51 protein-coding genes (2 of these 51 running past the window's edge) are annotated in these 57,671 nt (G+C 69.2%); 25 read left to right on the top strand and 26 right to left on the bottom strand.

The window, feature by feature from the left end:
* Both sufB and ACZ6YV_RS16090 read right to left on the bottom strand, forming a co-directional pair.
* Nucleotides 1-241, bottom strand: the 5' end (the start) of a protein-coding gene (sufB, locus tag ACZ6YV_RS16095) for a Fe-S cluster assembly protein SufB (protein ID WP_449224177.1). It extends 1,166 nt beyond the left edge of the window; only the first 241 of its 1,407 coding nucleotides appear in the window; it begins with the start codon at nt 239-241; the stop codon falls past the left edge of the window.
* A 38-nt stretch (nt 242-279) separates the two neighbouring features.
* A complete protein-coding gene (locus ACZ6YV_RS16090) occupies nt 280-1,041 on the bottom strand; it encodes a helix-turn-helix transcriptional regulator (protein ID WP_465510412.1) in 762 nt (253 codons plus the stop codon).
* Between the two features lie 252 nt (nt 1,042-1,293).
* On the opposite strand from ACZ6YV_RS16090, the gene mptB reads away from it, so the two are divergent.
* The 5 genes from mptB (at nt 1,294) to ACZ6YV_RS16065 (ending at nt 6,718) form a co-directional block, all read left to right on the top strand.
* Nucleotides 1,294-2,880, top strand: a complete 1,587-nt coding sequence (gene mptB, locus ACZ6YV_RS16085; RefSeq protein WP_465510411.1) for a polyprenol phosphomannose-dependent alpha 1,6 mannosyltransferase MptB — start codon at nt 1,294-1,296, stop codon at nt 2,878-2,880.
* A gap of 19 nt (nt 2,881-2,899) precedes the next feature.
* A complete protein-coding gene (locus ACZ6YV_RS16080; RefSeq protein WP_465510306.1) occupies nt 2,900-3,826 on the top strand; it encodes an ABC transporter ATP-binding protein in 927 nt (308 codons plus the stop codon).
* Nucleotides 3,823-4,623, top strand: a complete 801-nt coding sequence (locus tag ACZ6YV_RS16075; protein ID WP_465510305.1) for an ABC transporter permease — start codon at nt 3,823-3,825, stop codon at nt 4,621-4,623. Before ACZ6YV_RS16080 ends, ACZ6YV_RS16075 begins: the two co-directional genes overlap by 4 nt.
* Nucleotides 4,624-4,688: 65 nt before the next feature.
* Entirely contained in the window at nt 4,689-5,657 is a 969-nt protein-coding gene (locus ACZ6YV_RS16070) for a COX15/CtaA family protein (protein ID WP_465510304.1), read from the top strand.
* A gap of 113 nt (nt 5,658-5,770) precedes the next feature.
* Nucleotides 5,771-6,718, top strand: coding sequence for an acyl-CoA desaturase (locus ACZ6YV_RS16065; protein ID WP_465510303.1), 948 nt, complete (start codon nt 5,771-5,773; stop codon nt 6,716-6,718).
* Nucleotides 6,719-6,805: 87 nt separating this feature from the next.
* On the opposite strand, the gene ACZ6YV_RS16060 is transcribed toward ACZ6YV_RS16065, so the two are convergent.
* Both ACZ6YV_RS16060 and ACZ6YV_RS16055 read right to left on the bottom strand, forming a co-directional pair.
* Nucleotides 6,806-7,672: an ATP-grasp domain-containing protein gene (locus ACZ6YV_RS16060; RefSeq protein WP_465510302.1), complete on the bottom strand. Its 867-nt coding sequence runs from the start codon at nt 7,670-7,672 to the stop codon at nt 6,806-6,808.
* Nucleotides 7,669-7,977 (bottom strand): hypothetical protein, encoded by a 309-nt coding sequence (locus ACZ6YV_RS16055; RefSeq protein WP_465510301.1) that lies wholly within the window; start codon nt 7,975-7,977, stop codon nt 7,669-7,671. Before ACZ6YV_RS16055 ends, ACZ6YV_RS16060 begins: the two co-directional genes overlap by 4 nt.
* Before the next feature lie 95 nt (nt 7,978-8,072).
* Here ACZ6YV_RS16055 and ACZ6YV_RS16050 point away from each other — a divergent pair, with 95 nt between their 5' ends.
* Both ACZ6YV_RS16050 and ACZ6YV_RS16045 read left to right on the top strand, forming a co-directional pair.
* Nucleotides 8,073-9,044: a quinone oxidoreductase family protein gene (locus ACZ6YV_RS16050; protein WP_465510300.1), complete on the top strand. Its 972-nt coding sequence runs from the start codon at nt 8,073-8,075 to the stop codon at nt 9,042-9,044.
* Complete coding sequence (locus tag ACZ6YV_RS16045) at nt 9,041-9,586, top strand: GNAT family N-acetyltransferase (protein ID WP_465510299.1); 546 nt, start codon at nt 9,041-9,043, stop codon at nt 9,584-9,586. Before ACZ6YV_RS16050 ends, ACZ6YV_RS16045 begins: the two co-directional genes overlap by 4 nt.
* Before the next feature lie 71 nt (nt 9,587-9,657).
* Here the strand turns inward: ACZ6YV_RS16045 and ACZ6YV_RS16040 are convergent, their stop codons facing one another.
* The 4 genes from ACZ6YV_RS16040 to ACZ6YV_RS16025 form a co-directional block, all read right to left on the bottom strand.
* On the bottom strand, nt 9,658-10,233 hold the full coding sequence (locus ACZ6YV_RS16040) for an FKBP-type peptidyl-prolyl cis-trans isomerase (RefSeq protein WP_465510298.1): 576 nt from the start codon (nt 10,231-10,233) through the stop codon (nt 9,658-9,660).
* 10 nt (nt 10,234-10,243) lie between these two features.
* A complete protein-coding gene (locus tag ACZ6YV_RS16035) occupies nt 10,244-12,499 on the bottom strand; it encodes a HelD family protein (RefSeq protein WP_465510297.1) in 2,256 nt (751 codons plus the stop codon).
* Nucleotides 12,500-12,569: 70 nt separating this feature from the next.
* Complete coding sequence (locus ACZ6YV_RS16030; RefSeq protein ID WP_465510296.1) at nt 12,570-12,716, bottom strand: hypothetical protein; 147 nt, start codon at nt 12,714-12,716, stop codon at nt 12,570-12,572.
* 271 nt (nt 12,717-12,987) lie between these two features.
* Nucleotides 12,988-13,968 (bottom strand): heme o synthase, encoded by a 981-nt coding sequence (locus ACZ6YV_RS16025; protein ID WP_465510295.1) that lies wholly within the window; start codon nt 13,966-13,968, stop codon nt 12,988-12,990.
* A 298-nt stretch (nt 13,969-14,266) separates the two neighbouring features.
* Here ACZ6YV_RS16025 and tkt point away from each other — a divergent pair, with 298 nt between their 5' ends.
* The 7 genes from tkt to ACZ6YV_RS15990 all read left to right on the top strand — a co-directional run bounded on the left by tkt (nt 14,267) and on the right by ACZ6YV_RS15990 (nt 24,078).
* Nucleotides 14,267-16,369 carry a transketolase gene (gene tkt / locus ACZ6YV_RS16020; RefSeq protein WP_465510294.1) on the top strand — a complete coding sequence of 701 codons (2,103 nt, stop codon included), beginning with the start codon at nt 14,267-14,269 and terminating at the stop codon, nt 16,367-16,369.
* 9 nt (nt 16,370-16,378) lie between these two features.
* Entirely contained in the window at nt 16,379-17,491 is a 1,113-nt protein-coding gene (gene tal / locus ACZ6YV_RS16015) for a transaldolase (RefSeq protein WP_465510293.1), read from the top strand.
* 8 nt (nt 17,492-17,499) lie between these two features.
* The gene (locus tag ACZ6YV_RS16010) at nt 17,500-19,119 is read left to right on the top strand and encodes a glucose-6-phosphate isomerase (RefSeq protein ID WP_465510292.1); all 1,620 of its coding nucleotides are present in this window, start codon (nt 17,500-17,502) and stop codon (nt 19,117-19,119) included.
* Nucleotides 19,116-20,645: a glucose-6-phosphate dehydrogenase gene (zwf, locus tag ACZ6YV_RS16005; RefSeq protein WP_465510291.1), complete on the top strand. Its 1,530-nt coding sequence runs from the start codon at nt 19,116-19,118 to the stop codon at nt 20,643-20,645. Before ACZ6YV_RS16010 ends, zwf begins: the two co-directional genes overlap by 4 nt.
* Nucleotides 20,642-21,652: a glucose-6-phosphate dehydrogenase assembly protein OpcA gene (opcA, locus tag ACZ6YV_RS16000; RefSeq protein WP_465510290.1), complete on the top strand. Its 1,011-nt coding sequence runs from the start codon at nt 20,642-20,644 to the stop codon at nt 21,650-21,652. Before zwf ends, opcA begins: the two co-directional genes overlap by 4 nt.
* Entirely contained in the window at nt 21,649-22,404 is a 756-nt protein-coding gene (gene pgl, locus ACZ6YV_RS15995) for a 6-phosphogluconolactonase (RefSeq protein WP_465510289.1), read from the top strand. The genes opcA and pgl overlap by 4 nt, the downstream gene beginning before the upstream one ends.
* 471 nt (nt 22,405-22,875) lie before the next feature.
* Nucleotides 22,876-24,078, top strand: a complete 1,203-nt coding sequence (locus ACZ6YV_RS15990) for a sensor histidine kinase (RefSeq protein ID WP_465510288.1) — start codon at nt 22,876-22,878, stop codon at nt 24,076-24,078.
* Nucleotides 24,079-24,085: 7 nt separating this feature from the next.
* On the opposite strand, the gene ACZ6YV_RS15985 is transcribed toward ACZ6YV_RS15990, so the two are convergent.
* From ACZ6YV_RS15985 to ACZ6YV_RS15955, 7 genes are all read right to left on the bottom strand, one after another.
* The gene (locus tag ACZ6YV_RS15985; protein WP_364031925.1) at nt 24,086-24,427 is read right to left on the bottom strand and encodes an RNA polymerase-binding protein RbpA; all 342 of its coding nucleotides are present in this window, start codon (nt 24,425-24,427) and stop codon (nt 24,086-24,088) included.
* A gap of 65 nt (nt 24,428-24,492) precedes the next feature.
* Complete coding sequence (secG, locus tag ACZ6YV_RS15980) at nt 24,493-24,723, bottom strand: preprotein translocase subunit SecG (RefSeq protein ID WP_005152283.1); 231 nt, start codon at nt 24,721-24,723, stop codon at nt 24,493-24,495.
* A gap of 140 nt (nt 24,724-24,863) precedes the next feature.
* Nucleotides 24,864-25,649 (bottom strand): triose-phosphate isomerase, encoded by a 786-nt coding sequence (tpiA, locus tag ACZ6YV_RS15975; RefSeq protein WP_465510287.1) that lies wholly within the window; start codon nt 25,647-25,649, stop codon nt 24,864-24,866.
* Nucleotides 25,649-26,857: a phosphoglycerate kinase gene (locus ACZ6YV_RS15970; RefSeq protein ID WP_465510410.1), complete on the bottom strand. Its 1,209-nt coding sequence runs from the start codon at nt 26,855-26,857 to the stop codon at nt 25,649-25,651. Before ACZ6YV_RS15970 ends, tpiA begins: the two co-directional genes overlap by 1 nt.
* A 9-nt stretch (nt 26,858-26,866) precedes the next feature.
* On the bottom strand, nt 26,867-27,871 hold the full coding sequence (gene gap / locus ACZ6YV_RS15965; protein WP_465510286.1) for a type I glyceraldehyde-3-phosphate dehydrogenase: 1,005 nt from the start codon (nt 27,869-27,871) through the stop codon (nt 26,867-26,869).
* Between the two features lie 178 nt (nt 27,872-28,049).
* Entirely contained in the window at nt 28,050-29,237 is a 1,188-nt protein-coding gene (locus ACZ6YV_RS15960; protein ID WP_465510285.1) for a winged helix DNA-binding domain-containing protein, read from the bottom strand.
* Between the two features lie 648 nt (nt 29,238-29,885).
* The gene (locus ACZ6YV_RS15955; RefSeq protein WP_465510284.1) at nt 29,886-30,314 is read right to left on the bottom strand and encodes a nitroreductase family deazaflavin-dependent oxidoreductase; all 429 of its coding nucleotides are present in this window, start codon (nt 30,312-30,314) and stop codon (nt 29,886-29,888) included.
* 87 nt (nt 30,315-30,401) lie between these two features.
* Here ACZ6YV_RS15955 and ACZ6YV_RS15950 point away from each other — a divergent pair, with 87 nt between their 5' ends.
* Entirely contained in the window at nt 30,402-31,340 is a 939-nt protein-coding gene (locus ACZ6YV_RS15950; RefSeq protein WP_465510283.1) for an AraC family transcriptional regulator, read from the top strand.
* Here ACZ6YV_RS15950 and ACZ6YV_RS15945 read toward each other — a convergent pair.
* Genes ACZ6YV_RS15945 through ACZ6YV_RS15925 form a run of 5 tightly spaced genes read right to left on the bottom strand, consistent with a single transcriptional unit; the run spans nt 31,324 to nt 38,789 of the window.
* Nucleotides 31,324-31,737 carry a PIN domain-containing protein gene (locus ACZ6YV_RS15945; protein WP_465510282.1) on the bottom strand — a complete coding sequence of 138 codons (414 nt, stop codon included), beginning with the start codon at nt 31,735-31,737 and terminating at the stop codon, nt 31,324-31,326. The genes ACZ6YV_RS15950 and ACZ6YV_RS15945 overlap by 17 nt on opposite strands.
* A complete protein-coding gene (locus ACZ6YV_RS15940; RefSeq protein WP_093934251.1) occupies nt 31,727-31,993 on the bottom strand; it encodes a type II toxin-antitoxin system Phd/YefM family antitoxin in 267 nt (88 codons plus the stop codon). The genes ACZ6YV_RS15945 and ACZ6YV_RS15940 overlap by 11 nt, the downstream gene beginning before the upstream one ends.
* A gap of 53 nt (nt 31,994-32,046) precedes the next feature.
* Complete coding sequence (locus ACZ6YV_RS15935) at nt 32,047-36,522, bottom strand: coiled-coil domain-containing protein (protein WP_465510281.1); 4,476 nt, start codon at nt 36,520-36,522, stop codon at nt 32,047-32,049.
* Nucleotides 36,523-36,537: 15 nt separating this feature from the next.
* The gene (locus ACZ6YV_RS15930) at nt 36,538-37,278 is read right to left on the bottom strand and encodes a hypothetical protein (protein ID WP_465510409.1); all 741 of its coding nucleotides are present in this window, start codon (nt 37,276-37,278) and stop codon (nt 36,538-36,540) included.
* A gap of 56 nt (nt 37,279-37,334) precedes the next feature.
* Nucleotides 37,335-38,789 (bottom strand): hypothetical protein, encoded by a 1,455-nt coding sequence (locus ACZ6YV_RS15925; RefSeq protein WP_465510408.1) that lies wholly within the window; start codon nt 38,787-38,789, stop codon nt 37,335-37,337.
* A gap of 109 nt (nt 38,790-38,898) precedes the next feature.
* On the opposite strand from ACZ6YV_RS15925, the gene ACZ6YV_RS15920 reads away from it, so the two are divergent.
* From ACZ6YV_RS15920 to ACZ6YV_RS15900, 5 genes are all read left to right on the top strand, one after another.
* A complete protein-coding gene (locus ACZ6YV_RS15920) occupies nt 38,899-39,336 on the top strand; it encodes a PPOX class F420-dependent oxidoreductase (protein WP_465510280.1) in 438 nt (145 codons plus the stop codon).
* Nucleotides 39,337-39,870: 534 nt separating this feature from the next.
* On the top strand, nt 39,871-42,375 hold the full coding sequence (locus ACZ6YV_RS15915) for a PQQ-dependent sugar dehydrogenase (RefSeq protein ID WP_465510407.1): 2,505 nt from the start codon (nt 39,871-39,873) through the stop codon (nt 42,373-42,375).
* A 214-nt stretch (nt 42,376-42,589) separates the two neighbouring features.
* Nucleotides 42,590-43,192 (top strand): RICIN domain-containing protein, encoded by a 603-nt coding sequence (locus tag ACZ6YV_RS15910; protein WP_465510279.1) that lies wholly within the window; start codon nt 42,590-42,592, stop codon nt 43,190-43,192.
* A 2-nt stretch (nt 43,193-43,194) separates the two neighbouring features.
* The gene (locus tag ACZ6YV_RS15905) at nt 43,195-44,184 is read left to right on the top strand and encodes a hypothetical protein (RefSeq protein ID WP_465510278.1); all 990 of its coding nucleotides are present in this window, start codon (nt 43,195-43,197) and stop codon (nt 44,182-44,184) included.
* A 43-nt stretch (nt 44,185-44,227) separates the two neighbouring features.
* Nucleotides 44,228-44,737, top strand: a complete 510-nt coding sequence (locus tag ACZ6YV_RS15900; protein WP_465510277.1) for an NUDIX domain-containing protein — start codon at nt 44,228-44,230, stop codon at nt 44,735-44,737.
* Here the strand turns inward: ACZ6YV_RS15900 and ACZ6YV_RS15895 are convergent.
* A complete protein-coding gene (locus tag ACZ6YV_RS15895) occupies nt 44,712-45,323 on the bottom strand; it encodes a TetR/AcrR family transcriptional regulator (RefSeq protein ID WP_378237821.1) in 612 nt (203 codons plus the stop codon). The two genes, ACZ6YV_RS15900 and ACZ6YV_RS15895, sit on opposite strands and share 26 nt — an antisense overlap.
* A gap of 85 nt (nt 45,324-45,408) precedes the next feature.
* Here ACZ6YV_RS15895 and ACZ6YV_RS15890 point away from each other — a divergent pair, with 85 nt between their 5' ends.
* On the top strand, nt 45,409-46,287 hold the full coding sequence (locus ACZ6YV_RS15890; protein WP_465510276.1) for a sterol desaturase family protein: 879 nt from the start codon (nt 45,409-45,411) through the stop codon (nt 46,285-46,287).
* On the opposite strand, the gene ACZ6YV_RS15885 is transcribed toward ACZ6YV_RS15890, so the two are convergent.
* Entirely contained in the window at nt 46,284-47,192 is a 909-nt protein-coding gene (locus ACZ6YV_RS15885) for a hypothetical protein (RefSeq protein WP_465510275.1), read from the bottom strand. The two genes, ACZ6YV_RS15890 and ACZ6YV_RS15885, sit on opposite strands and share 4 nt — an antisense overlap.
* Before the next feature lie 59 nt (nt 47,193-47,251).
* On the opposite strand from ACZ6YV_RS15885, the gene ACZ6YV_RS15880 reads away from it, so the two are divergent.
* From ACZ6YV_RS15880 to ACZ6YV_RS15865, 4 genes are read left to right on the top strand one after another with little or no spacing between them, the layout of a single operon-like run.
* Nucleotides 47,252-49,621, top strand: coding sequence for an FHA domain-containing protein (locus ACZ6YV_RS15880; protein WP_465510274.1), 2,370 nt, complete (start codon nt 47,252-47,254; stop codon nt 49,619-49,621).
* Nucleotides 49,618-50,844, top strand: a complete 1,227-nt coding sequence (locus ACZ6YV_RS15875) for a glycosyltransferase family 4 protein (RefSeq protein WP_465510273.1) — start codon at nt 49,618-49,620, stop codon at nt 50,842-50,844. The genes ACZ6YV_RS15880 and ACZ6YV_RS15875 overlap by 4 nt, the downstream gene beginning before the upstream one ends.
* On the top strand, nt 50,838-51,545 hold the full coding sequence (locus tag ACZ6YV_RS15870) for a class I SAM-dependent methyltransferase (RefSeq protein WP_465510272.1): 708 nt from the start codon (nt 50,838-50,840) through the stop codon (nt 51,543-51,545). The genes ACZ6YV_RS15875 and ACZ6YV_RS15870 overlap by 7 nt, the downstream gene beginning before the upstream one ends.
* The gene (locus ACZ6YV_RS15865; RefSeq protein WP_465510271.1) at nt 51,542-52,507 is read left to right on the top strand and encodes a prenyltransferase/squalene oxidase repeat-containing protein; all 966 of its coding nucleotides are present in this window, start codon (nt 51,542-51,544) and stop codon (nt 52,505-52,507) included. The genes ACZ6YV_RS15870 and ACZ6YV_RS15865 overlap by 4 nt, the downstream gene beginning before the upstream one ends.
* 339 nt (nt 52,508-52,846) lie before the next feature.
* On the opposite strand, the gene whiA is transcribed toward ACZ6YV_RS15865, so the two are convergent.
* The 4 genes in view from whiA to uvrC are tightly spaced (at most 50 nt apart) and all read right to left on the bottom strand, a layout consistent with a single transcriptional unit that may run on beyond the window.
* Nucleotides 52,847-53,836 (bottom strand): DNA-binding protein WhiA, encoded by a 990-nt coding sequence (gene whiA / locus ACZ6YV_RS15860; RefSeq protein ID WP_061980674.1) that lies wholly within the window; start codon nt 53,834-53,836, stop codon nt 52,847-52,849.
* Nucleotides 53,827-54,831: a gluconeogenesis factor YvcK family protein gene (locus ACZ6YV_RS15855; protein ID WP_465510270.1), complete on the bottom strand. Its 1,005-nt coding sequence runs from the start codon at nt 54,829-54,831 to the stop codon at nt 53,827-53,829. Before ACZ6YV_RS15855 ends, whiA begins: the two co-directional genes overlap by 10 nt.
* Nucleotides 54,818-55,675: an RNase adapter RapZ gene (rapZ, locus tag ACZ6YV_RS15850; RefSeq protein ID WP_191254737.1), complete on the bottom strand. Its 858-nt coding sequence runs from the start codon at nt 55,673-55,675 to the stop codon at nt 54,818-54,820. The genes ACZ6YV_RS15855 and rapZ overlap by 14 nt, the downstream gene beginning before the upstream one ends.
* 50 nt (nt 55,676-55,725) lie before the next feature.
* A protein-coding gene (gene uvrC / locus ACZ6YV_RS15845; protein ID WP_465510269.1) for an excinuclease ABC subunit UvrC crosses the window boundary here: on the bottom strand, nt 55,726-57,671 show its 3' portion. The gene runs 13 nt beyond the window's last position; only the last 1,946 of its 1,959 coding nucleotides appear in the window; the start codon falls outside the window, past its right edge — the gene reads right to left on this strand; the stop codon is at nt 55,726-55,728.

Raw genomic sequence — 57,671 nt, 5'->3', positions numbered from 1 at the left:
TGATGTTGTCGAAGTCGATCCCGGAGAGGTCCGCACCCCAGTTGGGCATGGGCTTCAGATCGAAGAGCTTGAGCGCCTTCAGTCGCGCTTCGCGCATCCACTCCGGCTCGGACTTCTTCGAGGAGATGTCGGTGACGACGTCCTCGTTCAGTCCTCGACGGGCGCTGGCGCCCGCCTCGTCGGAGTCCGCCCAGCCGAACGCGTACTTGCCAAGGGACTCGATGGTCTCTTCCTGGCTCATGGGCGCGGTGGTGGGAGTGCGCTGCTCGGCAGCGGCAGTCATGCGGGTTTCCCTCCATTCGGGATCCGTGCTGTGCGCCCAGGAGAGGGCGCCGTGCTTCCCGGCCGGGGTGTGGCCGGGTGACCCGCCGAAACGACGGGTACGTGTGTGGTGCACGCGTTGTCACCGCGTGCGATGGTCGCCAGTCGCTGCACGTGAGTACCCAGAAGTTCCGCGAAAGCCTCGGTTTCGGCTTCACACAACTGAGGGAACTCGGCGGCGACGTGGGCGACCGGGCAATGGTGCTGGCAAAGCTGTTCGCCGACACCGACCTGACGGGTCGACGCAGCGTAACCCTCCCTGGTCAGCGCCGCAGCGAGGGCCTCGGCGCGGGCGGCGGGGTCCGTGTGCTGCGTGATCGCTTCCTGATGCGGGCCGACCAGCGAAGCGACACGAGCCTCGGCGAAGGCTTTCACGGCGTCCTCGCCGGCGTGTTCGGAGAGGAACCGGATGGCCGAGGACGCGAGGTCGTCGTAGGCGTGCCCGAACCGGGCACGACCGGCCTCGGTCAGGAGGAAGTTCTTGGCGGGGCGGCCTCGTCCGCGCGGGCCGCGCCGGGGCGCGTCCCGGGTTTCGGCCTCGCCATCGGCGAGCAGGGCGTCGAGATGACGACGGACGGCGGCGGCGCTGATCCCCAGCTGCTCGGCCACCACGACGGCGGTCATCGGACCCTGTTCCAGCAGCAAGCGGGCCACTTCGTGCCTGGTCCGGCCCTCGGGGCCGACCTGCACGGGGACAGGCTGAACGTCGGCGTGCGACATGTCGCCACCGGCCTCGTTCCGCGTCCCCGTCTTTTTCACAACACAAGTGTGACGTATTTCCGGGGAGACGGCAAAGAGGGGTGCCTCACGGAGTGGCGTGGGTCACGTCTGCCGGCGAAAGCACAGGGGTAACCACGTACCCGCTCGGTCTGTTCCCGGCATCGCTACCCTTCGTGCGTGGCAGTGGGCGATCACCCGGCACGGCGGGACACGGACGAAGCAGGGCCGGAGAAGGATTCGGCGGCGGGGTCGGTGGCGACGCTCTCCCCCGGTCACCCACGCGAACCGGAGCCGCTCGACGACAAGGAACTGCGCGGGCTGAACGTCGTCCGCCGGTTCGGCGCGGTCGGTTCCCTGTTCCTCGCGCTCGGTTCGCTCGGCGCGGGCGCCGCACCGGTGATCAACCCGGTGCAGGAGATCCCGGTCCTGCGGCTGTTCACCCGGATCCCCATGGTCTCGCTCGCGATGGGCCTGGCCGGGATGGCGATCATCGTGCTGAGCTGGCTGCTCCTCGGCCGGTTCGCCCAGCCGGCGCGCCGCCGCCTAGCCACCCAGGGCCAGCTCGCCCGCACCATCGCGCTCTGGTGCGCGCCGCTGCTGTTCATCCCGCCGCTGTTCTCGCGCGACGTCTACAGCTATCTCGCGCAGAGCGAGATCGTCGCCCGCGGCATGGACCCGTACTCCCTCGGCCCGGCCGAAGCGCTCGGCGTCTCCGACCCGCTGACCTCGGGTGTCTCCAACATGTGGCGCGAGACCCCGGCGCCCTACGGTCCGCTGCTGCTGCGCCTCGGCGGCTGGCTCGCCCCGCTGAGCAGCGGCAACATCGTCACCGGGGTGCTGCTGCAGCGCGGGCTCGCGCTGATCGGCGTCATCCTGATCATCTGGGCGCTGCCCCGGCTGGCCAAGCGGTTCGGCGTGCAGCCCGCCACCGCGCTGTGGCTCGGCGCGGCGAACCCGCTGCTGATCTTCCACTTCGTCGCGGGCGCCCACAACGACGCGCTGGCCATCGGGCTCATGGTGGCCGGGCTGGAGGTCGGCCTCCAGCGGATGCCGGTGCGGTTCAAGAACGACGAACCGCCACCGCTGGCCAAGGGCGAACTGCTGTACATCGGGCTCGGGGTCGTGCTCATCACCCTCGGCGTCGCGGTGAAACTGAACGCGATCCTGGCGCTGCCGTTCTTCACGGTGATGGTGGCCAGACGCTGGCACGGCCGGATCAAGGACCTGGTCACCGCGGCGGTGCCGATGGCGCTGCTGTTCGGCGTGGTGCTTGTCGCGGTCTGTTACGGCACCGGCCTCGGCTTCGGCTGGGTCGGCGCGCTCGGGACACCCGGCCTGGTGCGCTCCTGGATCTCACCGACGTCGGAACTCGCCGCGCTCGGCGGGGTCCTCGGCATCGCGCTCGGCCTCGGCAACCACACCAACGCGATGGTGCCGATCCTCGGCGCGCTCGGCTATCTCGTCGCGGGCGCGGTGACGGTCAAGTTCCTCTGGGACAGCTTCAAATGGCGTTACCGGCCGATCATCGGCCTCGGTGTCTCGCTGGGCGCGGTGATGGTGCTGCACGTGGCGCTGCAGCCGTGGTACCTGCTGTGGGCGATCATCCCGCTCGCCGCGGCGGCGGGGACCTCGCGGTTCCGCATCGCCGCGACGATCGTCACCGCCGTCCTGCCTTTCCTGCTGCCGACGACGGGAAGCACCTTCGAAGGCCGCGGCTTCGTCCTGCCGTTCGCGTGGGCCGCCGCGGGGGTCGTCACGCTGCTGGGGCTGTTCGTCGTCCACCGCCTCTCACCGCTGCTGCTGTCCAGACCGTCCCCGGAGCATTCGGTCCGGGCGTGACGCCGTATCGTGACCTGTCGTGAACGCCCCCGCCGTCGAGATCACCGGGCTGCTGAAACGCTACGGATCCACCACCGCCGTCGAGGGACTCGACCTGCGGATGGAACGCGGCACTCTGCTCGCTCTGCTCGGCCCGAACGGGGCCGGCAAGACCACCACCGTCGAGATCTGCGAAGGCTTCCTGCGGCCTGACGACGGCGAAGTCCGTGTGCTGGGCTTGGACCCGTCGCGGGAAGGTCCGGCGCTGCGGCCGCGGATCGGCGTGATGCCCCAGGGCGGCGGCGCGTATCCCGGCGTCCGCGCCGACGAGATGCTCGGGCTGGTCGCCGCGTGTGCGGCGAATCCGCTGGATCCGGCCTGGCTGCTGGACATCCTCGGTCTTTCGGGAGCGCGCAAGACGCCGTTCAAACGGCTTTCCGGCGGGCAGCAGCAACGGCTGTCCCTCGCCTGCGCGCTCGTCGGCCGTCCGGAGCTGCTCTTCCTCGACGAGCCGACGGCCGGGATGGACCCGCAGGCCCGCCGCCTGGTCTGGGATCTGCTCGCGGCGCTGCGGGCCGACGGGGTCAGCGTGCTGCTCACCACCCATCTGATGGAAGAAGCCGAAACGCTGGCCGACACCGTGGTGATCGTGGACCACGGCAAGGTCGTCGTCGAAGGGTCTCCGCAGTCGCTGACCGTCGACGCGGGCGAAGCCGCGCAGCTGCGTTTCAAGGCCCGTACGCGGCTCGACACCGCTCTGCTGACAGCGGCGCTGCCCGAGGGCCACCTCGTGCGCGAGTCTGCGCCGGGGACGTACCTCGTCGAGGGCCCGATCGACCCGCAGGTGGTGTCGACGGTGACGGCGTGGTGCGCGCAGCAGGGCGTCATGCCCGAGGAACTGCAGGTCGGCAGGCGCACGCTGGAAGAGGTCTTCCTGGAGCTGACCGGACGGGAACTGCGAGCATGACCACGACACCCGCCCCCCGGTTCGCCCCGGGCACGTTCACCCCGGCCCCCGGTCGCGGTTCGCTCGGCAAGATGCTGCGCACGCACGCGAAGGTCGAGGCGAGCCTGACGCTGCGCCACGGCGAGCAGATCCTGCTGACCCTGCTCATCCCGCTCGCGCTGCTGATCGGCTTGTCGCTGCTGGACATCCTGCCGTCGGCGCAACTCGGCTCGTCGTCCAAAGTGGACTGGATCACCCCGAGGATCCTGGCGCTGGCGGTGATGTCGTCCGCGTTCACCGGGCAGGCCATCGCACTGGGCTTCGACCGCCGGTACGGCGTCCTCAAACGGCTTTCCGCCACCGCGCTGCCCCGCTGGCTGCTCGTCGCGGGCCGAGTGGCCGCCGCACTGGTGGTGGTCGCGCTGCAGGCCGTGATCCTCGGTGCGGTGGCCGCGCTGCTGGGCTGGTCGCCTTCGCTGGGCGGGCTCCTCGGCGCGTTCCCGTTCCTGATCGTCGGCACGCTCGCGTTCGGCGCGCTGGGCCTGCTGCTCGGCGGGGCGCTGCGCGCGGAGGCCGTGCTGGCGCTGGCGAACATCGTCTGGTTCGTACTGCTGCTCGCGGGCGGCATCCTGCTGGCGCCGTCGACGATGCCGTCCGGGCTCGCGACGGTCGTCGAGCTGCTGCCCTCGGGCGCGCTCGCCGAAGGCCTGCGATCGGTGCTGCTGGACGGTTCGTTCGGCTGGGGCCCGTTCGCGGTCCTGGTCGGCTGGGGTGCCGTCGCGGGCGCGCTGGCGAGCAAGACCACGAAGCTCACTTGAGGCGGCCGACACACCGCGTGTAGCCGGTGGAACGCTCTCAGGAAGGGCGTTCTAGCATCGAGCGCGTGCCGTTCCAGAGCCTTGTAGCGCGTCTGCCGTATCCCTCGTTCGCGATCCAGCGAGCGGTCGCGATAGCGGCGGTGATCGCCCAGGCCGGAATCGGCGTGACCGGCTCGGTCGTCCGGGTCACCGGCTCGGGCCTCGGCTGCCCGACCTGGCCCCAGTGCGTCGAAGGCAGCATCGTGCCCGTGGCGCATCCCGAATTCGACGCGCTCACCCAGTGGATCGAGTTCAGCAACCGGATGCTGACCGGCGTCGTCATCGCCGTCGCCGCGCTGTGCGTGATCACCGCGTGGCGCGTGCAGATCGAGCACCCGAGCCGCCGTCGTCTGGTGAAGCTGGCCTGGACGATGCCCGCCGGCGTGATGCTGCAGGCCGTCGTCGGGGGCATCACCGTGCTCGCCAAACTCGAATGGTGGACCGTCGCGCTCCACTTCCTGGCCTCCACTCCCCTGGTGTGGCTCGCGGTCCTGCTGCTGCGCGCGTTCAACGAGGGTGACGAACCCGCCCGCTGGCTGATCCCGGACGCGGGCCGCAAGACGCTGATCGTGCTCGCCGCGGCGATGTGGGCCGTCCTCGTGGCGGGAACCACCGTGACCGGCGCGGGCCCGCACGGCGGCGACCCCGGCACCCACCGGTTCCAGGCCCCGATCGAGACGCTCACCCAGGTCCACGGCGGACTGCTGGTGGCTTACCTGATCGTGCTGGCCGTCTTCGGGCTCCAGCTGATGCGTGGCGAGACGCCGAAGCGGTTGTGGCGGCGATACACCATCGTGTGGGTCATCGCGCTCCTACAGGGCATCCTGGGCTCGGTGCAGTACGCCCTGGGCGTGCCGGAGGCGCTGGTCTCGTTCCACGTCCTCGGCTCCGCGCTGGTGATCGTCTCGACGGCGGCGCTGTGGTGCGGCTCACGCGATCGCGGTCCCGTCCTCTCGGCCACGGCGCCGGAACGCGAACTCGCCACCTCGAACTGACCCCGTGGCAAACCGGACGTAACCCCCAGGCGGCATGCCAGCCAGACGAAGCGCTTACGCTTCGCAGGGTGCCCCACACGGGGGGACCACCGAGTCGAGGCACGAGGTGTCGCATGACCGCCAGCACCGATCCCGCGCCTGGGGCGACCCAGTCGAAACCATTGATCTCGCACCGCCGGGGCTCCGGCGAGATGCTGATACTCAAGACGTTCCTGCTGGTCCCGTTCGTCGCACTGCTCGCCGCCGTGCCGATCGTGTGGGGCTGGGGCATGAGCTGGATCGATCTCGCGCTGGCGGCGGTGTTCTACACCCTCGGGACGCTCGGGGTGACCGTCGGCTACCACCGCTACTTCACCCATGGCGCGTTCAAGGCAGGACGGCCGCTTCGGGTCGCGCTCGCCATCGCCGGGGGCTTCGCGGTGCAGGGGTCGGTCATCTTCTGGGTGGCCAGCCACCGTCGCCACCACGCCTTCGCCGACCGCGAAGGCGACCCGCACTCCCCCTGGCTGTTCGGGACGACGCCCAAGGCGCTGCTGCGCGGGTTCTGGCACTCGCACATGGGCTGGATGTTCAGCCGCGAGGTGACCAACTACGAGCGCTTCGCGCCGGATCTGGTGGCCGACAAGGATCTTCGCGTGGTGAACCGCTACTTCTGGCTGTGGATCACGCTCAGTCTCGCGCTGCCCGCGGTGCTCGGCGGACTGCTCAGCTGGTCCTGGTGGGGTGCGGTGACCGGGTTCTTCTGGGCCGGGCTGGTCCGGATCGCGTTCCTGCACCACGTCAGCTGGTCGGTGAACTCGATCTGCCACCTGATCGGCGAGCGCCCGTTCGCCAGTCGTGACAAGGCGGCGAACTTCTGGCCGCTGGCGATCCTGTCCATGGGCGAGTCGTGGCACAACTCCCACCACGCCGACCCGACCTGCGCGCGGCACGGTGTCCTGCGCGGACAGGTCGACGTGTCGGCGCGGGTGATCTGGCTGTTCGAGAAGTTCGGGTGGGCGCGGGACGTGCGGTGGCCGAAGCCGGAGCGGCTGGCGGCGAAGCGCGTGAAGCCCGCCTAGCGTTCTTCCCCGCCGGATGTCATGAAAGGGTCGTTCAGGACGAAATTTGTCCTGAACGACCCTTTCATGACACTTCTGGTGACCGTGTCAGGAGAGTTGCTGCCGCACGGCGGAAGCGAAGCGCCAGGCGGCGGAATCGTCGGTCTGCCGGAAGCCGAGCGAGGGCTCGACGAGCTCCAGTTCCAGCAGCAGCGGCCTCCCGTCCGGGCCGGTGACGAGGTCGACGCGGGCGTAAAGCAGCTCCGCGCGCAGGATGCCGAGCAACGCCGACGTCGCGTCCAGAACGTCTTCGGCCAGTGCGCGGAACTTCGCGGCAGGCTGGACGGGTGCGAGCTTTTCCGTGACGTACAAACCGGATTCGTCGAGTTCCCTGCCCAGCATCGCGGCCTTCGAAAACGCGTGCGAGTACACGCCGCCCAGGTACACCAGCGCGAGTTCGCCCTCGGTGTCCACACTGGACTGATACGGCTGCAGCACCGCGGTGTGGCCCTCGGCGTGGAGGCTTTGCAGATGCGCCACGGCGGCGGCGCCGGAAGTGAACTTCCCGGCACCACGGGAACCGGCACCGATCGCGGGCTTCAGCACGAAGTCGCCCTTCGGCCAGCGCGGGGCGTCGTCCTCCGGCTCGATCAGAGTCGTCGGCACGATGGCGACTCCGGCGTCGCCGAGTTCGGCCAGATAGGACTTGTCGGTGTTCCACCGCGCGACCACGGCCGAATTGGCCAGCGTGGGCACGGATTCGGCCCAGGACAGGAACTCGTCGCGGCGCTCGGCGTAATCCCAAGTGGCGCGCGGCACGACGATGTCCGCGGCGCCGAAGTCGACGGTCGTGTCGTCCCAGGCCGCCCAACGGGTCTTGAAGCCGAGGTCGGCCAGCGCCTCGGGGACGGCGTGTTCGTCGCCGTCGCCTTCGGGCAGTGCGGAGCAGGAAACGAGGATCGCGGAACCGCTCACTTGCCCGCCATCCGGCGGCGGTGCTCGGCACCGATCTTGGTGGCCTTCACGGTCTCGCTGTCCCACTCGGCGGGTTCGAGATCTTCGACGGCCTCGACCAGCGCGTCGCCCGCGTCCGTGGAGGCGACGACGACGTCGCCGAGCGCGCCGTCCGCGCCCACGAGCACGACCCGGGCGCCGATCCGGCCGATGTTCTCCACCACCGCGCGCGACGGCTTCCCGTGCCGCTTCACGAAGTCGCGGGCGGCCGCGACCTGGCGCGACGTGGGGGCGGCGGTCTCGGTCTTCTCTTCGGTCTCAGCCACGGGCCGAGCTTAACCGCGAAAGGCCCGGGACGCGGAATAACCGTGGCGTCGGCCATAGTTGTCCCGGTCGGAACGACCCTGAACGAGGAGGACGTATGCCCACGGCAGTGCAGATCCGGCGGACCGGCGGTCCCGAAGTCCTTGAGCTGTCAGAAGTCGAGGTGGACGAACCCGGCGCCGGGGAACTGCTCGTGGACGTCGCCGCGGCGGGCGTCAACTACATCGACACTTACCACCGCGAGGGCATCTACCCCATCGACACGCCGTTCATCCTGGGCATGGAAGGCGCGGGCACGGTGGCCGCGATCGGCGCGGACGTGGCCGGGTTCGCCGTCGGCGACCGGGTCGCCTGGCAGGGTTCGCTGGGCAGTTACGCCCAGCGCCGGGTGCTCCCCGCCGCGGTCGCGGTGAAGATCCCGGACGGCGTGTCCGAGGAGACCGCCGCCGCGACGATGCTCCAGGGTGTCACCGCGCACGCGCTGATCGCCTCGACCTACGAGGTCAAGGCGGGCGACGACGTGCTGATCCACGCCGCCGCGGGCGGGATGGGCCTGCTGCTGGTCCAGCTGGCCAAGGCACGCGGCGCGCGGGTGATCGGCACCGTCTCCACCGACGAGAAGGCCGAACTCGCCAAGCAGGCGGGCGCGGACGACGTCATCCGCTACGACCAGGTCGACTTCGCCAAGGCCGCCCGTGACCTCACCGGCGGCAAGGGGGTCGCGGTGGTCTACGACGGCGTCGGCAAGTCCACTGTGGACGGCAGCCTGGCGAGCCTGAAGATCCGCGGCCTGCTCGCCCTCTACGGCGCGGCCAGCGGCCCGGTGCCGCCGATCGACCCGCAGCTGCTCAACCGCAGCGGCTCGGTGTACCTCACCCGCCCGACCTCCGCGCATTACGTGCTCACGCGCGAGGAGCTGGAGTGGCGGGTGAACGAACTGTTCGCCGCCGTCCAGGACGGTTCGCTGAACATCCGGATCGGCGGCCGCTACCCGCTGGCCGACGCCCGTCAGGCGCACGAGGACCTTCAGGGGCGGCGCACCACCGGCAAGCTCCTGCTGATCCCGTGACGGCGCCTTGGCCGGAGGATGTCCGGCTCATCGGCGAGGGGCTCGTGCTGCGGGAGTGGATCGAAGGCGACGTCGCGTTCATGCCGGGGCTGTTCGACAATGCCGCCGTCGCGCGCTTCACGCCGTTGCCGTCCCCCTTCGACGAGGTGGCGGCGAAGGCGCACTACGCGAAGTACGTCAGCAGCCGCGCGGACGGCAAGGGGCTGCGGCTGGCCATCACGACCGACAGCGGCGAGCCACTCGGCGAGGTGGTGTTGTTGCTGAAGGAGGGCCTCTCGGGGCCCGCCGAACTCGGCTACGCCGTCGGCCCCGCACATCGCGGGCAGGATCTGGCGGCGCGTTCGCTGCGGGTGCTCACCGCGTACGCGCTGGAGCTCGGGCTGAGCCCGCTCAAGCTGCAGATCGACGCCGAGAACGCGGCGAGCGAGGCCGTCGCGCGCCGCGTCGGCTACGCCCTGACCGACGTGCCTCCGGAAGCGAAGGTCGAGAAGGGCCTGGAGATCACCCTGCTCACCTGGGAGTACGCCGGCCCGGTCGCCTAGATGTCATGAAAGGGTCGTTCCTGACGAATTTCGTCAGGAACGACCCTTTCATGACACTCCCGGGCGAGAACTCAGCCCTTGTTTGTCGGGACGCTCACCGCGTCGGTGACGAACACCAGGGTCTCGTTCGGCTGGATGCCGTTGCCGCCCTTCCCGTAGCCGAGGTCCGGCGGGATGATCAGCAGCCGCCGCGCGCCCTGTTTGATCCCTTCGAGGCCCTGGTCCCAGCCCTTGATGACGTCACCCGCGCCGAGACTCAGGTCGAACGGCTCACCGCGGTCGAACGAGCTGTCCAGCTTCTGCTTGTTGGACCAGGTGACCAGCGAGTAGTTCATCTTCAGCTGCTGACCCGACTTGGCGCCGTCACCTGTGCCGGGCTCAAGGTCCTTGGTGATGAGCTTCTTCGGCGGGTCGCAGTCGTCCGGGATGGTGATGGTCGGCGCCTCACCGAACTTCCCGGTGGTCTTCACATCCTCCGCCGTGCACTCCTTGCCCTTCGACCCGGCCGGGGCCTCGGCCGCCGTCGAAGCCGAAGCGGGGGCCGCGCCGGAGGACTGGCCCGAACCTGCGGTGTTCTGCTTCTCGCCACAGGCCGCCAGGGCGAGCACGCCCGCGCCGATGACCACGATCTTGCCGAATGTGCGCATGCGGCAGACCTTAGCCAAGACCCTCCAGCGCCGGAACAAGGTCACCGGTCTGCACTACACCCATCCGACGGGTCGCCCTGGTCAGGGCCACATAAAGATCGTTGAGCCCGCGCGGGGACTCCGCGACGATCCCGTCAGGCGCGATCAGCACCACCGAATCGAACTCGAGGCCCTTGGCTCGCTCGACAGGCATCACCGACACCCTGTCCCCCGCTTCGCCGAGCACCCCCGACAACGTCTCGATCATCGGGACCGGGCACAGCACGGCGACCGTCCCGCCGTCCACAGCGGACAGTTCGGCGCCGACGATTCCCGGCAGCTCGGCGGCGAGATCCGCCGGCGTCACGGCACGCAGCCAAGGCTCGAAACCGGTCTCCCGCACCGAAACCGGCGCTTGCAGCTCCGGATTGACGTCGGCCAGCACCCGGGACGCGACGGCCATGATCTCCGCCGGGGTCCGGTAGTTCACGGTCAGCTCTTCGAGCCGCCAGCGATCGGCGACGTACGGCGAAAGCACCTCTCCCCACGACCGCGCGCCGCCGGAAGCGCCGGTCTGGGCGACGTCACCGACCAGCGTCATCGACCGGTTCGGCGACCGGCGCATCAGCAGCCGCCAGTCCATCGCGGTCAGTTCCTGCGCCTCGTCGACGATCACGTGCCCGAAGGTCCAGGTCCGGTCCTGGGCGGCCCGCTGCGCCGCGGTCATCTCACTGCGGCGATGCTGGCGTTCGGCGAACAGTTCGGCGTCGAGGACGTCGCCGACCCGCAGCAGTTCCTCGTCGATGATCTCCTCGTCCTGTTCGAGGATGTCGAGGACGCCTTCCGCGTAGGCGCGGTCTTCCCGCTCGCGGCGGGCGCGCTCGGCACGGAGGTCGGTGTCGTCCTCGCCGAGCAGCTCGGCGAGTTCGTCGAGCAACGGGACGTCCGACGGGCTCCACTTCGCGTCCGTCGGACTGTGGAGAAGCTCACGATCGGTGTCCGACAAGGCTTTCCCGGCCGCGCTGCGCAGCCGTTCGCGGTCGGCGAACAGCTCGTCGAGGACGACCTCGGGGGTGAGCTTGGGCCACAGCCCGTTGATCGCGGCGGCCACGTTCTTGTCCGCGGTGACCTCGGCCCGGATGTCCTGGACATCGCGCGCGTCGAGCAGGTCCTCCCCCAGCTTCCGGGCGGCTTGGCGGGTCAGCGCGTCGAGGAGGTCTGAGACGAAGATCCGCCGGGCGAGGTTGTGCGGACGGCGCGACCGGCGGGCCCGCGTCCGCGCCTCGGTGCAGGTCTTGCGGTCGAGCATGAGGATCTCGCGTTCGAACTCGATCTCCAGCACCGGTTCCGGCACGCGCTGGCGGTCGCGGACCGCGTTGGCGAGCACGTCGGCCATCACCGGGCGGCCCTTGATCTCGGCGGCCTCGCGGGTGACCGGCCCGGTGGCGTCCAGGCCCGGGTACAGCTGCCCGACCGTGGCCAGCAGCACCCCGGTCTCGCCCAGCGACGGCAGGACCTGCCCGATGTAGCGGAGGAACGTGCTGTTGGGCCCGACCACCAGCACGCCGCGCGTGGTGAGCTGCTGCCGGTGGGTGTACAGGAGGTACGCCGCGCGGTGCAGCGCGACCGCGGTCTTGCCGGTGCCCGGCCCGCCCTGGACCACCAGGACACCGTTCGGCGACGCGCGGATGATGCGGTCCTGCTCGGCCTGGATGGTGGCGACGATGTCGCTCATCTCACCCGTGCGACGGCGTTCGAGCGCGGCCAGCAGCGCCGCCTCCCCGGCGAGGCCGAGGTCCTGCCCCTGATCGGCGGCGGAGAGATCGAGGATCTCGTCGTCGATGCCGACGACCTTCCTGCTCAGCGACCGGAGGTGCCGCCTCCGGCGCACACCTTCGGGTGAAGCGGCGGTGGCGAGGTAGAAGGGCCGCGCGACCGGCGCGCGCCAGTCGACGAGCAGCGGACGGTACTCGTCGTCCTCGTCGAACAGCCCGAGCCGGCCGATGTAGGTGGTCTCCTCCGCGTGGTCGGGGAGGAAGTCGAGGCGGCCGAAGCACAGGCCCTGCTCGACCGAGCTCAGCTGGGACAGCCTGTCGGTGTACAGCGTCGTGGCGACGTCGCGTTCGGTGCGTGCCTGCGGGGTGCCGCCGGTCTGGCGCAGGGTCTGGTCGAGCCTGCGCTGCGCGTCGACGCGTTCGGCGTCGAGCTTGCGGTAGAGGGTGGTGACGTACTCCTGCTCGAGCGCGACGTCCTGCTCGAGCGCGTCGAGTTCCCGGTCCGGGGACACGGACAAAAGGAGCCTGCTTTCGGAGGTGGGACAGGGGGCCGAAGAAGGTACAACGGCGCCCGCCATCATCTCATTCCCGCACTCGCGCCCGGACCAGGAGGAAGGCCACCAGCGAAAGGACGGTGGCGACACTCGCCCACACGACGTTCGGGTGGAGCAGGACGGCGAAGGTGGCCGCGACCCCCGCGATGGCGTAGGCGCTGCGCCTACGCGGCACCGCACTCACGTGACCAGACCCGTAACTCGCGTGACCAGACCCGGAACTCATGTGATCAGGGACGGAACTCACGTGATCAGGGACGGAACTCAAGTGTTCAAACACCGCACACCCGAGTACGGCCTCCAGTCACGCGAGTCACGTCCCTGATCACGCGAGTTACGCCCTCGCTGCGGACCCAGCACCGCGCCCCTCCTCCTATCCCGGACACGCGTGAAGGCCCCCTTCCCTCGGCTGAGCCGAGGGAAGGGGGCCTTCACGCGCTACAAGATCAGAAAGGCAGCCCGATGGCCGGAAGGCCGATAGCCGAGTCCACGGCCAGCGCGACGAACACGATCATCAGGTACGTGTTCGACCGGTGGAACAGCGACATCGGCTTGGTCTCCTCGCCGCGCCGCACCGCCGCGTTCAGGCTGTGCGCGTAGAAGAGGAACCAACCACCGGCGAGCAGAGCGAACGTCGTGTAGATCCAGCTCGTCACCGGGACCAGCAGCAGCGTCCAGGCGACCATCACCCACGAGTAGATGACGATCTGCCGCGCCACGTGCTGCGGGGTGGCGACCACCGGCAGCATCGGCACGCCGGCGCGCTCGTAGTCGTCGCGGTACTTCATGCCCAGCGCCCAGGTGTGCGGCGGGGTCCAGAAGAAGATGACGCCGAACATCACGAACGCGGGCCACTCGACGGTGCCGGTGACGGCGGCCCAGCCGATGACGACCGGCATGCAGCCCGCCGCGCCGCCCCAGACCACGTTCTGTGACGTACGCCGCTTCAACAGCAGCGTGTAGACGAAGATGTAGAAGAGAATCGTCGCGATCGCGAGAATCGCCGAAAGCAGGTTCACCGTGAAATAGAGCACCACGGCGGACAGGACACCGAGTACGAGACCGAAGATCAGCGCGCCGCGCCGGGGCACCGATTCCTTCACCAGCGGACGGCGCTTGGTGCGGTTCATCACCTTGTCGATGTCCGCGTCGATGACGCAGTTCAAGGCGTTGGCGCTGCCGGCCGCCATCGTGCCGCCCACGAGGGTCGCGAGCACCAGCCAGGGCGACGGGATTTCCCGGCCCGCCAGGAACATCGCGGGAATCGTGGTGACGAGGAGGAGCTCGATCACCCTGGGCTTCGCGAGGGCGGCGTACGCGCCGACGACCTGGCGGATTGTTCGCCGGCCACCGTGCGGTCGTTCACCGGTCGGATGTACGGCGCTGGTGCTGTCACTGCGTCCGTGCGCAGCGTTCACCAACGACATTTCACTCCCTGCGTCAGTTTTCGGGACGGGCCCGTCAGGCTTCCGGGTGATGTGGCGGCCCCGGATCCCCGTGTTCTGAACCCTTCCTCGATGTTAGACGTGCTGTTTCCAGAGGGTGATCGCGGGTCCTCGACCGGCCGAACCATTAGGCTGGCCGCGGTAGGTCGCGGCGTGCCCCTGCGAACGGCCCGGAGCAGGAATATCGTCCCTTCCGGATCGATTGAGATTAGTAGCGGTACACGTGGGTTACCCACGAGGGAAGAGAAGCCACAACCTGATGACGGGGAGTTCGAGTTCAGTGTCCGAAACCGCCTCTACCAGCGAGAAGAACCCACTCCTGACGCGCAACGTGCCCGCCGACTGGACCGACATCGACACGCGGGCCGTCGACACCGTCCGGGTGCTCGCCGCGGACGCGGTCGAGAACTGCGGCAGTGGTCACCCCGGCACCGCGATGAGCCTGGCGCCGCTCGCCTACACGCTCTTCCAGCGGACGCTGCGTCATGACCCGGCGGACCCCGAGTGGCCCGCCCGTGACCGTTTCATCCTCTCCGCCGGTCACTCGAGCCTCACCCTCTACATCCAGCTGTACCTCGCCGGGTTCGGCCTGGAGCTGGAAGACCTGAAGCAGCTCCGCAAGTGGGACTCGAAGACCCCGGGTCACCCGGAGTACCGCCACACCAAGGGCGTCGAGACCACCACCGGCCCGCTCGGCCAGGGCCTGGCCAACGGCGTCGGCATGGCGATGGCGGCCCGTCGCGAGCGCGGCCTGCTGGACCCGGAGCCCGCCGTCGGCGAGAGCCTCTTCGATCACCACATCTACGTGATCGCCTCCGACGGTGACATCGAAGAGGGCGTCACCGCCGAGGCCTCCTCGATCGCCGGCCGCCAGGAACTGGGCAACCTCATCGTCTTCTGGGACGACAACGAGATCTCGATCGAGGACGACACCAAGATCGCGCTCTCCGAGGACGTCGTGAAGCGCTACGAGGCCTACGGGTGGCACACCCAGGTCGTCGAGGGTGGCGAGGACGTCACCGCGATCGAAGAGGCCATCAAGGCCGCGAAGGCCGAGACCGAGCGCCCGTCGTTCATCGCGCTGAAGACCGTCATCGGGTACCCGGCGCCGAAGAAGATGGGCACCGGCAAGGCCCACGGTGCCGCGCTCGGTGCCGAAGAGGTCGCCGCTGTCAAGGAGATCCTCGGCTTCGACCCGGAGCAGAACTTCCAGGTCGACGACGAGGTCATCGCGCACACCCGCGCCGCCGTCGACCGCGGCAAGACCGCGCGCGCCGAGTGGCAGGAGAAGTTCGAGGCGTGGGGCGCCGCCAACCCGGAGCGCAAGAAGATCGCGGACCGGATGGCCACCCGCACGCTGCCCGACGGTTTCGCCGACAACCTGCCGAAGTGGGAGCCGGACGCCAAGGGCATCGCGACCCGCAAGGCCTCCGGTGAGGTGCTCAACGCGCTCGCCGACCCGCTTCCCGAGCTCTGGGGCGGTTCCGCGGACCTCGCGGAGAGCAACAACACCACCATGAAGGGAGCCGACTCGTTCGGCCCGGAGAAGGCTTCCACCGACATGTGGAAGACCAGTCCGTACGGCCGGACGCTGCACTTCGGCATCCGCGAGCACGCGATGGGCTCGATCCTCAACGGCATCGCGCTGCACGGCGGCACCCGTCCCTACGGCGCGACGTTCCTGATCTTCTCCGACTACATGCGCCCGCCCGTGCGGCTGGCCGCGCTGATGAAGGCGCCGGTCACCTACGTGTGGACGCACGACTCGATCGGCCTGGGCGAGGACGGCCCCACCCACCAGCCGATCGAGCAGCTCTCCTCGCTGCGCGCGATCCCCGGCCTCAACGTCGTCCGCCCGGCGGACGCCAACGAGACCGCATACGCGTGGAAGGCCGTCCTGGAGGACGTCCACCACCCGTCGGGCCTCGCGCTCACCCGGCAGAACGTGCCGGTCCTGGAGGGCACCAGCGCCGAAGGCGTCAAGCGGGGCGGTTACGTCCTCGCCGAGGCGTCCGGCGAGCTGCCCCAGGTCGTGCTGATCGCGACCGGCTCCGAGGTCCAGCTGGCCGTCGAGGCCCGCAAGACCCTCGAAGCCGACGGCATCACGGCGAGCGTCGTCTCGATGCCGTGTGTCGAGTGGTTCGACGCGCAGGACCAGTCCTACAAGGACTCCGTGATCCCGCCGTCGGTCAAGGCACGCGTCTCCGTCGAAGCCGGTATCGCCCTTTCGTGGCACCGCTTCACCGGTGACGCCGGGGAGAACGTCTCGATCGAGCACTTCGGAGCGTCGGCCGACGCCGGCACGCTGTTCCGCGAGTTCGGGTTCACCGCGGAAGCCGTCGTCGAGGCCGCCCGCCGCTCGATCGCCAACACCAAGAACTGAAGGGGAAGCATGAGCAACGACAAGCTCGCGCAGCTGTCCGAGGCCGGGGTTTCGATCTGGCTCGACGACCTGTCCCGTGAGCGCCTGAACACCGGCAACCTCGCCGACCTGATCCGCGACAAGCACGTCGTGGGCGTCACGACCAACCCGACGATCTTCGCCAACGCGATGTCGAAGGGCGAGGCGTACGACGAGCAGACCAAGGAGCTCGCCGCGCGCGGCGCCGACGTCGAGGCCACCATCCGCGAGCTGACCACCACCGACGTGCGCAACGCCGCGGACCTGTTCCGCGACGTCTACACCGCCACGAACGGGGTCGACGGCCGCGTGTCCATCGAGGTGGACCCGCGCCTGGCCAAGGACACCGACAAGACGGTGGCCGAGGCGCAGGACCTGTGGAAGACCGTGGACCGGCCGAACGTGCTGATCAAGATCCCGGCGACCGAAGAGGGTCTCCCGGCGATCACCAAGACGCTGGCCGAAGGCATCAGCGTCAACGTCACGCTGATCTTCTCGGTCGAGCGGTACAAGGCGGTCATCGAGGCCTACTTCGCCGGCTTGGAGCAGGCGAAGGTCAACGGCCACGACCTCAAGGGCATCCACTCGGTCGCGTCGTTCTTCGTGTCCCGTGTGGACACCGAGATCGACAAGCGGCTCGGCGCCATCGGCACCGACGCCGCCACCGCGCTGCGCGGTGAGGCCGCGATCGCCAACGCGCGGCTCGCGTACGCGGCGTTCGAGGAGCTTTTCGCTTCGGACCGCTGGAAGAAGCTCGCCGAGGCGGGCGCGAACGCGCAGCGTCCGCTGTGGGCCTCCACCGGCGTGAAGGACCCGCAGTACTCCGACACCCGCTACGTGGACCAGCTCGTCGTCAAGGACACGGTCAACACGATGCCGGAGAAGACCCTCGACTCGGCCGCGGACCACGCCGAGATCACCGGCGACACGGTGACCGGCAAGGGCCCCGACGCGCAGATCGTCTTCGACAAGCTGCGTGTGGTCGGCATCGACATCGACGACGTGTTCAAGGTCCTCGAGGACGAGGGCGTCGAGAAGTTCGAGAAGTCCTGGGTGGAGCTTCTCGAGACCGTCACCGGGCAGCTCGAAAAGGCAAAGGACTGAACTGGACCATGGCAGGGGAAACGACCGGCGTCGAAATTGTCGACGCCGCCCTGGCCGGCGAAGCCGCTCCGTTCGCGGAGCGGCTCGTCGCCGACCAGGTCGCATCGAAATTGGCGTCCCAGGACGCCACACTGTGGGGTCCCGAAGCCGAGTCCGAAGCGTCGATCCGTCTCTCGTGGACGACGCTGCACAAGTCCTCGCGGCCGTTGATCGGCGAGATCGAGGCACTGCGGACCGAACTGCGCTCCGAGGGCGTCGACCGGGTCGTCCTCGCGGGCATGGGCGGATCGTCGCTGGCCCCCGAGGTCATCACCGCGACCGACGGTGTCGCGCTGACAGTCCTCGACACCACCGACCCTGGCCAGGTCGCCGACGCGCTCGCCGGTGACCTGGAGCGGACGGTCATCGTCGTGTCGTCGAAGTCCGGCGGCACCGTCGAGACCGACAGCCACCGGCGGATCTTCGCGAAGGCCTTCACCGACGCGGGCATCGACGCGGCCCGGCGGATCGTGGTCGTCACCGACCCGGGTTCGCCGTTCGCGGAACTGTCCGAAAAGGAGGGTTACCGCAAGGTCTTCCTCGCCGACCCGAACGTCGGCGGCCGCTATTCGGCGCTGACCGCGTTCGGGCTCGTCCCGTCCGGGCTCGCCGGCGCGGACGTCGCCCGCCTGCTCGACCAGGCGGCTTCGGCGGCCGACTCGCTGGGCGCCGACTCCGCGGACAACCCCGCGGTCAAGCTGGCGGCGGCGTGGGTCGCGGCGCACGAAAAGGGCGCCGAGAAGGTCGTCATCGCTGACACTGGATCCGGTATCAAGGGCTTCGCCGACTGGGCGGAGCAGCTGATCGCCGAGTCCACCGGCAAGCAGGGCACCGGTCTCCTGCCGGTCGCCGTCGAAGGCCCGGACTCCCCCGGGTTCGCCGACGCGAAGGCTGACGCCACCCCGGTGGCCGTCGGACCGGCTCAGGGCGCCGCGAAGATCTCCGTGACCGGTTCGCTCGGCGCGCAGTTCCTGCTGTGGGAGTTCGCCACCGCGTTCGCCGGACGGCTGCTCGGGATCAACCCGTTCGACCAGCCCGACGTCGAGGCCGCCAAGAAGGCCGCGCGTTCGCTGCTCGACAACCCGGACAAGCTCAAGGGCGGCGAAAAGCCGTCCACTGTGGACGGCTCGGTCGAGGTGTTCGGCTCGGCGGGAGTCGCCACCGACGGGAAGCTCGCGGACATTCTGCGGGCTTTCTTCGACTCCGCACCGGAAACCGGCTACATCGCGGTGCAGGCGTACCTCGACCGTCTCGACGACGCGTCGACGTCGATCCTGCGCGGCGAGATCGCCAAGCGCACCGGCCGCCAGACCACCTTCGGGTGGGGGCCGCGGTTCCTGCACTCGACCGGGCAGTACCACAAGGGCGGGCACCAGAACGGTGTCTTCCTGCAGATCACCGGCGCGGTCGAGCAGGATCTCGACGTGCCGGACAGGCCGTACACGCTCGGTGTGCTCCAGCACGCGCAGGCGCTGGGTGACGGCCAGGTGCTCGCGGAGCACGGTCGTCCGGTGCTGCGGCTGCACCTCACCGACCGGGCCGCCGGCCTGGCCGAACTGGTCCGCGCGGTACAGGAGGCAGGCGAGTGACCCGAGCCTGGAGCAACCCGCTGCGCGACCCGCGCGACAAGCGGCTGCCGCGGATCGCCGGGCCGTCCAGCCTGGTGATCTTCGGCGTGACCGGTGACCTCGCCCGCAAGAAGCTGATGCCGGCGATCTACGACCTCGCCCACCGCGGGCTGCTGCCCGCCGGGTTCTCGCTGGTCGGTTTCGCCCGCCGGGACTGGGAGCACCAGGACTTCGGCGAGCTCGTGCACGACTCGGTCAAGGAGCACGCGCGGACGCCGTTCAAGGAGTCCGTGTGGAACAGGCTCGCCGAAGGCATCCGGTTCGTCCAGGGCACCTTCGACGACGACGACGCCTTCGACAGGCTCGCGCAGACGGTCAAGGACCTCGACGCCGAGCGTGGCACCGGTGGCAACACCGCGTTCTACCTGTCGATCCCGCCGAGCGCGTTCCCGGTGGTGACCAAGCAACTCGCCCGCTCCGGCCTCGCCGACGCGAGCGAAGAGACCTGGCGCCGCGTCGTCATCGAGAAGCCGTTCGGCCGCGACCTCAAGAGCGCCAAGGAGCTCAACGAGATCGTGAACGACGTCTTCCCCGAGGAGTCGGTGTTCCGCATCGACCACTACCTCGGCAAGGAGACGGTGCAGAACCTGCTGGCGCTGCGCTTCGCGAACCAGCTGTTCGAGCCGATCTGGAACGCCAACTACGTCGACCACGTGCAGATCACCATGGCCGAGGACATCGGCCTCGGCGGCCGCGCGGGGTACTACGACGGCATCGGCGCCGCTCGCGACGTCATCCAGAACCACCTGTTGCAGCTCCTCGCGCTGACAGCGATGGAAGAGCCGGTTTCGTTCGCTCCGCGCGCTCTCCGCTCGGAGAAGGTCAAGGTGCTCTCGGCGACGAAGCCACTGGGCCCGCTCGACGAAACCACCGCGCGCGGGCAGTACGCGGGCGGCTGGCAGGGCGGCATGAAGGTGCCGGGCCTGCTGCAGGAAGGCGGCTTCGCGAAGGACTCGACGACCGAGACCTACGCCGCGGTGACGCTGGAGGTGCAGAACCGCCGCTGGGCGGGGGTGCCGTTCTACCTGCGCACCGGCAAGCGGCTGGGCCGCCGGGTCACCGAGATCGCCGTGGTGTTCAAGCGGGCGCCGCACCTGCCGTTCGACTCGACCTCGACCGAGGAGCTGGGCCAGAACGCGCTGGTGATCCGGGTGCAGCCCGACGAGGGCATCACGCTGCGGTTCGGGTCGAAGGTGCCGGGGACCACGATGGAGGTCCGCGACGTCACCATGGACTTCGGCTACGGGCACGCTTTCACCGAGTCCTCGCCGGAAGCCTACGAGCGGCTCATCCTGGACGTGCTGCTCGGCGAACCGTCGCTGTTCCCGGTGAACGAAGAGGTCGAACTGTCCTGGGAGATCCTGGACCCGATCCTCGACCACTGGGCCAAGAAGGGCGCGCCCGAGGCGTACCCGCCCGGTTCGTGGGGGCCGCCGTCCGCGGACGAAATGCTGGAACGTACCGGCCGGAACTGGAGGCGTCCGTGATCATCGACCTGCCGTCGACCACGACGTCGCAGCTGAACAAGAAACTCGTCGAGATCCGCGAACAGGGCGGGCAGGTGGCGCTCGGCCGGGTGCTCACGCTGGTCATAGTGGCCGACGACGACGACCGGCTCGAAGAGGCGATCGAGGCCGCCAACGAGGCCAGCCGGGAGCACCCGTCGCGGGTGATCGTGGTGGCCAAGGGCGCGCGGACCGCGGCGCCGCGGATCGACGGCCAGATCCGGGTCGGCGGCGACGCCGGCGCGAGCGAGGTCATCGTCCTGCGGCTCTACGGCCCGCTGGCCGCACAGGGACAAAGCGCTGTCGTGCCGCTGCTGCTGCCGGACGCGCCGATCGTCACCTGGTGGCCGGGCACCGGTCCGAAGGCCCCGGCCAAGGACCCGCTCGGCGAGCTGGCGCAGCGCCGGATCACCGACTCGGCGGCGGAAAAGGCGCCCATAAGAGCACTCACCACGCGGGCGAAGTCCTATGTGGAGGGTGACACCGACCTGGCGTGGACCAGGCTGACGAGCTGGCGCGCCCAGCTCGTGTCCGCCTTGGACCTTCCGCCGCACGAGAAGATCACCAGCGCGACCGTGACCGGCGAGGCCGACTCGCCGTCGACCGAACTGCTCGCCGGCTGGCTGGCCGAGTACCTCAAGGTGCCGGTGAAGCGGGTCAAGAGCACCGGTGCCGCGGGGATCATCTCGGTGACGCTGGACCGGCGCTCCGGCCCGGTGGAACTGCACCGGCCGGACGGTCGGGTCGGCACGCTGACCCAGCCGGGCCAGCCGACGCGCCGGATCGCCCTGCAGCGGCGGGACAACAAGGACTGCCTGATCGAGGAGCTGCGGCGGCTCGACCCGGACGAGATCTACGAGGCCTCGCTGAACGGGCTCTCCAAGATCTCCTCGGGCACCGCGCCGAAGGCCGCTCCGGCGAAGAAGGCGGCTTCGGCCAAGAAGGCCCCCGCTGAGAAGAAGGCTCCGACCGCGAAGAGCACCTCATGAGCAAGACCGAGGTCGTCGTCTACGAGAACCCGGACCTCCTGGCCGCCGCCACGGCGGCCAGGCTGGTCACCCGGATCGTGGACGTCCAGGCCGCCAAGGGCTCCGCTTCGGTGGTGCTCACCGGTGGCGGCACCGGGATCGCGATCCTGAGGGAACTGCGCGACTCCAGTGCCCGTGACGCCGTCGACTGGTCGCGTGTCGACGTCTACTGGGGCGACGAGCGGTTCGTCCCGGCGGACTCGGACGAGCGCAACGAGAAGCAGGCCCGCGAGGCGCTGCTCGACCACGTCCCGCTCGACCCGAAGCGGGTGCACGCGATGGCACCCTCGGACGGCGAGTTCGGCGACGACGTCGACGCGGCGGCCGCGGCCTACGCCGAGGTGCTCACGGCGGACGTCCCAGCGTTCGACATCATGCTGCTGGGTCTCGGCGGAGAGGGGCACACCGCCTCGATCTTCCCCGAGAGCCCGGCGGTGTACGAGCAGGACCGCTCGGTCGTCGCGGTGCGCGACTGCCCGAAGCCGCCGCCCACCCGGATCTCGCTGACCCTGCCCGCGATCCGTCGCGCGCAGGACATCTGGCTGGTCACCGGCGGCGACGCCAAGGCGGACGCCGTCGCGCAGGCACTGGCCGGTGCGGGCGAGGTCCAGATCCCGGTGGCGGGAGCACGCGGCAGCCGTCGCACGCTCTGGCTGCTGGACCGGGGTTCCGCTTCGAAACTCACGAAGGTCTATCAGACTCCTTCTGCCTGACCTTGTAACGCGTGAAGGCCCCCATCCCTCGGTTGAGCCGAAGGATGGGGGCCTTCTCGCGCGTTCGGACGTTCCGTGACACCCCCATGGCGGACGTCCACGAGGCGGCTTCTTCCCTACGCTGAAAGAACCCAAGCTCCAGTCCCCGGCCCACAGTCACCGTCCGAACGCGAAAAGTGACATAGATCAACTCCCACTGGTTTCTTCGTCAGAGCCTGCCCGCTGATTCGTCGAAGTGCTGAGCGGACCACGAGCCCAGGTGGTCCGGTGTGGATTCGACCGACCGAACGTTCATGCACTTGTCCGCAGAACGGACAGTGACCGGACAGTCGCTAGCCCGACTGGGGGAAACTTACCGTCCTGCTACATCCACCCGTTAGCATCCGCACATTTGTTCGTTCCTGCGCGTCCCGATCGGGCGAAGAACACGTCTCACCATTCAAGTCCACAAGACGAGTGAGGTCGCCAGCGATGAGCACAGAGGGTCTCTCGATGCCAGGTATCTCGGTGGGCGGCTCCGGAGCGGACGCCGCCGACCGGATGCGCCGTGCCGCCGGGGTCATGTCGTTCGCCAAGATCAAACGTCCGGCGCTGGTCGCGCTGGGCATCGATACGCTCGCGATCTTCCTGGCCGCGCTCGACGTCTGGCTGGTGATCCCCGAGAAGGCCCAGCCGTACTCCATCTACCTGTCCGGCGCCGCGTGCCTCGGCCTCGCCTTCCGCCGCAAGCTGCCGTTCCTCGCGGTGATCGTCACCGTCCCGGGCTTCCTGGCGGGCTGGTCGCAGCTGGCCGCGATGATCGCGCTCGGCTTCCTCGCCACCCGCAAACAGATGCACTGGCAGACCTGGACCGGGTTCGCGCTCGTCTTCACCTGCCGGTTCGTCCAGTGGCCGCTGGCCGACTTCGTCGAGCTCAGCTGGCGCGAACACGTCCTGGACGGGATCTACGGCGTCATCGTCGCCGGGATGCCGGTGGCCATCGGCCTGCTCATCGGAGCACGGACCGAGGTCTCGCAGAAGCTCGCCGAACTGGCCGCCAGCCGCGACCGCGAACGCCGCTTCCACGCCGACGCCGTCCGCGCGGAAGAGCGCGCTCGTCTCGCGAGGGAGATGCACGACGTCGTCTCGCACCAGATCACGCTGATCGCGATGCAGGCCGGCGCGCTGCAGGCGCAGACCTCCGACGCTCGTTCGCTGGAGACCGCGCTGGTCATCCGGAAGCTGAGCACGAAGACGCTCGAAGAACTGCGCTCGCTCGTGAGTGTGCTCCGCTCGGGCTCCGAAGAAGACGGACCGCGGCCGGGGATCAACGAACTCGACCGGCTGATCCGCGGCTCGGACGTCCCCGTGCACCTCACCGTCGAGCGGATCCCCGACCTCCTGCCCAGTCAGGTTTCGGCGGCGGCCTACCGGACCGTGCAGGAATGCCTGACCAACGTGCACAAGCACGCACCGGGCGCCACCGCGACCATCCGGATCCAGGGCGAGCACGGTTCGCTCAAGGTCGAAATACGCAATGAGCGCGCCCGGACCGCCGGTGCGGCCCTGCCCTCGGGAGGGCACGGGCTGACCGGTCTGGCCGAACGCGCTCGACTGCTGGGTGGGAGCTTCGAGACCGCCGACACCGAGGACGGCGGGTTCCGGGTGCGTGCCCGGTACCCGCTCGACCGGTGAGCGGCTCTTAGATCTCCCGGCGCTGGCGCAACCGCTCCAGCGCCTCGGCGAGGATGGCCTCGCCGTCGGCGTCGGAACGCCGTTCCTTCACGTACGCCAAGTGGGTCTTGTAAGGCTCGGTCCGCGGCGCCGCAGGCGGGTTCTTTTCGTCCTGCCCACCAGGGAGTCCGCAGCGCGGGCAATCCCACTCGTCGGGAATCTCGGCGTCCATCGAGAACGAGGGCTGCGCCTCGTGCCTGTTGGCACACCAGTAGGAAATGCGGCGCCGCGGCGCCGACTCACCCCGTTCCGATTCGCCCGAAGGTCCGGCACCCACACGGGTGCCCCGAATCGCGTTACCGCCAACCATGAATCCTCACACCTATAGGGATCGGCGGCGCGCCCCCCATAGGCACGCCGAAACACCTGGATCGATCAGACCTTGAGCAGGAGCCCGAGGCCGATGATGCTGATCAGCCACACCGCGCCCAGCAGCAGCGTGATCCGGTCGAGGTTCTTCTCGGCCACGCTCGAGCCGGACAGGCTCGACTGCATACCGCCACCGAACAGCGAAGACAGACCGCCACCACGGCCGCGGTGCAGCAGCACGGCTACCACCAGGAAAAAGCTGGAGGCGATCAACAGGATTTGCAGGAACAGCTTCATGTCATCCTCTGCGCTCTTGGAGAATGCAGGAAAACGGTGTGCCACCGACAGCTTGTGACTGTCAGAACACACCGTACTCCTGGACTCGTCCACTGCTGTGTGACGGACCGGATACCCAGGTTACCCGGTAGGTGCCCCGATCAGGGCAGGGGCCCGCCCGCGGCGAGTGCGCAGAGTTTGGTGAACTCGTCACCATCCAGGCTGGCACCACCGACGAGTGCACCATCGATGTTGTCGCAAGCGACGAGGTCGCTGATGTTGTTGGCCTTGGCCGAGCCCCCGTAGAGGACACGGACCGAGGACGCGACCTCGGCCCCGTACTTCTCGGCGAGGGTGGCGCGGATGGCTCCGCACACCTCCTCGGCGTCCGCCGGGGTCGCGACCTTGCCGGTCCCGATGGCCCAGACCGGCTCGTAGGCGACGACGACGTCCATGACCTGCTCGTTCTTGAGCCCCTTGAGGCCCTCGACCAGCTGGGTCGTGGTGTGGGCGATGTGCTCGCCGGCCTCGCGGACCTCGAGCTTCTCCCCCACGCACAGGATCGGCGTGATGCCGTGCTTGAGCGCGGCCTTGACCTTCTTGTTGACCAGTTCGTCGGTCTCGCCGTGGTACTCACGCCGCTCCGAGTGCCCGACGGTGACGAAGCTGCAACCCAGCTTCTTCAGCATCAGGCCCGACACGTCACCGGTGTAGGCACCGGAGTCGTGCGGCGACAGGTCCTGGGCGCCGTAGGTGAGCGACAGCTTGTCGCCGTCGGTCAGCGTCTGGACGCTGCGGATGTCGGTGAACGGCGGCAGGACCGCGACGTCGACCTTCGCGTAGTACTTCTCCGGCAGGGCGAAGGCGATCTTCTGAACCAGCGCGATGGCTTCGAGGTGGTTCTGGTTCATCTTCCAGTTGCCGGCGATGAGCGGTTTGCGCGCCACTAGTCGTTCTCTCCCAGCACAGCGACTCCGGGCAGTTCCTTGCCCTCCAGGTACTCCAGCGACGCTCCGCCGCCGGTCGAGATGTGCGAGAAGCCGTCTTCCGGCAGGCCCAGCTGCCGTACGGCCGCGGCGGAGTCGCCGCCGCCGACCACGGTGAAGGCGTCGCTCTTGACCAGCGCTTCGGCCACGGCACGGGTGCCACCGGCGAAGGACTCGAACTCGAACACGCCCATCGGGCCGTTCCAGAACACGGTCGCGGAATCGGCCAGCTTGCCCGCGAACAGCTCACGCGACTTCGGGCCGATGTCGAGACCCATACGGTCGGCCGGGATGGCCGTCGCGTCGACGACGTCGAACTCCGCGTCGGCGGCGAAGCCCTTCGCGGCGAGGACGTCCACCGGCAGGATCAGCTCGACACCGCGCTTCTCCGCCTCGGCGAGGAAGCCACGGACCTGGTCCAGCTGGTCCTCCTGCAGCAGCGAGTTCCCGACCTCGTGGCCCTGGGCCTTGAGGAAGGTGTACGCCATGCCGCCGCCGATGAGCAGCCTGTCGACCTTGGTCAGCAGGTTCGCGATCACGCCCAGCTTGTCCGACACCTTCGCGCCGCCGAGGACGACGACGTAGGGCCGGGCGAGGTTCTCGGTGAGCTTCTTGAGGACCTCGACCTCAGCGAGCACCAGACCACCCGCATACGCCGGAAGCGCACGGGCGATCTCGTAGACCGAGGCCTGCTTGCGATGCACGACACCGAAGCCGTCGGAGACGAACGCGCCGCCGGGGACGAGCGCGGCCAGCTCGGCGGCCAGTTCCTGGCGTTCCGCCTCGACCTTGCTGGTCTCGCGCGCGTCGAAACGCACGTTCTCCAGCAGTGCCACCTGACCGTCGCTCAGCCCCGCGACGGTGGCCTTGGCGGACTCGCCGACCAGGTCACCCGCCAGCGGGACGTCGACGCCGAGCAGCTCGGTGAGCTTCGCGGCGACGGGCGCGAGCGAGAACTTCGGGTCCGGCTCGCCCTTGGGACGGCCGAGGTGCGCCGTGACGACCACCTTCGCGCCCGCCTCGGCGAGGCGCTTGAGGGTCGGCAGGGCCGCGCGGACGCGGCCGTCGTCGGTGATGGTCTCCCCGTCGAGCGGGACGTTCAGGTCGGAACGTACGAGTACGTACCGGCCTGAGACGTCCCCGCTCAGCAGGTCTTCGAGGTTCTTCAGCGCCATCGGTCAGGAAAGCTTGTTGCCGACGAGCTTGACGAGGTCGGCGAGGCGGTTGGAGTAGCCCCACTCGTTGTCGTACCAGCCGATGACCTTGACCTGGTTGCCGATGACCTTGGTCAGCGGCGCGTCGTAGATGCAGGACGCCGGGTCGGTGACGATGTCGGCCGAAACGATCGGGTCCTCGTTGTAGCGCAGGATGCCGGACAGGGGGCCCTCGGCGGCGGCCTTGTACGCGGCGTTGATCTCCTCGAGGGTCGCGCTCTTGGTCAGCGTGACGGTGAGGTCGGTGGCCGAGCCTGTCGGGATCGGGACACGCAGCGCGTAGCCGTCGAGCTTGCCCTGCAGCTCCGGCAGGACCAGGCCGATGGCCTTGGCCGCACCGGTCGAGGTCGGGACGATGTTCAGCGCGGCGGCGCGGGCGCGGCGCAAGTCCTTGTGCGGCGCGTCCTGCAGGTTCTGGTCCTGCGTGTACGCGTGGATGGTGGTCATCAGGCCCTGCTCGATGCCGAACGAGTCCTGCAGCACCTTGGCCAGCGGGCCGAGGCAGTTCGTGGTGCAGGAGGCGTTCGAGATGATGTTCTGCGAGCCGTCGTACTTGTCGTCGTTGACGCCCAGCACCACGGTCAGGTCCTCGCCCTTGGCGGGCGCGGAGATGATGACCTTCTTCGCGCCGCCGGCCAGGTGCGCCTTGGCGGCGTCGGCGTTGGTGAAGAAGCCTGTCGACTCGACGACGACGTCCACGCCCAGGTCGCCCCAGGGCAGGTTGGCCGGGTCGCGCTCGGCGAGGGCCTTGATCGTCTTGCCGTCGACGACGATGCCCTCGTCGCTGACGCTGACCTCGCCCGGGAAACGGCCGAGGATGGAGTCGTACTTCAGCAGGTGGGCCATGGTGGCGACGTCGCCGAGGTCGTTGAAGGCGACAACCTCGATGTCGTGACCGGCGGCCTGCACGGCCCGGAAGAAGTTGCGGCCGATGCGGCCGAAGCCGTTGACACCTACGCGAACCGTCACTGCTGCCACTCCCTTGAGACTCGTCCGGGATCGCCCCGGTAAGACGTCCTTTACTCGGGCGCAACCCTAGCGTGCGTGCTCGGGCGACCCTCTTTGCCCTGACGAGACTTCCACCACTCGGTGGGTCAGGTCAAGAATCGATTAAGTGCATCGCTACCAGGACGTCTTGGGGAAACTCTCAGCTTCGTTGTGCTAGCCGCCGCTCCAGCGGGGTGCGCATCCGTGGCGTGACTCGCACCTCTCCGAACCACTCGGCCAGGTGGTTCGCCTCCGCCTCGACGGCCCGTTCGACGTCCGCGCCGACGTCCTCCAGGAGGTGGTGGACGACCTCGCCGTCCGGACGCTGCGCCCAGCCGCCGACGATCCGGCCGTCGGCCCAGACGGTGGGCCCGATGTTGCCGGTGCCGTCGAACAGCGGCGCGCGGTGCGGGCCGAGGTACCAGTCCCGCTCGATCCAGCCCATCGACGTCGGGTCGAGGGACGGGAGCAGCGCGACCCAGGGCGCGGGCTCCGCGACCGGCTCCAGATCGTCGGCGAGCACCACGCCGGGGACGCCGTCGAGGTCGACCTCGATCGGCTGAACCACGGCGAGCGCCTTCTTCGTCTGCCCGACCGTCCAGCCCGTCCACCACCGCAGGTCCGCGATCGGCGCCGGACCGAAGGCGTAGAGCCACCTGCGGGCGAGCTCGGCCCTGGCCTCGTCGGCGTCGTACTCGGCGATGCCCTGTGGCAGCCAGTCCGCCATCGGGGCCCAGTAGTGCTGGCTGCTGATCCAGCTCCCGCGCGGGCGGCCGCGCACGATGCGGCCGTCGACCGCGAGCTGGAACAGGACCCTGCTGGTGACGTTGGCGATCGCCTCGTACGGCTTTCCCTTGGACATCACGAGCTGCTGTTTGAGGCGCGGCTCGTCCTGGGAAAGCTGTTGCGCCGTGGCGGATCCGCGGGCCTTCAGCGCGCGCTCCGTCGCGTCCTCGACCTCGGCCAGCCAGTGTTCCGGCTCGGGCACGTTCTCCGGGTGGCCTTGCGTGCCGAGGTGCTGTTCGAGCAGGCGGCGCTGCTTCTTGGCGATGTCCGCCGAGCACGCCGCCTGGACCAGGGCCGCGTTCTCGTGCCCGAGCACGAAGACGGTGCGGCGCATGCCGAGCATCCGCACCAGCGTGCGCTCCTCGTAGAGCGCGTTCTCCAGATCCGTGACGCCTTCGCGCTTGGACCGCGCCCACGTCGAGAGATGGACCGTCGCCGGGTCCGTGGCGTGCAGCGCGACGACCGCGTCCGCCACGGCGCCCGCCGACGGGGCGGGCACGGCGAGGTGATGGCGCGTGGCGAGCCGGGCGCGGCGCTGCCGGACGTCGATCTTGGGGGTCACGGATCGGTTCTACCACCGGCCCCCGACAAAACCGCCGGGTCGCGGGGGTCGTGAGTGGCGATTCGTGTTCTATTGAGGGGTAAGGCAAACCTGGCGTGTTTGTGGACGGTGTCGGTGACGCTGCGCGACACCGGGCCTGTGGCGTCGACTGTGTGGATTTTGGTGCGTTGGATGACCAGAAATCCACACAGTCCTGTCGTGACCGGACCGGTCACGACAGTCGGACAGGGGGTGTGTGGAAATAGGGACGCTCAACGTCCCTATTTCCACACACCCCTCACCCTGAGTGACAACTCGCGCCCTCGTCGACCCGACACCTTTGCCTTACCCCTCAATAACCCGATTTACCACTCACGACCACCCCGGCCCGGCTCTACCCTGACCGACCCGTTCCCGGCTCACAGCCTGCACGAAGACGTGACTCGCGTGATTGGTTCCCGCACTCGCGTGCTTGGAGCCGGAACTCACGTGACTGGGTGCCGCACTCTCACGTGCGGCGTCTGATCACGCGAGATCCGCCTCTGATCACGCGAGATCCGCGTCTGATCACGCGAGATCCGCCTCTGATCACGTGAGTGCGGTGCCTGATCACACGGGACTCCATCACGTCCGAATGCGCCGCCTTCTGCTTACCCCTCGATAAGCCGGTTAGACGCGTTCCAGTTCGAAGACCGGGATGACCCGGGTGGTCTTGCTCTGGTACTCGGCGAACTGCGGCATGACGGCGGACTGCCTGCCGTAGACGTCGTCGCGCTCGGCGCCGGTGAGCACCCGCGCGCGGACCGGGAAGGTCTCCGTGCCGAGCTCGACCTTGGTGTCCGGGTGGGCCACCAGGTTGTGGAACCACGCCGGGTTGTCGTCGGCGCCGCCCTTGCTGGCGAAGATGTAGATCCGGTCGCCCTCCAGGAGCGGGACGAGCGGCGCGATCCGCTCCTTGCCGGACTTCGCGCCGGTGTGGTGGACGAGGACGAGCGGGAAGCCCTCGAACATGCCGCCCGCCTTGCCGCCCTTCTCGCGGAACTCGGCGATCACGCTGCGGTTGATCTCGTCGAAGTCGAATTCGATCGTTTCTGCCATGACCTCGATCATATGGCGCATCGGGTGACCGTATCGATGCCTGAAATCGCCATGGGCATATCCGTCTGTCGCACTATCATCGATGGCATGGACTTGTTGGCCGAAACCCTCGCGGTGGGTGGCGTCCGGGGCGCCGCCGGAGCCCGCATCGAGGGGTCCGGACCGTGGGGGATCCTCTGGCATCGCATCGCCGGCGCGGCCTTCTACGCCGTCACCTGCGGGACGGCCTGGCTGGATCTGCCGGGTCACCCACCGCGGCAGCTCATGCCCGGCGACGTCGTCCTGCTGCCGAACGGCCAGGAGCACACTCTTCGCAGCGCCCCGGACGCCCCGGTCATTCCCAAGCTGTGCACGGCGGCGGAGAAGGCACGGGACTGCGGCGGGGTGCTGCGTCTCGGCTCCGGGGAGGTGCAGACCCATGTCCTCGGCGCGTCCTACGACTACGACCCGGCGGTGTCCACCCAGGTGCTCGCCACCCTGCCGGATCTGGTGCACATCAGCGCGAACCGCGGCGGCGACGGACTGGACGACACCGTCCGATTGCTCTCGCGGGAATTGGCCCGTCCGCAGATCGCCACCGACTTCGTCCTCAACCGGCTCGTCGACATCCTCCTGGTCCAGCTGCTCCGCGTGTGGCGGACCGAAAAACCGGCCGAGGCGCGGGGAACCTGGCTCGGCGTCCTGGGTGATCCGCTGATCAGCGTGGCACTGGTCAAGATCCACGAGGCCCCGGCGAAACCGTGGACCACCGATCTGCTCGCGGCGGAACTGGCGACCTCGCGCAGCACGCTGACACGCCGCTTCCGCGAAGCCACCGGCAGGACCCCCGGCGATTACCTGACCCAGTGGCGGATGGACCTGGCCGCGGTCCGGCTCCGTGACACCGGCGAAACCGTGGACAGCATCGCCCACGCTGTCGGCTACACGTCGGTGTACGCGTTCAGCCGGGCCTTCCGGCGCGCCCGCGGCCAAGCACCCGGGCAGTACCGCACCTCGAGCCGCGAGGGGCTCAGGCCGGCCGGGTGACCGGAACGACGTCGAGAAGTTCTTTCAGGCCTTCGAAATCCTGCGGGTTCGTCGTGTAGAGCGGCATCCGGTGCGCGATGGCGACACTGGCGATCATCAGGTCGGCCACCCGGCGCCGGGGCGTCCTGCCCATCGCGAGCACGGACGCCGACACCCTGCCGAAGATCCGTGCGGCCTCGGTACCGAAAGGCAGCGGATCGAACTCCGACTCCACCCGTTGCAGTAGATCCGTGCGCCGGGCTCGTTCGGCCGGGTCCTCGGCGTAATGCGGACCCGCCGACAGTTCGGCGAGCGTGATCGTGCTGATCGACATCAGATCCGGCAGCTGGGCATGATCGATCGCCCGCCGGAGGATGAGGATGTTCGTGTCGAGCAGGCCGTGGACCTCAGCGGCCATAGGGATCGTCCGCCTCCCCTTCGAGAGCGTCGTCGAGGTCCGCGCGGAACCTGTCCGGGTCGATGAGCGGAGCGTTCGCCGAGACGGCGGCGAACTGGTCACGGGAAACGGCGTGCCGCCGACACAGCGGGACCAGCTGGGCGATGGGCGAGCCGCTACGGGTCACGGTGAAGCTTTCGCCGTGCTCGACCGCGTCCATGATCTCGCCGGACCGGTTCCGGAGATCACGTTGAGAGATCTCGTGCTGAACGCTCATACCCGCACTCTAACACCTTGTGCCCCGCCGTGCCACCGCGTGCCACATCCCTCTCAGGCTGTCTCCTCTTCCTGCTCAGGCTCTTCTGAAGGCCGGGTGAACAGCCGCGTCGCCGAGAGCCGCGCGACACCGTCCGGCTCCCCGAGTTCGTCGGTCGCGTTCCGGATCGTCGCGTCGACGGACAGGTACTTGCGGCCCGCCCGCAGGTCCGCGTCGTTGCGCAGCCGCACGATCAGCGGGAACTCGCTCAGCGCGCCGGCGTCGAACAGGCCGGTCGTGTAGATCAGCTGGACACCCAGCGCCTCGGCCACCGCGCGCTGCAACTCCAGCAGGTAACCCGCCGAAGCGCGGCCGATCGGGTTGTCGAGGAACAGCACGCCGGAATGCCGGTTGCGGGCCTTGCCGCGGTTGTTCGCCCGCAGCGCCGCCAGGGTGCAGTACAGGATGATCGCCGCGGTCAGCTGCTGCCCGCCGGAGAACACGTCCCGGATCTCGGAAACGCGCTGCCGTTCGGTCCGCAGCACGGAGTCCGGCTTCAGCATGTCGACCCGGAAACCCTTGGGCGCGGCGGCCTGCACGCCGCGCAGCACGAGCGAGAGCCCGTCCCGCTTGACGTCCCGGCCGTCGGAGGTCTTCCCCACCGCGGCCTCGTCGACGACCTCGCCCAGTTTCTCGGCGAGCACGTTCTCTTCGAGTTCGGTGAAGCGGATCCGCAGGAACTCCTGGCCCGACCAGTCGCCGAGACCGTCCGGCAGCCGCGAAACCCGTTGTGCCGCGCGGAGGGTGCGCAGCGCGCCGTCGACCATGCCCTGCAGGCGCGTGATGATGCCGCCACGGTGCCGGTCGATCTGCGCGAGATCGTCGGTGAGCGTGCGCAAGCGCGGCCGCAGCGCCTCGGCCCATTCCGCCGCGTGGGCGGGCAGCTGGTCCCGGCGGACCGAGATCACCTGCTGGCGCACCGGCGTGCTGAGCTTCTCGAACCGCTTGTCCGTGGCGTACTGCGCGAGCTGGTCGGCCGCGGCCCGCACCCGGCGGTCGCCCGCGTCGGCCGCGTCCTGTGCTTCGGTGAGGGAGGCGTTGAGCCGGGAGTGCTTGGCCCGCGCGGATTCGACGTCGCCGTCGAACGCCGTTTCGTCGTCCTCTTTGGACAACAGATGCGCCATGGACTCGGCCAGCAGGCCGAAGCCGGACGCGGACGTCTTGGCGGACTCCAGTGTCGCTTCGGCGGCGGCACGGCGTTCCTGGAGCTCCTCCCATTTCCGCGCGGCGGCGGACACTTCGAGGCTGGCGTCGTCGATCAGCGCGAGGCCGTGCTCGATGTCCTGCGGCCGCGCGTCGGAGGAGATCGCGGCGAGCGCTGAAGGCTGTTCCGGAAGCTGGCTCAGCTCGGCCTTGCGGGTCGCGACGAGGCCGACGATCTCGGTGCGCTCCTCCTCCAGCACCGCGACCGCCCGGTTCGCCCGCGCCTGCGCCGCCGCGCGTGCCGAAGCGTCGGAACCGTCCGGCGTCTCCAGCAACGTCGAAGCCCGCTCGCGGACGGCTTCGTCCAGCGCTTCGACGGCCGCCCGCGCGGACGCCTCGACGCTCTCGGCCTGGTCGAGTTCGGCGCGGAGGTCACTGCCGACCTCGACCTTCGCATACGCCTCGGACGCCGACGCGAAAGTACGCCGCAGCGCGTCCACCGGCTCGGCGGGCGCGGGATCGTCCTCGGTGACGTCGCTCGATCCCGGGACCTCGGCCAGTTCCGACTTCGCGGTCGTCGCCGTGCGCCGGTGCCCGTCGGCGGTGCGCTGTTCCTCACCGGCCTGCTCACGCAGCCGGGAAGCCTTCACCGCGGCTTCGGACGCCGTCGCCTCGGCCCGCTCGGCGGTCTCCGTCGCGCGCTCGACGTCGTCCGTCCACTCGGGAATCTTCGCGGCGCGTGTGGCGAGTGTTTCCAGGCCACGCGCCCGCTCCCCCGCCCCGGCCGAAGCCGAGCGCAGCTCGGGAACCCGCTCCCGCAGCCCCGTCGCCTTCTCACCGAGCCGCTGGAACTCCTTTTCCGCCTGCTCCAGCGCGGTCCGCGCGGTCTCGTGCGCGGTGCGCGCGTTCTGCAACTGCTCGGCCAGCGTCGCGATGCTCCCGGGCGGGTAGTCCTCACGCCAGGTCTTGAGTTTCCAGGACAACGCGCTGTCGTCGGTCAGCGACGTCGCCAGCGCTTCCAGGCGGCGCTGCCGTTCCGCGTGCCGGAGCGCGATGGCCTCGCGCTCGGCGTCCGCGGCTTCCTCGTCGTACATCGCCGGGTTGGGCGGGACGAGGAATTCGATACCGGCCTCGCCCGGCAGGCGGTCGGCCGTGGTGGCCCCGGTCGTGGCGACCGGGATGATCGTGGTGGGCAGCAAACGCCGCTCCGCCAGCACCTTCTCGGCGAGCCGGACCTGCTCCGGTTCGTTCAGCAGGATCCCCGAGACCAGCTGGGGCGCGCGGGCCAGCACGGCCGCCCGCTGCTTCTTGTCCAAAGTAGACAGGTAGCGCCAGCCAGACCACGCGTTCATCCCGGCGGCTTCCAGCGCGTCCAAGGCGGCCTGGACCTCTTCGGTGGCGGGCAGGAGGCCGCCGGAGCCGAGCGCGTTCAGCGCGCGCTCGTCGACGGATTCCTCCATCCGCAACGCGGTCTGTTCCTTCTCCGCGGTCGAACCCGCCTCGCGAAGCCGTTCCAGCAGCACCGGGAGATCCGTCTCCAGCGCGACGTCGTCCGCGCCGAGGAGTTCGCTCAGCCTGGGTTCGACGGCGAGCGCGTCGGTGCGCCGGTTGGCCCTGTCGAGTTCCTCGGCCGCGCGCTCCAGCCTGTCGTCGGTGGAGCCCGCGAGCCGGTGCGCGTCGTTCACGGTGACCTGCGCGGACCGCAGATCCTCGGCCACGCGTTCGAGTTCCTGTTCGCGGCGGGCGAGTTCCGCGGCGGTCGTCTCGACCTCGGTCCGGGCCACGCGCGCCGCCTCGGCGACGTCGGCCCCGGCCTTGAGCGCGCCGGACCGGACGGTTTCCGCGATCTCCTCGCGGATCTCGGCGATCCGCGCCGCCAGTCCACGGGCCTCCGCCCGGCGCGAGGCGGCGAGGTTCGCCGACTCGTCCCGTTCGGCTTGCGCCTTCTCCGCTTCGGCACGCAAGGCGCCGACATGCGCTTCGGCCTTCGCGGCCTGATCGGTCGCGTTCTTGGCCAGTGCCAGCAGGCCCCGCGCGAGCGCGGCGGCGGCGGTGTTGCGCGCCTGCAGCGCCGGCTGCGCCTTCTGCTCGCGATTCCCCACCAGCTCCCGGAAATCGCGGGCCTTGCGGGCGGCGTTGAGGTGGTTGAGCACGGTGGCGCATTCACGCCAGGCCTCGGCGGCGGTCTTGGCCTCGGCCAGTTCGCCGTCGATCCGCTTCTTGCTCTCCGACGCGTCGTCGAGCCGCAGTTTCCCGACCAGGCGCCGGAGTTCGGTGACCCCGGCGGTGAGACGGCGATGGTCGCCCTCGGCCAGTTTCTCCGCCGACTTCACCTCGTCGACGTGCTGATCGAGCCCGCTCAGCCGCTCGTTCTCCAGCTTGTCGCGGGCGGCGACCTGACCGGCCAGCGTCCGCATCTCGGCGCGGGCCGCGTCGGCGAGCTTCCGCGACGCGGCGGCGACGCCCTCCTCCTCCGCCAGCGGCGCGAGCAGGTCGAGCGCGCCCGCGACGAAGTCCCGCTCCGACAGCAGGTCCCCGCGCTGGGCGAGATTGTGCGCGTAGGTCGCCACGACCTCGGCGAGATCCTTCGGCTCCTCCTCCGAGAGGACAGCGCGCAGCAGGAACTCGACGAAAGCCTCGTCGGTGCTGAACGCGAAGGCGTCCGCCGCCTCGCCCTCACCGGCGTTCATCGCGCGCTGGTACCGGAAAAGCTCGGTGTCGAGGCCGAGGCCGTCGAGCCGGGACGTCCACTCGTGGTGGCGCCGGGTCCAGAACAGCTCCAGTTCCGGCTCGCCGCCGTGCACCTTGTCGAGCTGGTCGTGGAAACCGGACATCGTCAGCAGCCTGCCGTCCGACGTCAGCGGCAGCGTGTCCAGATCGAGCGACGGCGTGGGGCGGAAGCAGTACCAGGAGTCGGCGAGGTTCTCCGAATCCGCCGACACCACGTGCCCGCGCCATTCCGACACCTTGCCGGTGATCACCCGGTGCCCGGTCTCGACCTGCAGCCACTCCAGCACGACGTGCGAGACGTCCTTGGCGGCGACGAACTTCTCCAGCACCTTCGTGTTCGTCGTGCCGACGACCTGGCGGCGGCCGGGCAGCATCACCGAGAAGATCAGCTTGATCAGGACGGACTTGCCGCCGCCGTTCTCCAGGAACAGCACACTCGCCGGCGACGGGCGCCGCGGCGGCCCCTCCCCCGCCAGGTGAATCCCGGCGCTGAACAGCGCGTCCTGCTTGGGCGCGGTGATGGCCGCCCCGACGCCGCTGAAGTCCAGCACGACGTCCTGGTACCGCGCGCCCGCCGGACCCACCGAATGCAGGCGAACCCGCGAAAGCTCGTACATCTCTTGAGTCCCCTTTTACAGCGTGTCCGAAGCGGCCGCGCGCAGCGTCCCGTCGCCGTTGGCGACCGAGACCACGTTCAGCTCGAGCAGATCGTCGAAGGCCGCGTCGGCGGCGAGTTCGCGCACCTGCACCTGATAGCGCGGTGTCGTGCGGTAGGTCCCGCCCTGTTCCCCGCTGACCTGGACGAGAAAGCCTTGGTCGGCAAGGAAACGCAGGGCCCGCGCGACCATGCCGCGAGTGGTGTCCGACGCCAGCCTGCCGTCCTTGGTCGCCGCCGCGGCCGGACGCCGGGCGTAGGCGCGCCAGGCCTGTTCGAGTTCGGGCGCGTCGGCCAGCGGGTCGTTGTTGGCCTCGGCCTCCACCGCGCGCTCGTCGAGGATCCGGCAGGCCTCGCGCACCATCGCGTCCACCTGCTCGACGCTGACGCGGCCGATGTAGGTGTCGTTGGCCAGGTCGTCCGGACGCGGGTAGCCGAGCGCGGCGGTGGCCAGGTGGACGAGCCCGTGCAAGACCTTCTCGGTCTCGCGGCGTTCGCGGATCTTGCTCTGCCGCGCGTAGCTGTCCATCTTGATCTCGAAGACGGACTCGTCGGTCGCCGCGAGTACGGCACCGGCCTGGAGGTTGACCTCCAGCACCATCAGCCCGAGCCCGGCCGCGACAGCGTGCGTGAGCTGCTTGAACGCCCTGTCCTCGCCGTAGCGCCGGACGAGATCGCCGTAGACGACGTCCCGCGACGGCAGCTGCTTCGGGCGCATGCCGAACGAGACGAGCCGGGCCGCGGATTCGACGTCCCCTGTAGAAATCGGCGTCGTCACGCGACCTCCTCCTCTTCCTGATCCTCACGATCGACCCTGGCCGACGAAAGCAGCAGATCCGCTCCGCCGAACTCGGGGTCTTCGAGCAGCGTGCCGTCGTCGACGGCCAGCAGCACCTGGCGTTGCCCCAGCCGCAGCGCCGCGCCGACCTCGGGACTGTAGGCGTGCACCGCCCGCAGCGCGACCAGGGCGGGCAGCCCCGGATCGATCCGGCGGGCCTCTTCGAGCAGCCCGGACAGCCGTCGCGGCACCTCCGGCAGATCGAGCAGGTCGTCGGCGAGGCGCCACTGCTCGTCGCCGAAGCGGTCGGTGACGTCGGCGGGCATCAGCTCGGGTTCGGGGATCTCGCCGACGAGCTGGTCGCGTTCCGGTGCCGGGCGCAGCAGCAGCGACACCAGTGAGGACAGCGACGGCACGGGCGGCGGCGTGATCCCGGCGACGGCGTGGAAGAACGACTCGGCGGGCGCGACGGCCTCGGCGATCGGCAGGCCCAGCGTCGGCATCAGGAGCTGGCCGAACAGGTCGATCGTCGCGCGCTGCGGCGGCCCGGAGAACTGCTGGCGGTCCTGTTCGGCGCGGAACACCGCTCCGGCGTCGGCGAGCCTCGACTGCAGCCGGGTGTGGCGGCGGATGCAGTCGCTGACGATGTCGACGAGTTCGGCGGCCCGGCGTTTGCGGTCGAGGTCCTCGGTCTCGTCGCGGGACGCGGTGATGTTCTTGAGGATCGCGTTCTCGGCGCGGAAGCGGGACTCGATATGGGACAGCGCCTGGTCCAGCAGGTCCGGGACCTCGCGCTCCCAGTCGACGGCGCGCACGTCACGCCGGGTGGCGTCGAGTTTGGCGCGCAGCGTCTCGCCGTACTGGACTGTCCGGTAGCGGGCCTGCTCGGCGGCGAGTTTCGCGTCGGCGAGGCGGCCGCGGCTGATCAGGTTCTCCAGTTTGACCTCGGCCGCGATCTGGGCGGATTCGACGTCGGTGTCCAGCGCGCCGACGAGCACGTTGATCGCCTCGTCGGTGGCGCGCAGGTAGACCTCGCCGTCGGGCGCGGCGAGCTCGACGAGCAGCTTGAAGTCGAACTGACGGCGCTGGTAGCCGCCGCCGGGGCCGATGGAGCCGTAGACGCGGCGGAACCCGCGGTCGGTGGTGCCGACGTTGATCAGGTTGTCGAGGACCCAGCGGGCGACCTTGGCGTGCTCGTCCGGCGTCCGGCCCGGCGCCTGGAGCGCGACGAACGGCAGCAGCCGCCCGATCACCTGTTCGTGGTCGGCGCCGGTGTCGAAGTCCATCGACACGGTGACCTGGTCGATCGTGTGCAGGGCGATCTCGGCCATCTGGTAGATCGTGGCGTCCGCCCAGTCCAGCTTCGCCTTGCGCGCGTCGAGGTCGTGCAAGGGCGCGGTGCAGGCCAGCGCCTTGAGGCGGCGGGTCAGCCCCTCGTCGGCCAGGCCCATCCCGGTCAGCTCGTCGTCTCGCACAGCAGGCCAGGCTAGTCGGCACCCCCGACACCCCGCACGGGTGACCGGGGTGCCCGGCGCTCCGGGCGGCGGTAGCGTCTGGTTCATGCGTGAAATGAGCCGGGACGAATGGTGGGGCTTCGCGAGCGAGGGCACCCGCACGGGCATGCTCGGCCTGGTGCGCGCCAACGGGGCGGCGATCGTGACGCCGGTGTGGTTCCTGCTGAACGAGGGGCCTCACGGGGACGAGCTGATCTTCACCACCGGTACGGACACGCTCAAGGGGAAGGCGCTGCGGCGCGACACTCGGCTCTCGCTGGCCGTCGACGACCAGAAGCCGCCGTACTCGTATGTGCAGTTCACCGCCGAGGCGGAATTGCACAGCGACTACGACGAGATGCTCGAATGGGCGACCAAGCTCGGTGGCCGGTACATGGGCGCGGACAAGGCCGAGGCCTACGGCAAGCGCAACGCCGTACCCGAGGAGTCCTTGGTGCGAGCCAAAATCGTGAAAGTGATCGCGCGAGCGGACATCGCCGGCTGACGCCTCCCTTCTTCCTGACCGTCCTTGAGGGACTCTTGCCGGGACGCGATCGGGGTCGCGAGTGGCAAGTGGTGTTCCAGTGAGGGGTACGGCAAGCGTTTCGGGCTGCTGAAGGGGACTTTCGTCGCATCGCACGTGGGGAAGGTTCCCTTCAGCTCACCCCCGCGGGGTCCCAGTGCCCCAGGCCCGCGCTACGCCACTGTCGTGAAGGCCCCGACCCCGGGAAGCCTCCAATGTGACGTTTGCCCACCCCGCATCCAGAGGACTGATTGCGTCGAAAGGTGTCTCCGTCCCGCTGACCGCGACACCGGGCATCACACTCCGTGAGGGTCTTCCTCGACTATTGACACGCAGCACCCACTGGTGTGTGATCTGAACCATAGATAGGAAAGTTTCCTAACTAAAACTCCGCTCCCGCCGGGTCCCGCCCGGTCCGCCGTTGCACCCTCCCCGACCCCGACTTCACGCATGGAGGCTCCAGTGGCACCCCGACCACCGTGGCGCGCGCTTCTCACGTGTGCCGCCGCGACGGCGATGACCTTCGCCGTCCTGCCGGTCCTCCCCGCCGGCGCGGCACCGATCGACCTCGAATCCGAAGCCGCGACGATCTCCCAAGGCGCCGTCGAAAAGAACCACGCGGGCTATTCCGGCACCGGGTTCGTGAACTTCGACAACGTCGTCGGCAGCTATGTCGAGTACACGGTGAACGCCGCGCAGGCCGGAACCCAGACGCTGACTTTCCGCTACGCCAACGGAACCACGGTCGACAGGCCGGTCTCGCTGAGCATCAACGGCACGTCCGCCGGGACGTTGTCCTTCCCCGGCACCGGTGCGTGGACCACCTGGAAGACGGTCACGAAGGACGTCGCGCTCGCCGCCGGGGCCAACAAGATCCGCACCACCGCGACGACCGCTGAAGGCGGCCCCAACGCGGACAAGCTCACCGTGAGCGGAGTGGCCGACGCCGAAGCGCCGACCCCCCCCAAGAACCTGGCAGCCAAGGACGTCAAGGCCCGTAGCGCCACCTTCACCTGGGAGGCCGCGACCGACAATGTCGGCGTGGTCCGCTACGACGTCATGCGCGGCGGCAACGTCCTCAAGAGCGTCGACGGGAACACGCTCACCGCGACCGTCGACAACCTGCAGCCGAACACCGCCTACGACATCTCCGTCGGCGCCTTCGACGCGGCCGGAAACCCTTCGCAGCAAAGCAATGTCGTGCAGTTCACGACACCGTCCAGCGGTGACACCACACCGCCGACCGTGCCGGGGAACCTGCGCTCGACGTCGGTGACCGCGAACAGCGTCTCCTTGGCGTGGAACGCTTCCACGGACGACAGCGGCACCATCGCCGGCTATGACGTCTACCAGGGCACCACGAAGGTCGCGACGACGCCCTCGCTCGACGCCACGATCACCGGACTGACGGCGAACACGTCGTACACGTTCACCGTGAAGGCCCGCGACCTCGACGGCAACGTCTCCGCCGCGAGCACCGCGCTGACCGCGAAGACGAGCGGGAACGCGGGCGGCGGGATTCCCGAGTACGACAAGGACATCACGAAGGCCGACCTAGCCTGGTCCGTCGACTTCCTGCCGGACGGCAGCGCGCTGGCGACCGAACGGGACCGGTTCGAGATCCTGCGGATCACGCCGTCGGGCGAGAAGACGACCGTCGGCAAGGTTCCCGGCGCTGTCGGCACCAACGGCGAAGGCGGCCTGCTCGGCATCGCGATCTCGCCGAACTACGCCAGCGACCACTCGATCTTCCTGTACCACACGGCTTCCGGCGACAACCGGATCGTGAAGATGACCTACGAGAACGGAAAGCTGTCTTCGACGTCGGCTCCTGTGCTCACCGGGATCGCCAAGAACCGTTACCACAACGGCGGAAGGCTGCGCTTCGGCCCGGACGGCAGGCTCTACGTCACCGTCGGCGACGGGCAGAACAAGGAAACCGCGCAGAACAAGGGCTCGCTCAACGGCAAGATCCTGCGGGTCAACCCCGACGGCTCGGCACCGGGTGACAACCCGTTCTTCTCCACCGGCGGCAACGCCCGCTACGTCTGGAGTTTCGGGCACCGCAACCCGCAGGGCCTGGCGTGGGACTCCCGCGGCCAGCTGTGGGCTTCGGAGTTCGGCGACGGCAAGCTGGACGAGCTCAACCTGATCCAGAAGGGCGGCAACTTCGGCTGGCCCCAGTGTGAAGGCACCGACGGCAGCTGCGGTGGCACGGTCGCGCCGAAGAAGACCTGGCCGACCAGTTCCGGCGGGCCGAGCGGGATCGAGATCGTCAACGACTGGATCTACGTCGCGGCCGTCACCAGCGAGCAGCTCTTCGCCACGCAGATCAACGCGGCGGGCAACGGCGTCGGTTCGGTGCAGTCGCTGTTCTCCGGCCGCTGGGGCAGGCTCCGCTCGGTCACCAAGACCCCGGACGGCGGTCTGTGGGTCACCTCGACCAACGCGGACAAGAACGGCGGCACGCCGAGCGGGATCGACAACGTGGTGGTGCGGCTGAAGTTCCCAGGTGCCTCGCAGCCGGGAGCGTTCAAACTGGGCAGTTCCGCGTTCGCCGACAACGCCACCATCCCGGACAAGTACACCTGCGCCGGTGACGGCACCGCGGGCCAGGACACCTCCCCGCCGCTGGCGTGGGGTGCCGGGACCACCAATGCCAAGGGATACGCGGTCGTCTTCGCCGACGTGGCCAACAACGGCAACAAACTGCACTGGGCGATCTGGGACATCCCGGCGTCCGCGGCGTCGCTGTCCGAAGGTCTGGGAGCGGGTTACACCGTCCCGAACCAGAACGGCGCCAAGCAGAAGGCCATGGGCAGCGGGGCGAACTCGCAGAAGTACTTCGGCCCCTGCCCCGGCGGTTCCAGCCATCCCTACACGTTCACGCTCTACGCGTTGAACACGGCGACGGTGCCGGGCTTGTCTTCGTCCTCGACGATGGCGCAGATCGAGACGGCGATCAAGAACGCCTCGACGGCCAACGTCAAACTGCGCGGCAAATCCCAAGCCGCGTCCTGAGTCACGGCCGGGGTGTCCGGAGCGGCGCCGGGCACCCCGACCGTATCCAGTGTGAACTGGAGAGACGCCATCCCGTCCGGGATTTCCCGACGGGGTGGCGTTTTCGTGGGAAACAACCTCGTTGACGCTGTCCCTGCCGGACGGCAAGATCATGGTCAGCAGGTTGTCCTGGTCGGGGCCCAGTAGAGACACCTGCGGTGAACTGGGGAGAAAAATGCGTAATCTCAAGCGATTCCTCGTGTCCATGACCGTGCTCGCCGGATTCTCGGCGCTGTTCGGCGCGCCCGCCGCACAGGCGGACCAGCGCATCGACATCGGCCGGCTGTCGCTGCGGCCCGTCAAGATCCACGGCGTGGGTATCGCCGCTCAGCAGCAGGCGTACCTGATCGGCCCGGCGTCCGACGAGAGCCGCTGCCTGGACGCGGATCTGGGCACCATCAACGGAAACGGCACCAAGGTCCAGCTGTGGACCTGTCTCATCCAGCCGGACAACACCTTCCCTGCCAACCAGGGCTGGTACGTCACCCAGATCCCCGAGGGCCACTACCGCTTCCAGAACGCCCAGAGCGGGCGGTACCTGGACGCCGACCTCGGCTCGATCGACCGCAACGGCACCAAGATCCAGCTCTGGGACTACCTGCCCGCCGCGTCGAACCAGTGGTTCTCGGTCACCGAGAACCCCGAGGGCTTCCTGCGCCTGCAGAACGTGCGCAACGGCCGCTACCTCGACTCCGACCTCGGCACCGCGGGGCGTGACGGCGGCGTCGTGCAGCTGTGGGACTTCGTAGCGGGCGCCAAGAACCAGTGGTGGTTCTGAGCATGTCCGCCGGGCGAAGGCTCGTCGTTCTCGGCGCGGTCGTCCTTTCGGCGCTGACAGGGGTCCAGACGGCGCAGGCCGCGTCCGGACCGGACGCGGCCCCCTGTCACTGGTACCAGACCAAACTGCCGATGCCTTCCGGGATCGACTACGCCTACATCAACGGCTCCGCCGGGACGGAGTGGATCGTCGGGAGCGGCAGCAACCTTCCCGAACCCGGCCGCGGGATCGTCTGGCACAACGGACAACCCAGGATCATGCTGCGCTTCGCCGATGCCGCTTGGAACGAGACCCGGGACATCAACCGGAACGGGGCGGTCGTAGGAGCGAAGTTCGACGAAGCGCACAACGCCACTCCGTACGTGTACCAGTCGTTCTATCGATGGCTTCCGGAACCCTCGTTCGGGGAAACCTATGCCACCCGGATCAACGATCGCGGGGACATCACCGGTTTCGTGGACGTCGCCGGCAAGACACAGATCGTCTACTGGCCGTCGGGTGGCACGGGTTACCGGATCCTCGGTGACGGGTTCCCGGTGGGGATCGACGAAACGGGACGTGTGGTGGCCTCGACCGGCGAGATCTACCACGCCGACGGCACCCAGGGCAGGCTTCGGCTCCCTGACGGTCTCACCCGGATTGTCGCGTCGCAGTTCGACGAAGGGGTGACCGCCGGCCACGGCTTCGATTCGGCGGGCGGCCGGGTGGCCTTGGTGTGGGACGCCGTGGGCAACGTGGTCTCGACCATTGCCGGCGCGACCGCGAAGGCCGCCAACGCCAACGGGATCGTGCTCGGGTTCCGCGGCATCAACGCGGGGGATTCGGCGAGCGTATGGCGTAACGGGGCGGACGAGGCCAAGATCACCGGCGCCAGGCCGGGTTTCTCGGACGAACCCCACCCCTTCGGCGCGGACGCCGCCGTGACCGCGGACGGTGCGATCATCGCCACGCCGACAGGCTTGCCGGAGCCGTCGTTCTGGCGCTGCTCGTGAGTTCCTGATGTCCGGTCCTTCACCGGCCGCTAAGCTTCGGCCGGTGAAGGACTGGACGTTCTGCCCCCGCTGTGGCGACCGGACAAGGCTCGCCGGCGAAGGCGAAGAAACTCATGCCGAGTGCCCCGCCTGTGGCTTCACCAAATACGACAACCCGCTGCCGACCACGGTCGGTCTCATCCTCGACGACGACCGGATCCTGTTGCTGCGCCGGGAACACGAGCCCCGGAAGGGCAGCTGGGACACCGTCGGCGGCTTCCTCTCCGGCGCCGAGACCGCCGAGGAGAACCTCGTCCGCGAAGGACTCGAGGAGATCGGCTGCGAGCTCCGGAATCTCCGGTTCGCCGGATCGTATTCGTCGGTTTACGGCGACACCGGCCTGAAGACGATCGGGCTCGCCTTCACCTGCGAACTCCCGCCGGAAGCGGAAATCCTGCTGTCGGAAGAGAATTCCGAGTACGCCTGGTTCCCGCTGGCCGACCGGCCGCCGCTCGCCTTCGCCGACTGCGAGGCAGCGGCCGCAGCGCTCACCAGCCGAACAGGTTCCGCATGATCCGCGAGCACCGTTCGGTCATCGCCGCGGCGTCCTGATCCGGCTGGTCGATCCACCAGCTGATGAGTGAATCGACCACCCCGGTCCACACCTGGGCGATCGCCTCGATGTCGCGATCGTCGTCCAGTCCCCGCGAGTGCATCAGCTGGGCGGCGCCGATCAGCGCGAACCCGTCGAGCCGGTAGCGGTAGTCGACCGCGACACCGGCGATCTCACCGGTCGAAGGCACCGTCGAGTCGCGAAGCAGCTTCCACGCGTACCTGTCGTTGTCGAACGTCTCGAAAATGGCCGAGAGCACCGCGAGCGGCATCCCTTCGGGCGGCGCGCCCTCCTCCGCCATCGTCTCGGCGACCCCTTCGGTCAGCCTGTCCCCCGCACGGTGCAGGCAGGCGAGGTACAGCCCGTCCTTCGAACCGAAGTACTGGTACAGCAAGGGTTTCGTGACACCGACCCGGCGGGCGATCTCCACCATCGACGCCCCGGCGTACCCGTTCTTGCCGAACTCCTCCGTCCCGGCGCGCACGATCTGGGTTTCCCGCTCTTCACGGGGCACCCCCTTCGTGCCGACGGCCCTTGCTTCAGTCACGGCGGGTATCTTACCCTGAGGTAAATGACCCTAGGGTAAGTTACCTTACGGTCAGATCACGAGACCTGGAAGAGGGTGCGGCGCGGTGGCGGATTTTCTTGCCCATCTGAGTGACCCGGTACTGATGGCGACACCGGTGTTCCTGCTGTTCGTCGCGATCGAGATCCTCGCGCTGCACGTGCTGGGCCACGACGACAACGTCATCGGCTACAGCGTCAAGGACACCCGGACCAGCATGTCCATGGGCGCGGTGGCGGTGGTGATCAACGGCGTCTTCCGCATCGGCATGCTCTTCGTGTTCGCCGCGCTCTACGAACTGGCGCCGGTGAAGTTCAGCCCGCACGACTGGTGGACCTGGGTCCTGATGCTGCTGGGCCAGGAAGTCGTCTTCTACGCCTACCACCGGGCGAGCCACCGCGTCCGGCTCATGTGGGCGGGCCACCAGGTGCACCATTCGAGCGAGCACTACAACTTCTCGACAGCGCTGCGGCAGAAGTGGACCCCGTATTTCCAGCTGCCGTTCTGGTCGATCCTCGCCTTCGCCGGCATCCCGCCGTGGATGATCCTCACCGGACTGTCGATCGACCTCGTCTACCAGTTCTTCGTGCACACCGAGAAGATCCGGAAGCTGCCGCGCTGGTTCGAGTACGTGTTCAACACGCCTTCACACCATCGTGTGCACCACGGCAGCGACCAGGAGTACCTGGACGCGAACTACGGCGGCATCCTGATCATCTGGGACCGGCTGTTCGGCAGCTTCGTACCCGAGGGCAAGCGGCCGACCTACGGGCTGACCAAGAACGTCGAGTCCCACAACCTGCTCAAGGTCGGTTTCCACGAGTACGGCTCGATCCTGCGCGACGTCCGCGCGGCCGGATCGTGGCGGGACAAACTCGGGTACGTGTTCGGCCCGCCGGGCTGGCAGCCCGCGGCGGTCAAGGCGCTGAGCGCCGCCGCGAGCTAGGACAACGCCTTGGAGAGGACCTCGCCGGTCCGGCGCTTGGCGAGGTAGAACGCCGCCTCGTGCGGTTTCGCCCCGTTGTCGACCGTGTATCCGCTGTCCAGGACGCCGTCTGCGCCGGGGAACAGCGGGCCGAGGTCCGGTTTCGCGGCGACGAGGTCGTCCCGATCGGCCAGGTTCACCCAGCTCGCGACGCCGGGCGGGACGGACGGCGGTTGCGGGCGGGTCCGTTCGTAGACCACCGTGCGCAGGCCGAGCGGCGACCCCAGGGTGAGCAGCAACGGCAGTGGGCGGCCGTGCAGATGGGCGGCTTCGTAGGCGACGACGGAACCGAGCGAGTGCCCGATGATCGCCTCGGTCTCCGGTCCGATGTGCTCGGCGACGCGATCCTGCACCTGTTTCCGGATCGTCTCGTCGGTGAGGTACAGCGTCACCTGTCTGAGCGCCTTGACCACCACGCGTTCGGCGAACGCCACCCCGAGCCTCGCGAACGGCCGCAGCCGCACCAGCGCGTTCAGCACCGGACGGGCCGCCGCGCGGACGCCTTGGTACTCCTCGGAGGCACCGCCAAGCTGCGTCAGATCGGTCCGCGCCCGGTTCCGATCGCTTTCCCGAGACGACCGGGAGGCCGCGTTCCGGAGCCACTCCGCCGCCAGCGCCTCGGCGAGCCCCCACTCTTCGACGGTCAGTTCGTCTGCGCCGCCCTGCTGGCCGTCGCGGAGGAAAAGGTCGCCGTAGAAGGCCATCCGCGCGTCGCCGGGCCGGGAGTCACGCCACAGGGCGTCGGCCAGCGCGGGATCGCCGGCGAGCCGGACCCCGCCCGCGAGGCTCGGCAGCCATTCCGCCTCGAGGGTGTCCGCGGACTTCTGTTCCTGGGCGATGCCGTGCACCAGAACGATCCGAGCCATGGCGCACAGTATCGTCGAAGTGCTTGCCGGTGCACCGCCGATGAGACAAAGTGATCTCCGTGGGAGAGCGGAGGTCGTTGGTCGTCGCGTCGCAATGCGATTCGCTGAACCTTCTCTCGTTCCTCCCCGACGTCGGCCACGAGGTTTCGACGGCCTTGCTGGATCCCGGTATCGGCGGCTGTGTCCCCGCCCTCGCGGACGGCCGCGGCCTGCTGGTCGACCCGACGATGACCGAACTCGACGACGCGCTGGCCGAGGCGTTCGAACGCGCGTCGGAGGACGAGGCGACGCTTTTCCTGTCGCTCGTCGGGCACGGCGAATACGCCGCCGACGACTTCTACTTCCTCACCAAGGAAACCAGCCTGCCGGTGGACAGCCGGAAGTCGTTCCTGTTCGCCCAGCGGATCAAGGAACTGCTCGGCCGTCATTCGACGCTCGACGGCCTGGTCATCCTGCTCGACACCTGCCACGCGGGGATCGGCGCGCTGCAGGCGGGGAGGCGCTGGCTGCGGATCGTCGGCGAAGCGGGCAGGCGGTTCGACCTGCTCACCGCGTCCGACGACCGCGTCGCCGCCAACGGCTGCTTCAGCCGCTCGCTGGTCACCGTCCTGCGTTCGGGGCACACGAGTTTCGGCGAACACGTCCGCTGCGCGGATCTCAAGCGGGTCATCACCGGGCTGTGCCCGGCGCAGACCGCGATCCATCTCGGTTTCGACGGCACCCGCGAGGTGGTCGGAGCCGATCAGGGACTGTGGCTGGCGCTCAACTCCTCCCCCGCGTGGCGTCGTTCGCCGCTGGCGGGCAACCCCGCGGCGCCGGACATCGAGCGGTTGACCGCGAACTACCGGCAGAAGCCGGAGCTCGGGGAGACCGTCGGGCACCTGCTCACCGGGGCTCGCCTGGTCGCGATCACCGGTGAGGCCGGTGCCGGGAAATCGGCGACGCTGGCCGCGCTCGCCCGCCCGTCGGTGGCGGAATCCTATGTGCCGCCGGACTTCCTGCACGCCGTGCTGTTCGCCGCCCGCGGGCAGACCGCGGAACAGCTCGCGCGGGAGCTGGCCCGCCAGCTACGGCACACGATCCCGTGGTTCGCCGAGTCCAGCGAGAGCTTCCTGAGCACCCTCGACGAGAGCGCGCGCAACGGCGCAAGCGCTTTCGATCTGGCCATTCTCGGCCCGCTGCGGACCGTCACTCCACAGTGGACGGCAAGCCCGGTGCGGATCGCGATGGACGGGCTGGACGACCTCGACCCGGACGTCGCCTCGCGCCTGAGCGGCTTCCTGCGAAGCCTGTCCACCGATCCGGACCTGTCGTGGGTGAAGACGGTGGTGGCGACGCGGGCTCCGGAGAACCTACCGGGCGCGAAAGTGGTGCGCCTGTCTCCGGCGCCTGGTCTCCCCTGGCAGGATCCCCCGATCATCGGGGACCCGGGACCCACACAGGGGAGTGGGGAGCCTATGCCCCGTCCGATGGGAGACGAACGAACAGAGCCCGCCCACGACGCCGGTTCGGTCACGTCTCCGACGATCACGCCCGCCTCGCTGATCATCGACGTCCCGGGCCAACCTCCCGTCAACCACGAACTCTCCTTCGGGATCACCACCCTCGGCCGCAGCCGCCAAGCCGGTCTCCGCCTCACCGATTCGCGGGTCTCCCGCATGCAGTGCAAAATCCGCTGGAACGGCGAGAACGCGTGGCTGACCGACCTGGACTCGGCCAACGGCACCTACGTCAACGGGGAGCGGGTGCTGAGCGTCGAGCTGTCGCATCGCGATGTGGTCCGGGTCGGCGATTCGACCGTCACCTTCATCAGCGTCGGCCAGGAGGAGCAATGGCCGGAAGCCGACGAAGACACCGGCTCGATAGCCTCACCCCGCCCGGCTCAAGCGATCTTGCTGGACCTGCTGCACCTGGCGGCCTCTCGTGGACCGATCCCGATCTCGATCCTGACCAAGGCGAGCGCGGCGAGCGGCGGTCCGGACAGGACGGTTTACGTCCGGGACGTGCTGGCCGGGCTGGGCGGCACGGTGAGCCGGGCGGCGGCGGGGCTGCCGACCGAGACCGTGCTGTGGACCGGTGACGCGGCCTCGCCGCCTCCCGGCGACGCGGCGCGGCTGCATGCCCGGCTGGCGGCCGCGGCCGGCGAGGTCGAACCGCCCTCCGGCACCGCGGAACCGACGAACGAGCAGAATTACGCCTCCGCCAACGAAGCGGAGCATCTGTGGCTGGCGGGTCTGCGAGAGGACGCGCTCCTCTCACTGGAACGCCGTGCGTCCGGCATCCCTCTCGAAAATCGGGAACGCTGGGCCATGTGGTCGCGACGCGCGGCCCGGGAACTGGGCGAGGCCGACCCCATCACGTCACGCTGCGAGACCTGGCACGGGTTCTGGGTGAGGAAGACGGCCGAACCACCGGGGAATGATCGGTGACGGCCCTGCGGATAGCCCTGCTGAGTTACCGGGGAAATCCTCGTTCCGGCGGGCAAGGCGTGTACGTACGGCATCTGAGCCGCGCACTCGCCGGGCTGGGCCACCGGGTCGAGGTGCTGGCCGGGCCGCCTTACCCGGAGGTCGAAGACGGTGTGCGGCTGACGAAGTTGCCGGGACTCGATCTGTTCGCCGAGCCGAACCCGTTCCGCACCCCGCGACTGGCGGAGCTCCGCGACCTGCCCGCTTGGGTGGAGTTCCTCGGTATGCGGCGCGGTGGCTTTCCCGAGCCGCTGGCCTTCTCACTGCGCGCCGCCCGGTACCTCTCGAAGCGACGGCACGAATTCGACGTCGTGCACGACAATCAGGGGCTCGGCTACGGAATGCTCCACTGTGGACTTCCGACGATAGTGACGATCCACCACCCCATCGCGGTGGACCGTGATTTGAAACTCGCCACCGTCACCGGCCGGGAGGCGGACCGGGTCAACCGGTGGTACGGCTTCGTCCACATGCAACATCGTGTCGCACGACGGCTGCCCGCACTCACGGTCTCCCACGCCTCAGGCGAAGCGATCACTCGTGAGATGGGGGTCCCGAAGAACCGGATTCGGGTCGTACCGCTCGCGGCAGACAGCCGGATCTTCAAGCCCAGACCCGGTATCGCGCGGGTGCCGGGCAGGGTCGTCACCACCGCCAGCGCGGACGAACCCCTCAAAGGCCTGGACGTCCTGCTCAAGGCCTGGGCGAAGGTCGACGGCGAACTGGTCGTGGTGGGCAAGCCGAAATCGGGTGGACCGACTGAGCGGGCCATGGCGGACCTCGGTCCCGCAGCGAATGTGCGATTCGTCAACGGTCTCTCGGACGACGACCTGGCAGGGCTTCTCTGTTCGGCGGAGGTCGTGTGCGTGCCGTCGCTGTTCGAAGGCTTCTCGCTGCCCGCGGCGGAGGCGATGGCTTGTGGGACACCGGTGGTGGCCACGACCGCGGGCGCACTGCCCGAAGTCGTCGGGGACGCCGGAATCCTGGTGCCGCCCGGCGATCCCGGCATCCTCGCGGACGCGATCAACGCGCTCCTCGGCGACGGCGGGCATCGTGCCGAACTCTCGGCGCGAAGTCTTGCCGCCGCGGCGAAGTTGAGCTGGCGGCGAACAGCGGAGAAGACCGCGGCCTGCTACCGGGAGATCCTCGGCAGGGCACCGGAACAGGAGCGTGCCGAGTGCTGACCGTCGATTTCGACCGATTCCGCGTCGGCCCGGGAGACCGGGTGCTCGACATCGGCTGCGGTGACGGGCGGCACGCCTATGCGGCCTACAAACGGGGCGCGGACGTGATCGCCGCGGATCTCGACGACACCGCGCTGAAGGACGTTCGGGACATGTTCGCCAACATCGCCGAAGCCGGAGAAGCCCCGGCCTCGGCGTCGGCACTGACGGTCCGCGCGAACGCCCTTCGGCTTCCCTTCCCGGACGGCGCGTTCAACCGGGTGATCGTGGCGGAAACACTGGAACACATCCACGCCGACCGTGCCGTGCTCGCGGAGATAAGCCGGGTTCTGGCTCCCGGCGGCCTGGTCGTGGCGACCGTGCCCCGCTGGTGGCCGGAGCGGATCTGCTGGCTGCTTTCGGACGAGTACCACGAGGTCGAAGGCGGGCACATCCGGATCTACCGGCGCGGCGAACTCCTCGGACGCCTGCGCGAGGCGGGCTTGCACCCCCTGGGCGGTCATCACGCGCACGCGCTGCATTCGCCCTACTGGTGGCTGAAATGCGCGGTCGGCCCCGATACCGATCACCGGCTTTGCGAGTTGTACCACCGATTCCTGGTGTGGGACATCATGCGGAGCCCCCGTCCGGTCCGGTTCACCGAACGGTTGCTGAACCCGGTACTCGGCAAAAGCCTCGTCGTCTACGCGCGCAAGCCATGAAGACCGCAGCGGCCACGATCGCCGCCGTACAGCGGCCGGACGGCGGGATTCCCTGGCAGGCAGGCGGTCACCTCGACCCGTGGAACCACATCGAAGCAGCGATGGGCCTCGACGTCGCCGGGATGCACACGGAAGCGGAAGCCGCCTACGACTGGCTCGCCCGCACTCAACGAACCGACGGCTCCTGGGCAGCCGAGTATCGAGACGGCGAAGCCACCTTGTCCACTATGGACACCAACTTCACGGCCTATGTCGCCGTCGGAGTCAGGCACCATTTTCTGGCGACCGCCGACCGGACGTTCGTGGAACGCTTGTGGCCCGTGGTGGACCGTGCCCTCGACGCCGTCGTGCGGTGTCAGCAGCCATCGGGCGCCATCGCCTGGCGAGCCGATCCCCTGGTCCGGCTGGTCGCCGGGTGCAGCAGCATCCACCACGCGCTGAACCAGGCGCTCGCGCTCGCTCGCGCGGTGGGGCAGGACCGGCCCCGGTGGGTCCTCGCGGCACGGCGGCTGCGGACCGCGCTCGTCGAAGAGCCGGATCTGTTCGCCGCGAAGCCGCACGCGATGGATTGGTACTACCCGGTTCTGGGTTCGGTGCTGACCGGATCCGAGGCGACGGCACGGATCGAGGCCGGTTGGAGCCGATTCGTCGAACCGGGCTTCGGCGTGCGGTGCGTCCACCACGAACCGTGGGCGACCGGCGGCGAGACGGCCGAACTGGCTCTCACCCTCGCCACCCGCGGTGACCGGGCGCGTGCCGCCGAGCTCCTCGGGTGCGTCGCCCGGCTGAGGCACGACGACGGCTCGTACTGGACCGGCTACCAGTTCGCGGACGGGGAGTTCTGGCCGGACGAACGCACCACGTGGACAGCGGGAGCCGTCCTTCTGGCCACCGCCGCGGTGCGGGGCGACGCGGCGACTTGCGAGGTCTTCGGCGAAACGCCCCCTGAGCCCCGTGTTTAGTCCTCTGATTGCGATCGATGCACGCGCAAGGACCGCACTTGGAGGACGAAATGCGGGAGGCGGGGCAAAGGTTTCATGCCGGTGGACGTAGCCGGTGACCTATGGGGCGCGGTGCTTCCGCACAACGACCGCAACCCATCCGACGCTGCTGCGGCGAAGGGGTTGCGAAAGTGGCTTTCGCAACACGACACGAAGAACCCACCCCTACCGACGCCTCACCGCCACTTCGGACGTCGCGAAAGCCACTCTCGGGACGTCTGATGTCTCGAAAGTGGCTTTCGCGACACCCTCCAGGCGCGACACCAAAGACCGCAGTCAGAGGGCGAAAAGCGGGAGGGGCTAGGCCTCGTCTTCTTCCAGCATGTCCGGGGTCACCGCGGATTCGGTGTCCGGGATGCCTTGTTCCTTCGCCTTTTTGTCGGCCATCGCGAGCAGGCGGCGGATCCGGCCGGCGACGGCGTCCTTGGTCATCTGCGGGTCGGACAGCTGGCCCAGTTCTTCGAGCGAGGCCTGCCTGTTCGACAGCCGCAGTTTGCCCGCGGCGAGCAGGTGGTCCGGAGCGGACTCGCCAAGGATGTCCAGCGCCCGCTCCACCCGGGCCGCCGCCGCGACGGCCGCGCGGGCCGAGCGCCGCAGGTTGGCGTCGTCGAAGTTCGCGAGCCTGTTCGCGGTGGCGCGCACTTCGCGGCGCATCCGCCGTTCTTCCCAGGCGAGCACGCTCGTGTGCGCGCCGAGGCGGGTCAGCAGGGCACCGATGGCGTCACCGTCGCGCACCACGACCCGGTCCGCGCCGCGGACCTCACGTGACTTGGCCTGGATGCCCATCCGCCGAGCCGCTCCGACGAGCGCCAGCGCGGCCTCGGGGCCGGGGCAGGTGACTTCGAGTGACGACGAGCGGCCGGGTTCGGTGAGCGAACCGTGCGCCAGGAACGCGCCACGCCACGCGGCTTCCGCGTCGGCGACGCCACCGGACACGACGGCGGCGGGCAGTCCGCGCACCGGGCGGCCACGCTGGTCGATCAAGCCGGTCTGCCGGGCGAGCCCCTCCCCGTCCTTGACCACCCGGACGACGTATCGCGTGCCCTTGCGCAAGCCGCTGGAGGAAATGACGTGTACGTCGGACTGGTGTCCGTACAGTTCGTGGATCTCCTTGCGCAGCCGCCTCGCCACCGAACCGGTGTCGAGTTCGGCCTCCACCACGACGCGGCCGGCCACGATGTGCAGCCCTCCCGCGAATCGCAGCATCGACGCGACCTCCGCGCGGCGCGGGCCGATCTTGGTGATTTCCAGTCGGCTCAGCTCGTCCTTCACGGCGGCGGTCATCGCCATCGCTGCCCCTCCATACCTTCAGCTCCTCCCCCGGTGAGACCGAGAGCGTCCCGCATACAGCCCGCGAGCGCATCAGGATCATGCCGCCCCGTCACGACCGGGTCAGCCACCGCCCCCAGCAACGCCCGCGCGCCGAGTTCCCCGGCCGCGTCCCGCAACCGGGCTGGTGAGGGCACCGAGTCACGATCCGCGATCACCGCGTCCACCCGCAATTCCGGGGCGTGTTCGAAGAGTACGTCCAAATGCTTCTCCGGGGAGAATCCCGCAGTCTCCCCCGGTTGGGGGATCAGGTTGAGGATGACCACCTTCGTGGCGTCCGTTCGGAGCAACGCGTCGTGCAGATCCGGCACCAGCAGATGCGGCAGCACACTGGTGAACCACGACCCCGGGCCGAGGAACACCACGTCCGCGCGGAGCACGGCCTCGATCGCTTCAGGACACCCCCGCGGCGGCCTGTCGGCCTGCCCTGTCGGGTGCAGGCTGATCCGGTGCACCTGCCCCGGTGTCGTCGCCACCGCCACCTGACCGCGAATCCGCCGGAGTGCCTCGGGGTTCTCGGCGTCCAGGCCCGAAACCTCCCCTTGGATTTCCAGCGGTTCGGGTGACATCGGCAGGACCCGGCCGGAGATGCCCATCAGCCTGCTCGCCTCGTCGAGCGCGGCGACCGGGTCGCCGAGCACCTCGAACAGCCCGGCCAGCAACAGGTTCCCGACGGCGTGCCCGGCGAGCGCGCCGTCACCGCCGAAGCGGTGCTGGAACACCTCCGCCCACAGGGTTCCGCCGTCTTCGGCGGCGAACGCCGCGAAGGCCTGCCGCAGGTCACCCGGCGGCAACAACCCGAGTTCCCGGCGCAGCCTGCCGGACGACCCCCCGTCGTCGGCGACGGTGACCACGGCCGTGACCTGCGAGGTCACCCGGCGCAACGCGGTGAGGGTGGCGTGCAGGCCATGCCCGCCCCCCAGTGCCACCGCACGCGGCTCGCTACTCGCGGCCAAGGTCGCGGTGCACCACCTTCACGGCCATCCCGTCCTCATTGGACAGACGCTGGGCGAGTTCCTCGGAAATGGCGACGCTGCGGTGCTTCCCGCCCGTGCAGCCGACGGCCAGCGTCAGGTACCGCTTGCCCTCGCGCTTGTAGCCCGCGCCGATCAGGCGCAGCAGCTGGTGGTAGCGGTCGAGGAACTCGTCCGCGCCTTCCTGGCTGAGCACGTAGTTGCGGACCTCGCCCTCCAGGCCGGTGTGCTCGCGCAGCTCCGGGATCCAGAACGGGTTCGGCAGGAACCGGACGTCCATCACCAGGTCGGCGTCCATCGGCAGGCCGTACTTGTAGCCGAACGACAGGACCGTGACTCGGGTCTGGGTGCTGGCCTCGGAACCGAAGGCGTCCTCGATCTTGGCGCGCAGGTCGTGCACCGAAAGCGACGACGTGTCGAGCACGAGGTCGGCCTCTTCCCGCAGCGGCTCCAGCAGCGTGCGCTCGGCGGTGATGCCGTCGGCGAGCCTGCCGTCGCCCTGCATCGGGTGCCCGCGGCGGACGGCCTCGAACCGGCGCACCAGCACCGCGTCGGTCGCCTCCAGGAACAGGACGCGCGGCTTGTAGCCACGGGCGTCGAGGTCCTTGATGACCGACGCCAGGTCGTCGGTGAACGCGCGCGAGCGCACGTCCATCACCACGGCGACCTTGGTGATCGCGCCCCGCGCCTGCGCGCCGAGCTCGACCATGGTGGCGATCAGCTCGGGCGGCAGGTTGTCCACCACGAACCAGCCCAGATCCTCCAGGCATTTCGCGGCGGTACTGCGGCCCGCTCCGGACAGCCCGGAAACGACCGCGACCTCCATTCCGGATCCGCGGCCTTCTTCTTGCGCACTCACGATGGTCCTTTCCCCGATCACGTACTACCAGACTCCCCCGCCGCCGCGGACTCCCCTGCGAGTGCCGCGACGACCGCTTCCGCGGTGCGCCTGCCGAAGCCGGGCACCGCCTCGATCTCCTCGAGTCTTGCTTCGCGGAGTTTCTTCACCGAGCCGAAATGCTTGATCAGCGCGGTACGACGAGCCTGCCCCAGTCCCGGCACACCGTCCAATGCGGACACCTGCATCCGCTTGGACCGCTTCTCCCGGTGGTACCGGATGGCGAAGCGGTGTGCCTCGTCGCGCAGCCGCTGCAGCAGGTACAGCGCGTCGGAGGTGCGCGGCAGGATCACCGGATCGGGGTCGCCCGGCAGCCACACCTCCTCCAGGCGCTTCGCCAGGCCGACGACGGCGACGTCGGTGATGCCCAGTTCGGAGAGGACGTCCGCGGCCGCGGTGGCCTGCGGGCCCGCGCCGTCGACGACGAGCAGGTTCGGCGCGTAGGCGAACTTGCGCGGCTTGCCGGTCTCCGGGTCGATGCCCGGGCGGTCCGGATCGACCTCGACGCCCTCGGCGTTTTCCTTGAGGTACCGGGAAAAACGGCGGCGGACGACCTCGGCGATCGACGCGACGTCACCTTCCTCCGCGGCCTCGCGCAACGCGAAACGCCGGTACTCGGACTTGCGCGGGATCCCGTCTTCGAACACCACGAGCGACGCCACCACGTCACTGCCCTGGATATGGCTGATGTCGACGCATTCGATGCGCAGCGGCGCGGTTTCCAGCGCCAGGTAGTCCTGCAGTTCCGCCAGCGCGGCCGAGCGGGCCGTGAGGTCGCCGGCGCGGCGAAGTTTGTGCTGGGTGAACGCCTCGCCTGCGTTACGCGTCACCGTCTCCGCGAGCGCGCGTTTGTCCCCGCGCTGCGGCACCCGCAGGCTCACCCTCGAACCGCGCAGCCCGGAAAGCCAGTCACCGAGGGCTTCCGCGTCGGCGGGCAGTTCGGGGACGAGCACCTCGCGCGGCACCGGCGACCCGAGGGCGGGGTCGTCCGCGCGTTCGGCCTCTTCGCCGTAGAACTGCGTGAGGAAGTGGTCGACGAGGTCCTTGACGTCCATCTCCTCGGCCTTGTCGATCACCCAGCCGCGCTGGCCGCGCACCCGGCCGCCGCGCACGTGGAAGACCTGGACAGCGGCTTCGAGTTCGTCGTGGGCGAAGGCGACGACGTCGGCGTCCGTACCGTCGCCGAGCACCACCGCCTGCTTCTCCATCGCCCGCCGGAGCGCGCCGAGGTCGTCGCGCAGCCGGGCGGCGCGCTCGAACTCGAGCTCTTCGGACGCGGCCGTCATTTCCTGTTCCAGGCGGCGGATCAGCGCGTCGGTGCGGCCGGCGAGGAAGTCACAGAAGTCTTCGACGATGTCCCGGTGCTCGTCGGCGGAGACCTTGCCGACGCACGGCGCGGAGCATTTGCCGATGTAGCCGAGCAGGCAGGGCCTGCCGATCTGGCCGTGCCGCTTGAAGACGCCGGCCGAGCAGGTGCGCGCCGGGAAGACCCGGAGCAGCAGGTCGAGCGTCTCGCGGATGGCCCAGGCATGCGCATACGGCCCGAAGTACCGCACGCCCTTCCTGCGCGCGCCGCGATAGACGTGCAGGCGCGGGAACTCCTCGTTCATCGTGACGGCGAGCATCGGATAGCTCTTGTCGTCGCGATAGCGGACGTTGAACCGCGGGTCGAACTCCTTGATCCAGTTGTACTCGAGCTGGAGCGCCTCGACCTCGGTGCCGACCACGGTCCACTCGACGCTCGCCGCCGTCGTCACCATCTGGCGCGTGCGCGGGTGCAAGCCGGTGATGTCGGCGAAGTAGGAGTTCAGCCTGCTGCGGAGGCTTTTCGCCTTGCCGACATAGATGACCCTCTTCGTGGCGTCACGAAATTTGTACACGCCAGGGGCGTCCGGGATGCTCCCCGGCGAGGGACGGTAGGTGG

The organism is Amycolatopsis sp. NPDC102522 (genome assembly GCF_055584485.1).
This window is presented reverse-complemented; position numbering and strand designations above follow the sequence as displayed.

Coding starts and splice junctions, on each gene's coding strand:
- ACZ6YV_RS16090 (WP_465510412.1), bottom strand. CDS start 1,041: ATGTCGCACGCCGACGTTCAGCCTGTCCCCGTGCAGGTCGGCCCCGAG.
- ACZ6YV_RS16075 (WP_465510305.1), top strand. CDS start 3,823: ATGACCACGACACCCGCCCCCCGGTTCGCCCCGGGCACGTTCACCCCG.
- ACZ6YV_RS16065 (WP_465510303.1), top strand. CDS start 5,771: ATGACCGCCAGCACCGATCCCGCGCCTGGGGCGACCCAGTCGAAACCA.
- ACZ6YV_RS16050 (WP_465510300.1), top strand. CDS start 8,073: ATGCCCACGGCAGTGCAGATCCGGCGGACCGGCGGTCCCGAAGTCCTT.
- ACZ6YV_RS16040 (WP_465510298.1), bottom strand. CDS start 10,233: ATGCGCACATTCGGCAAGATCGTGGTCATCGGCGCGGGCGTGCTCGCC.
- ACZ6YV_RS16025 (WP_465510295.1), bottom strand. CDS start 13,968: ATGTCGTTGGTGAACGCTGCGCACGGACGCAGTGACAGCACCAGCGCC.
- tal (WP_465510293.1), top strand. CDS start 16,379: ATGAGCAACGACAAGCTCGCGCAGCTGTCCGAGGCCGGGGTTTCGATC.
- ACZ6YV_RS16010 (WP_465510292.1), top strand. CDS start 17,500: ATGGCAGGGGAAACGACCGGCGTCGAAATTGTCGACGCCGCCCTGGCC.
- pgl (WP_465510289.1), top strand. CDS start 21,649: ATGAGCAAGACCGAGGTCGTCGTCTACGAGAACCCGGACCTCCTGGCC.
- ACZ6YV_RS15990 (WP_465510288.1), top strand. CDS start 22,876: ATGAGCACAGAGGGTCTCTCGATGCCAGGTATCTCGGTGGGCGGCTCC.
- ACZ6YV_RS15985 (WP_364031925.1), bottom strand. CDS start 24,427: ATGGTTGGCGGTAACGCGATTCGGGGCACCCGTGTGGGTGCCGGACCT.
- secG (WP_005152283.1), bottom strand. CDS start 24,723: ATGAAGCTGTTCCTGCAAATCCTGTTGATCGCCTCCAGCTTTTTCCTG.
- ACZ6YV_RS15955 (WP_465510284.1), bottom strand. CDS start 30,314: ATGGCAGAAACGATCGAATTCGACTTCGACGAGATCAACCGCAGCGTG.
- ACZ6YV_RS15950 (WP_465510283.1), top strand. CDS start 30,402: ATGGACTTGTTGGCCGAAACCCTCGCGGTGGGTGGCGTCCGGGGCGCC.
- ACZ6YV_RS15945 (WP_465510282.1), bottom strand. CDS start 31,737: ATGGCCGCTGAGGTCCACGGCCTGCTCGACACGAACATCCTCATCCTC.
- ACZ6YV_RS15940 (WP_093934251.1), bottom strand. CDS start 31,993: ATGAGCGTTCAGCACGAGATCTCTCAACGTGATCTCCGGAACCGGTCC.
- ACZ6YV_RS15935 (WP_465510281.1), bottom strand. CDS start 36,522: ATGTACGAGCTTTCGCGGGTTCGCCTGCATTCGGTGGGTCCGGCGGGC.
- ACZ6YV_RS15930 (WP_465510409.1), bottom strand. CDS start 37,278: ATGCGCCCGAAGCAGCTGCCGTCGCGGGACGTCGTCTACGGCGATCTC.
- ACZ6YV_RS15925 (WP_465510408.1), bottom strand. CDS start 38,789: ATGGGCCTGGCCGACGAGGGGCTGACCCGCCGCCTCAAGGCGCTGGCC.
- ACZ6YV_RS15920 (WP_465510280.1), top strand. CDS start 38,899: ATGCGTGAAATGAGCCGGGACGAATGGTGGGGCTTCGCGAGCGAGGGC.
- ACZ6YV_RS15915 (WP_465510407.1), top strand. CDS start 39,871: ATGACCTTCGCCGTCCTGCCGGTCCTCCCCGCCGGCGCGGCACCGATC.
- ACZ6YV_RS15910 (WP_465510279.1), top strand. CDS start 42,590: ATGCGTAATCTCAAGCGATTCCTCGTGTCCATGACCGTGCTCGCCGGA.
- ACZ6YV_RS15905 (WP_465510278.1), top strand. CDS start 43,195: ATGTCCGCCGGGCGAAGGCTCGTCGTTCTCGGCGCGGTCGTCCTTTCG.
- ACZ6YV_RS15885 (WP_465510275.1), bottom strand. CDS start 47,192: ATGGCTCGGATCGTTCTGGTGCACGGCATCGCCCAGGAACAGAAGTCC.
- ACZ6YV_RS15865 (WP_465510271.1), top strand. CDS start 51,542: ATGAAGACCGCAGCGGCCACGATCGCCGCCGTACAGCGGCCGGACGGC.
- whiA (WP_061980674.1), bottom strand. CDS start 53,836: ATGGCGATGACCGCCGCCGTGAAGGACGAGCTGAGCCGACTGGAAATC.
- rapZ (WP_191254737.1), bottom strand. CDS start 55,675: ATGGAGGTCGCGGTCGTTTCCGGGCTGTCCGGAGCGGGCCGCAGTACC.